A 50,693-nucleotide genomic window follows, 5' to 3' on the forward strand; every position below is an offset into this window, starting at 1 on the left:
AAAACTGGCATCAAAAAACAACCACACCCCACAAACGGGAAAACACGAGGTGCAGTCAAAAAACAACAAACAAAAACCACCAAACACACTATTGAGTTCTCAAACAACACGCCCGACCTGACCGCGCAACAAACCCGCGGCTAAAAGCCGCGGTCCGTAGTGCGGGCAGTGAAGAACTCCCAACTTAATGGGTGTTACTCTCGGATTTGGTCTTTGCTCTCCGGCGCTTGTCCGTGTCGCTCTGACCTGGAATAAGTTACGGCAGGGCTAACAGCGAGTCAAATCGCCAGGTCAGCGCGCCGTTTCCCCTGGTCAGAGGGGGCGTCATCGGTGGCCAGACCCGGCAACCCGCCGAACCCCGGCGATGTGGCGCTTGCCACGCCGCAACACCAGCCAGCGCTCACCGAGAAAGTCTGACGGTTGTGGTACCCACTCGTCGCTTTCCACACGTGCGTTATTCACGTAAACGCCACCTTCGGCGACCGTTCGGCGCGCTTCCCCACGACTCTTGGACAGTCCCGTGGCGACCAACAGGTCGGTGATCCCGTCCGGACCACCCGGCATCAGCTCCGCGACCTGGCCATTACTGGCCTCGGTCAGAGCCGCCGACAGCGTCGATTCGTCGAGATCTGCGAGTTCGGCGCGGCCGAACAGCGCCTGACTGGCCAGTTCGACGGCGTCGGTCGCGGCCTGTCCGTGCACCAATGTGGTCAACTCCCGGGCCAGCCGGCGCTGGGCAGCACGCTCATGGGGACGCTCCGCCGTGGCGATTGCCAGTTCACCGAGTTCGTCGGCGGACAGGAAGGTGAACCAGCGCAGGTATCCGACGACGTCGGCGTCGGCCGCATTCACGAAGTACTGGTACCAGGCATATGGGCTGGTCAGCTCGGGATCGAGCCACAGATTGCCGCCACCGGTCGACTTGCCGAACTTCTTACCGTCGGCCGAGGTGACCAGCGGAACCGTCAGCGCATGTGCGGTCGCACCCAGCTTCTGCCGCACCAGTCGGACGCCGGCGATGATGTTTCCCCACTGATCGGAACCACCGATCTGCAGGCTGCAGCCGTGCTTCTTGTGGAGCTCGACGAAGTCGTTGGCCTGAAGCAGCATGTAGCTGAACTCGGTGTACGAGATCCCGTCGCCTTCGAGGCGCCGCTTGATGGTGTCGCGATCGAGCATGACGTTGACCGAGAAGTGTTTGCCCAGGTCACGCAAGAATTCGATGGCTGACATCGGCCCGGTCCAGGACAGGTTGTTCTCGACGATGGCGCCGTTGCCGGAGTCGTTGAACTCGACGAATCGCTCGAGCTGGCCGCGGATGCGTTCGGCCCAGTCCGCGACGGTGTCGGCGGTGTTCATGGTCCGCTCCCCGTTGTCGCGAGGATCGCCGATCATGCCGGTCGCGCCGCCGGCCAGCACGATGGGACGGTGCCCGGCTTGCTGGAATCGCCGCAGCGTGAGCAGGGGAACCAGGTGTCCGGCGTGCAGGCTGGGTGCGGTCGGGTCGAAGCCGGCATAGAGCGTGAGCGGCCCATCCGTCGTCGCCGCGGCGAGCGCTTCGCGGTCGGTCGATTGCGCGATCAGCCCGCGCCAGTCCAGTTCATCGAGGATGCCGGAATCCATATCGCCGATCTTGCCTCATCCATCGGCATAGGCAGGTTGGCGGCCGTCATCAGTCACTATCCCCCGGCGCGGCCGCCCGGGGACTGCGCCGGTAGTTCGACACCTCGGGGGTGCCCGGCAACCAGAACCGCCAGGCCCTGTCGGCGGCCTGGCTGACGCCCACGCGCGGCCCCGCGCTGCCCTCCTGCGGCGGATTCAGTTCCAGCCGGATCGGCGACCGCCGATCCATCAGGTCAATACCGTTGTCCGCCAACGTGATTCCGAGTGCCTCGCAAAGATTGCCGGGACCCCGAGCAAACGCGGCGGGCGTGATGCCGGCCCGCCGTCGGCGCTCGGCCACACCACATCCGTCGACGACGCGGGCCGCACCGAGCAACACCGCACCCGCCACCCCATCGGTACAGCAGACGACGTTGGCGCACACGTGAATTCCGTGGCTGCGGTAGGTGTACAGGTGCCCGGCCGGGCCGAACATCACCGCACTACGAGGGGTCGGGCCGCGGTAGGAGTGCGCCGCCGCGTCCGGCCAGGGTCCCGACGGCGGACCGCCGTACGCCTCGACCTCCACCACGGTGGCGGCGACGTCGCGGCCATGGAGAGTCGCCCCGAGCAGACGCCGTGCCGCCGTGACCGGGTCGACGGCAAGCTGCTCGGCGCTCATGACCCGTCATTCTGCCTGGCCCAGGCCCGGCCATTGACATGGCCACGCCACCGGCGGATTATTCATCATATGATGAGTTCATCGACGGATGAATTAACCGATCATGCATCTGACGTGGCGATTCGGCTCGATCACCTGACCGTCGTCCGCGGTAAACGACGCGCACTCGACGACGTGAGTCTGCAAGTCCGCCGCGGCAGCATCACCGGACTGCTCGGCCCGTCCGGGTGCGGCAAGACCACCCTGATGCGCGCCGTCGTCGGGACCCAGATCATCACGAGCGGCACTGTCACCGTGCTCGGCAGGCCGGGCGGATCAGCGGATCTGCGGCGCCGCGTCGGCTACGTGACCCAGGAGCCGACGGTCTACAACGATCTGCGCGTCATCGACAACGTGCGCTACTTCGCCGCGCTGACGGGCGTCGGCAAGACCGCGGCCGACGACGCGATCGCAGCCGTCGGACTGGACGATCACCGAACAGCGTTGTGCGGCAACCTCTCTGGTGGACAGCGCACCCGGGCATCATTGGCCTGCGCACTGGTCTCCAAACCCGACCTGCTGGTCCTCGATGAACCGACCGTCGGCCTCGACCCGGTACTGCGCGTCGACTTGTGGGAACAGTTCGACCGCCTGGCCCGCGCCGGCACCACCCTGCTGGTGTCGAGCCACGTCATGGACGAAGCCGACCACTGCGGCGAGCTGCTGCTCATGCGCGAAGGCCGGCTGCTCGCCCACACTACGCCGACCCAACTACGAGAGGACACCGGATGTTCATCGCTGGAGGAAGCGTTTCTGACCATCATCCGGCGCAGCACCGCGGCCAGAGCCGGTTGACGCTGCAGCCCTACCTGGCCACCACCGCACGCATCCTGCGGCAGCTCGCCGCCGACCATCGCAGCATGGCGATGATCCTGGTGGTGCCCAGCGCGGTCATCACGCTGATGTACTTCATGTTCAACGACCTGCCGCACCGCCCGGGCACGCTCTCGCCGTTCAACAATGCCTGCCTGATCCTGCTGGGTGTGTTCCCATTGATCGTGATGTTCCTGATCACCTCGATAACCATGCAGCGCGAACGCGTCTCGGGGACGTTGGAACGGATCCTCACCACTCCCCTGCGCCGGCTGGACCTGTTGGCCGCCTACGGCTCGGCGTTCTCGGTGGCTGCCGCCGCGCAAGCGACGCTTGCCTGCGTGGTGTCGTTCTGGTTCCTGGGCTTCGACACCGCGGGCAGCCCCGCACTGGTCTTCCTGATCGCGATCATCAACGCGGTGCTCGGCGTCGGACTGGGCCTGCTGTGCAGTGCGTTCGCGCGCACCGAGTTCCAGGCCGTGCAGTTCATGCCTGTGGTCATCGTGCCGCAACTGTTGTTGTGCGGCATCATCGTTCCGCGCGAAATGCTGCCCGACTGGCTCCGGTGGATCAGTGACGCGCTGCCCGCGACCTACGCTCTGGAAGCGCTCCAGGGGGTCGCCGACAACACGGAGATCACCGGCACCACGGTGCGCGACATCGTCATCGTGATCGCGTTCGCCGTCGTCACCATGTGCCTGGCCGCCGCGACCCTGCGCCGTCGGACGCCATGACCGCGACACAGCCACGGCCCCGCCGCAAACCACCCGGCCGTCCGACCGGCACCTCGGACACCAAGGAGACGATCTTGTCGTGTGCGCGGGAGCTGTTCGCCCGCAACGGCTTCAAGAACACTTCAGTGCGGTCGATCGCGGCTGCCGCGGGCGTCGACGCGGCGCTCGTGCACCACTATTTCGGGACGAAACAGCAGCTCTTCGCGGCCGCGGTGCACATTCCCATCGATCCGCAGATGGTGTTGGGACCGCTCCGGAGTACCCCGGTCGACGAACTGGGCCACACCCTGCCGTCGCTGCTGCTCCCGATCTGGGATTCCGAGCTCGGCGCGGGATTCATCGCGGCGTTGCGAACGATGCTGGGCGGCGACGAGGTGACCCTCTTGCGGACTTTCCTGGAGGACGTCATCACCGCCGAAGTCGGTGCGCGCGTTGACAATCCGCCTGGTACCGGACGAATCCGGGTGCAGTTCGTCGCATCCCAGCTGATGGGCGTGGTGATGGCCCGCTACATCCTGGAACTCGAGCCGTTCCGATCGCTTCCGGTGCCACAGATCATCGAGACCATCGGCCCGAACCTGCAGCGCTATCTCACCGGCGACCTGCCGGCACTGAGCTAGCTGGTCGCGCCGCTGATCAGGCGCTGATGCTCGGCGTCGTCGGTGACGTCGACCGCCTCATCGATGAGCAACACCGGTACCCCGGCGTCGATCCGGTAGGCCCGGCGCAGCCTCGGGTTGTAGAGGCATTCGTCCCCGACCAGCACCAGCTCGCCCCGGTCCTGCGGGCACACCAGGATGGCGCGCAAAGCTTCGTCGATCATCGTGGTCATCAACCCAACGGAATCTGCGAGCCACCGGTACCCGGCACCAGGCCGGGCGGCAGGCCACCGGGACCACCGATGACGATGGGGCTCTGCGGTTTCTGACCGGAGGCACGTGCCTGATTGCGCTTCTGGAACTTCACGGTGTCCTGCAGCGCGTGGATCAGCGGCACCTGGTTGGGCCGCTGGTCGAGCGCCGCCTCGATATCAGCAAGGTTGCCTTTCGAGGGACCGAAGCCCTGGGAGCGCAGTAACAGCGCCGTATGCAGCAACTTCGACAGGTCACCGCCGCTGTTACCGATGTCGTACTGGGCGTCGAGGTCGTCGAGGATGTCGGCGTGCGCAGCAGCGGGGGTGATCATCACACCGGCAGCCACAGCTCCCGCCAGAATCGCGCCTGCAACACCACGCCGCCTGCGGCTGGTGTGTGACGTCATGCGTTCTCCATTCGATATCTGCGCCCGACGGCGTGTACCCCGACTGACAAACCGCAGCCTAACAGCGCCGACCGGACGCGGCAGGCCGTCACGACAGACTGCTCGTCCCGGTCAGCTCGGCGTGGGCAGCTGACGTGAACGGCACGAACGCGTCGCTGTCGACGTCGAACTGCCACGAGTTGTCCGTCGGCTCGGGCACACCGGCGGCGCGCAGCTCGGCGAGCACCGGCCGGTACGACGCGTTCAGCGTCATCTCCGGCACCACGTGGATGAGGTCCGGCCCAACGCCGACGGGCAGATCGATGAACGCCTCACGGAGGTCTGCGGCGCTCACAGAACCACCCGGACGCAGGCTCAACGCGGTGACCGCCAATTCACGATCGCCGACCGGAACCCGGTACGTGACGGCGATGTCGACGGCGTCGAGGCGTCCCAACGCATTGCCGACCTCCTTGCCGAACACGGCGCCACGCGGGGTGCGGATGACCGAACGGCGGTTGTCGACCATCCAGTAATCGCCGTCGTCGTCCCGGCGGAACAGGAACTCTGTGGACACCCAGGTGTCACCGGGCGCGAACACGCCACGCTTGACCGCCGCCGTCGGGTCGACGGGCCCACGCGGCTTGGCCAACAGCACACCGACCTCGTTGGGCTCGGCGATGGCCACGAAACCGTCGTCGCCTTCGAGGATGAGGTCGTCGTCGACGTCGTAGGCGGCCAACGCGATCTGGCCGCCGCCCGGCAGCGGCCGGCCCTCGCTGCCGATCTTGAGGCCCGACACGTTGGCCAGCACGGCCTGGCCGTCGGTGGTGGTGAAGAACTCCAGGACGTGCGCGGGCTGGAAGGCCTCCTCGACCCGGCGCCACAACCCGGCCGGCATGCCCGAGCCGATGAACAGGCGCACGGGGTGCGTTCCGTTGAGCACGAACGACGGGTCGTCGATGACGTCGCGCAGCATGGCCCAGGTGTAGGACACCACGGTGACGCCGTACTGCCGCAGCTCGTGCACGAAGCGGTCCGGCCGCAGGCCACGCGACAGCGCGATGCGGGCACCGCCGACCACCGCGCCGCCCAGCGACACGAGCAGACCGGACTGGTGATGCAGCGGAGTCAGGCAGTAGACGGTGTCGCCACGGCCCAGGTTGGCCGCCGAGGCGGTGCCGAAAGCCGAGAGCGCCCAGCGGAAGTTGGTGATCTGCCGGGCCACCAGCTCACCGCCGACGTTGGCGAAGGCGACGTAGGCCAGGTCCTGCGCGTAGCCCGGGTTCGGCCGGTACCAGCCGGGCAGCTCGACGACGTCGGGGTTGATCTTCTCCATGTCCACGACATCGTCGTCGTCGTCAAGATGCAGGTCGCGGTTCTCGCCGCCACCGAGTACCAGCACGCGGGTCCGCAGCTTTCGTGCCGCGTCGAGATTGGCCGGGTCCGAGATGATGTCGGTGACGCCGCCGAGGCGGGCCGCCACGGCCAGGTCGGCATCGGGCGGCATCAGCACGGCCACCGCGCCGAGACGCGACAGCGCCGCGATGGCGACCAGCGCACTGGGGCGGGTCTCCATGAGCACGCCGACCCGAACGCCCTGTCGCACACCGACTTCGATCAGACCGCGAACGACGTTGTTGATGCGGCGGTCCACCGCCTCGTACGTGTGCACGCGGCCGTCGAACAGCAGGAATTCACCGTCCGGCGCACCCTCGGCCTGCTCGCAGATGATGCGGCCCAACGAGATTCGCGTGTGGTCGTTGATCTGACCCAGACGGGCCAACCGGGGCAGGGTCCGTACGGTCTCGATGGCCAGTGCCCGCGTGGACTTGCCGGCGGACACGACGGCGTCGGCCGCCGTGCTGGCCAAGGTGAAGGCCATTTCGGTCGCGGCCGCGGCACCATGCGCGACGCGCGTCGCCAACGGCACCGACTCACGCGGCAGTTCGGACTGCAGCGGCATCGGCACCACGTCGGCCGGCATCGGCCCGCCCGCGTCGAGCCACTTGACCCACGACGCGACCGTCGGCCAGCTCTGGCTGGCAGCCTTGGAACCCACGACGAGACCGAAATGCCCGACACGGATGAGGTACTCGTAGACATCGGCGTCCGGGGCGGCCCGCTTGATGCCGCGCACCGCGGCGGGCTGACCGATGTCGTCGACCTCACCGACCACCGCGAGCACGGGGCAGGTGATGTCGGACAGTGTCACCAGGTTGCCGTGGATGGCGAACCCGCCGGTCATCATGCGGTTGTGCGCGATGAATTGCTTGAGCAGTTCGGCGATGGCCGGACCGGACCAGGCGATCCAGCCTTCGCTGGCCAGGAACCGGCGCTGCTGCTCACGCGGCAACAGGGCTTCGCGGTCATGGAGCTGGCGCAGGAAGTCGAGCCGCGACTGCGCGGTCTTGATCGGGTCCAGCATCTGGAAACCGTTGCGCGCCAACCAACCCGGGATGTTGAGGCGGCTGAAGACATGGTCGGCCATGAAGTCGGCGACGCCGGATGCCAGGTTCGCCGGCATGTTCATCGGCAGTGCGGCCAGCGTGTCCACCGGAGAGCCGAAGGCGATGATGCTGGCCAGATCGCGCGACTGCCGGTAGGCGGCGGTCTGGTAGGCGAACATGCCGCCCTGCGAATAGCCGGCCAGGTGCACGTCCTTGCCGGTGGTCGCCTTCACGGTGTCGATGGCTGCGCTGAGCCCCACCACGTGGTCGGCCAGGTTGCGGTCCATGCCGCCCTCGACCTGATCCGGCGAGCCGAAGTCGATAACCCACGGGTCCAGGCCCGCGGCATGCAGGATGCCGACGGCGCCGTCGTCGCGCGTCACGTCCCACATGTCGGCGGACATCATCATCGGATGCACCATCAGCACCGGCGAACCGGCCGGGGCCGCGCCCGGACGGGTGTCCGGCGGGAAGTAGCGCCGCAGGCGGTACATCGGCACGCTCTCGACGATCTGGAACGGCGACGGCACGGCGCCGGTCTCCAGCCCGCCGTAGCGAAGTACTTCCAGGCCGTTCTGGGCGGTTGCTACCAACCGCTCCACCGGCCCGGTGATCACTGAAAAGTCCACCACCGGGTACTCCCTTTTGGTCAAATAAGTACAAATCCCCCTGATTACGACGCCATCATGGCACAACGCGCTGGTTATCTCGGTGTTGCGGCGTGGCGTAGAGCCTTCCGGCCGCCGCCTAGAATCAGCGCCTGATGGCGCATCTATTGGGGGCCGAAGCCCTGCATCTGGAATTTCCGACCCGCGTGGTTTTCGATTCGCTGACGGTCGGGATCGAGGAGGGCGACCGGATCGGCATCGTCGGCCGCAACGGCGACGGCAAATCCAGTTTGCTGGCAATGCTCGGCGGGCGACTGAAACCGGACTCCGGCCGGGTCACCGTGCGCGGCGGCGTCCGCATCGGGATGCTCGACCAGGCCGACACCCTCGACCACACCGACACCGTCGGGCACGCCGTCGTCGGCGACGTCCCCGAGCACGAATGGGCGGGTGACCCCCGCGGCCGCGACGTCATCGCCGGACTGCTGGGCGACCTCGACTGGAACGCGGTGATCGGCACGCTGTCCGGCGGCCAGCGCCGTCGCGTCGCCCTGGCCCGGCTGCTCGCCGGTGACCACGACGTCCTGATCCTCGACGAGCCGACGAACCACCTCGATGTCGAGGCCATCACCTGGCTGGCCGCGCATCTGAAGAAGCGCTGGGCCGCGAACGCCGGTGGCCTGCTCGTGGTGACCCACGACCGGTGGTTCCTCGACGAGGTCTGTACCGCCACCTGGGAGGTGCACGACCACATCGTCGAACCGTTCGAGGGCGGCTACGCGGCGTACATCCTGCAGCGCGTGGAGCGGGACCGCCAGGCGGCCGCCAGTGAGGCGCGACGGCAGAACCTGGCCCGGAAGGAACTCGCGTGGCTGCGTCGCGGTGCGCCGGCGCGGACGTCGAAGCCCAAGTTCCGCATCGACGCCGCCAACGCGCTGATTGCCGACGTGCCCGAGATCCGCGACAAGGTGGCGCTGCAGTCGCTGGCCGTGACTCGGTTGGGCAAGCAGGTCGTCGACATTCTGGACGCGTCGGTGAGCTACGGCGAACGCGAGGTGCTGCAGGACGTCGAGTGGCGCATCGCGCCAGGCGAGCGCACCGGCATCCTCGGCGTCAACGGCGCCGGCAAGTCGACGCTCCTCGGACTGATCGACGGGTCGGTAGAGCCGACCGGCGGCCGGGTCAAGCACGGCAAGACGGTGCAGATCGCCGCCCTCACCCAGGGCGTGGAGAAGCTGGCCGAGCATCTCGACGAGCCCGTGCGCGTGGTGCTGAGCCGGCTGGCCACCACGTACTCGTTCGGATCCGGTTCCAAGGCAACCGAACTCACGCCGAGCCAGCTACTGGAGCGGCTGGGCTTCGCGAGCGCCCAGTTGTCGACGCCAGTGCGGGATCTGTCCGGTGGACAACAGCGCCGACTGCAGCTGCTGCTGATCCTGCTGGAACAGCCCAACGTGCTGATCCTCGACGAGCCGACCAACGATCTGGACACCGACATGCTGGCGGCCATGGAGGATCTGCTGGACTCCTGGCCCGGCACGCTGATCGTGGTCAGCCACGACCGGTACTTCCTCGAGCGCGTCACCGATCAGCAGTTCGGCATCCTCGGCGGACGGCTACGTCATCTCCCGGGCGGGGTCGACGAGTACCTGCGGTTGCGCGCCTCGCACGCGGCTCAAACCGGCACCGCCGCAGCCAAACCGACCGCAGCCGTGTCCGAGGGGTTGTCGGGCGCCGAACTGCGCGCGGCTCAGAAGGAGATCACCGCGATCGAGCGGCGACTGGAGAAGCTCGCCGGCCAGATCGACACCGCGCACCAGCGTCTCGCCGAGCACGACCAGGGCGACTACGAAGGGCTGCAACGCCTCACGGGGTCGCTGCGCGAGCTCGAAGCCGAAGTGACCGAGGCGGAGGAACGCTGGATGGAACTCTCCGAGGAAGTCAGTAGCTGAACGTGGTGGCGGGCTCGTCGCCGATCCACTGCCACAGCGGGATGGTGCCGCCGAGGTCTGCGTTGGTCAGCACCTGGTCGGCGTCAAGCCCCTTCGCGTTGAAGCAGATCGGGCAGATGAGGAACTTGCCGCCGGCGGCTTCGTAGCGGGCCATCAGGTCCGGCAGCGGCGGGCACCCGTCGCAGGCGACACCGAGGGCGAATCCGGGTAGCGCAAGCCGGACGGCTTCCTTGGTCAGGAACATCATCGTGGGGTGACCCTGTTCGGCCGCGCCGACAGCCACCAGCAGGGCAATGGTGACCTTCTCGGCGTCTTCCAGACCTGTGGTGAGGCTGATCGCCACTTTCGAGCTCATGAGCGGTTCTCTTTCTGTTCGGGCTGAAATCCGGAGCACAGCAAGTCGATTGAATGAATGCAGTCGTCGGCAACGGCAAACATGCGCTGTTCGACGAGCCTGACGACGGTCGGATCCCCGGGCGGCGAAGTGCGGACGCGCCAGCTCAGCGCGACGCGGTCTCCGACGCGGCCGACGGAGGCGTCGACCAGTTCGAAGGTGTCGGCGCCGAACCAGTGCCGGAACCGGCCGACGGTGGCGTCGACTCCGGTCAGCTCTATGGGCCCCGGCGGAATCAGAGCCCGGAAGCGGATGTCGGAATCCAGGCAACGACCCAGTGCATCGAAATCCCGCCCGGCGAAGGCCTCCAGGAAAGCGCCTGCCACCGCCCATCCCATGTCGGTGTCGTTGGTCATGTATCGGTTCTACGGCCCGCGGCAGGACCGGCACATCGGGTGAATACCCGATCTATTCGGTCAGCTCACGCGGCACGCCATAGATACAGGGTGAACGGCCCGAGTTCGAGTATTGGCGTTGACCCCGCGCTGACGGCGCAGGTCTCTCGACCTTTTGCGCCACAGATACAGGGTGAACGGCCCGAGCTCAGATACTGGCGTTCACCCTGTGCCGAAGCCTCTATTCGGCGGCGCTGACCAACCCGTGACGCATCGCGAACATCGCGGCAGCGCCACGGGTCGACACCCCGATCTTGGTGTAGATGTGTTCGACGTGCGTGCCCACGGTCCGCGGAGTGATCGAAAGGTGTTGGGCGATCTGCCGATTCGACGAGCCACGGACCAGCAGCTCGAGCACTTCGAGTTCTCGACTCGTCAGCCCGGCGACCATTTTCGGCCGACGAACGGTGCGGCACCCGGCCGCCGTCAGCACTGCACCGACAGCCGCGCCGTCGAGGCGACCGGCGGTGACCTCGGCGTGCATGGCCGCTGTGCGATCGGCCTGCGAGAAGGCGACGCGGTGCGGACGATCCTCGCCGAGGGCCTGATAGACCGCAGCGGCGGCGAGCAGCCTGGCAGTGACGGGAATCGCTGTGCCGGACAAGCCACGTGGGTATCCGCTGCCGTCCATCCGTTCATAGCCGACGGCGGCGACGGCGCCGATCTCGCACAACCGCGGCTGCCGGCACAGCACGCGTTCGGTGAGATAGGGGACGGTGCGGACGCGTTCGCGTTCGGCGATGGTCAAGGGACCCGGCTTGTTCCAGATGCCCGTGGACACCCCGATGGCCCCGATCCGGTGCACCAGCGCCGCGCGCTCGGCGAGGGCGACGTCGTCGTCACTGAGTCCGGCGATTCTGGCCGCGGCTGCGGTGAGTTCCGCGACACGACGCGAATAGCCAAGGAACCAGGGCGATTTCAGGTCGGCGTAGTCGGCGAAGACCTGCAGCACCGCGGTCAACTCACTGTCCGGGACCGTGCAATCCAGCGGTGTGCAGCCGCTGATCACCGAGCCCCAGGCGTCCACGGTGTCCAGTCCCCCGAAGATCTCGTCGGGACGGGCGCAACAGAGGTCGACGAGTTCCGGGTCGAACTCTGTTTCCCGGCGGCTGCGCAGCATGGTCAGCGCGGCCTCGACGCCGCCGGCGCGGTGGTGGACTTCCGCGTCGTCGGCGATGTGCACGACGCGCATCACCGGCTCGATCTGCGTGCCCCCGACTCGTCCCGGAACGCCCTTGCCGTCCCAGCGTTCGAAGGCGTCCAGCAGGGCGGCACGCACCTCGGGCGGCAGGTCCAGCCGGTCGGCGATGTCGCTGGCCGTTTGACAGTGGCTGACAAACAGTTTCGGCATATCGGCGACGCCTTGCGCCAGGAAGCGGCCCACCATGGTGATGCGCTGCAGCGCCGGCTGGCCTTGCGCAAGGTGACCGAGGAGAAACCGCGCCATGCCCGGGCCGACCTTGTCCATCTGGTAACTGTCGGCACGCATCTGGAGGTCATCGCCGAACCAGTGGGCCAGCTCGTGCGAGTCGGCGATGCAGCCCGTCCAGGCCAGCAGTGACACATAGAAGGCGGCGGCCTGATGCTCGGGTGGCATCCCGGCCGCTGCAGCCAGACGTGTCGCGATGACGGTCTGGCGCAGGACATGTTCCTGCGGCTGCCCCAGACCCAGGTCGGTGGCCAACGAGAGGGAGGCAATGAGCTCCGCCAGGCGCACGTCGGGCGTCTGGGTACCGGGCATCGGCTCAGCGTAGGCGTCAGGAGCCGGCATATTGCGCCAGTTCCCTGGCGATGGTGGCCTTCCTGAGCAGAAACCTGCCCTCATCCAACTTCTTTCGGCGCAGCCAACCGGTGACCTCGGCGTTGCACTTGCTCGCGTTGCACGACCGGCACGCGGGCACCACATTGTCGAGGGTGTACCGACCACCGCGCGAGATGGGCTGCACGCAATCCTTCTGCAGATCGGCGTCGTCGGCCCCGCAGTAGGCGCAGCCACCCCAAATCTGTTGCAGGACAGTCCACTGCTGCGTCGTCAGGTCGTGGTCGACCTTCGCCATCCGACGTTTGCGACGTCTGGCGTAGACCGCGGCACGGCTTCGGGCAGGCACCGCCCGAGCCTAAGGCCGCCGACGGCCTCAGCCCTGCAGGCGGGCCCGCAAGCGGTCGGCGGTGTCGCGCAGGGTGACGAGCTGCTCGGCGACCCGAGCCGGCGACGTGCCGCCACGGGCATCACGCGAGTCGACCGAACCGGCGATGGTCAGGACGTCCCGCACCTCGGCGGTGAGTCCCGGATGGATCCCGGCGAGCTCGTCGGCGGCGAGTTCTTCCAGCCCGACTCCCCTGGCCTCGGCGGCCTTGACCGCCGCACCGGCCGCTTCATGCGCGACCCGGAACGGAATGCCCTGGCGCACCATCCATTCCGCGATGTCGGTGGCGAGCGTGTAACCGAGCGGCGCCAGCGCGGCCATCCGATCGGTGTCGAAGGTCAGGGTGCCGACCAGGCCGGCCATCGCGGGCAGCAGCAACTGGAGCTGGGCTACGGAGTCGAAGACCGGCTCCTTGTCCTCCTGCAGATCCCGGTTGTAGGCCAGCGGCTGCGCCTTGAGGGTGGCCAGCAGGCCGGCCAGGTTGCCGATGAGGCGGCCGGACTTGCCGCGCGCCAGCTCGGCGATGTCGGGGTTCTTCTTCTGCGGCATGATCGAGCTGCCAGTCGACCACGAGTCGTGCAGCTTGACGTAGCCGAATTCCGTTGTGCTCCAGAGGATGATGTCCTCGGACAGCCGGGACAGATCCACGGCGATCATCGCGAACACGAACGCCGCCTCGGCGGCGAAGTCGCGTGACGAAGTGGCGTCGATCGAGTTGTCGGCGGCCGCATTGAATCCCAGATCCGCCGCGATGGCATCGGGGTTCAGTCCCAGCGAGCTACCGGCGAGCGCACCGGATCCGTAGGGCGACACCGCCGCCCGCTTGTCCAGGTCGAGCAGCCGGTCGGCGTCACGCAGCAGCGGGTGTGCGTGTGCGAGAAGGTGGTGCGCCAGCAGCACGGGCTGCGCCGACTGCAGGTGCGTCTTGCCGGGCATGATGGCCGTCGGGTGCGCCGCAGCCTGGCCGGCCAGCGCAGCCGCGACGTCGAGCACGCCGTTGCCAACGGTCTTGATGGCGTCGCGCAGCCACATGCGGAACAGCGTGGCCACCTGGTCGTTGCGAGACCGGCCGGCGCGCAGCCGGCCACCGAGGTCCTCACCGACACGGTCGATCAGGCCGCGCTCCAGCGCGCCGTGCACGTCCTCGTCCGTCGGCAGCGGCCCGAAGGACCCGTCGGCGACGTCATTGCCCAGGCTGTCGAGCCCGGCCAACAGCCCGTCGCGCTGCTCGTCGGTGAGCAGCCCGGCGTTGTGCAGCACGCGGGCGTGCGCCTTGGACGCGGTGACGTCATACGGCGCCAGCGCCCAGTCGAAGTGCGTCGACTTGCTCAGTGCGGCAAGCGCTTCGGACGGGCCGGAGGCGAACCGGCCGCCCCACAGCGAACCTTCGTTGGTCCCACCGGTGGTCATTAACGTGCCCCTCGTCGAGTGCGAGCGGCCGCTTTTGTACGGCTGAACACGGTGTGTCGGTGTACAAACACGGCCGCTCGTGGGAGATTACAAGCCCAGGTCGCGCTTGGCGGAGATCTTGGAGCTCAGGCCGTGCAGCTGGACGAAGCCCTTGGCGGAGCTCTGGTCGAAGCTGTCGCCCTCGTCGTAGGTGGCGAGGTTGAAGTCGTACAGCGACTCGTTCGAGCGACGGCCGTTGACCGAGATGTGGCCACCGTGCAGCACCAGGCGGATGTCGCCGGAGACGTGCTGCTGGGTGTGCTCGACGAACGCCTCCAGGGAGGCCTTCAGCGGGCTGTACCAGAGACCGTCATAAGTCAGCTCGCCCCACTTGCGGTCGACGCCACGCTTGTAGCGGCCCAGCTCGCGCTCCAGGCAGACATGCTCGAGCTCGGTGTGCGCGGTGATCAGCACCATGGCGCCCGGTGCCTCGTAGATTTCGCGGGACTTGATGCCGACCAGGCGGTCCTCGACGACGTCGAGGCGGCCGACGCCCTGCGCACCGGCGCGGCTGTTGAGCTCCTGGATGATCTGCAGCACGCTCAGCGGACGGCCGTCGATGGCGACCGGGCGACCCTTGTCGAAGCTGATGATCAGCTCGTCGGGGGTGTTGAAGTGGACCGTCGGGTCCTCGGTGTAGTCGTAGACGTCCTTGGTCGGGGCGTTCCACAGGTCCTCGAGGAAACCGGTCTCGACGGCGCGGCCCCACACGTTCTGGTCGATGGAGAACGGCGACTTCTTGGTGACGTTGATCGGGATCTCGTTCTCCTGCGCGAAGGCGATGGCCTTCTCGCGGGTCCAGGCGTAGTCGCGGACCGGGGCGATGACCTCCAGCTCGGGTGCCAGGGTGTTGAAGCCGACCTCGAAGCGGACCTGGTCGTTGCCCTTGCCGGTGCAGCCGTGCGCGACGACGGTGCCGCCGTGGCTGCGAGCGGCCTCGACCAGGTGCTTGACGATCAGCGGCCGCGAGATGGCCGAGACCAGCGGGTACCGGTCCATGTACAGCGCGTTGGCCTTGATGGTCGGCAGGCAGTACTCGTCGGCGAACTCGTCGCGGGCGTCGACCACGACGGCCTCGACGGCGCCACAGTCGATGGCACGCTGCCGGACGACCTCCATGTCCTCACCGCCCTGGCCCAGGTCGATGGCCACGGCGACAACCTCTTTGCCGGTCTCCTTGCCGATCCAGCTGATCGCGACCGAGGTGTCCAGGCCACCGGAATACGCCAGGATGACGCGCTCGGACATGTGTCAATCTCCTTGTTCTCGTACTGCTACAGGTTCTCGAAGGTGGCGGCGAGCTCGGCGCCGCTCATCGGTTCGCGGGCAACAACCAAGATGGTGTCATCCCCGGCGATCGTGCCCACAACATAAGGCAGAGCCGCCCGATCTATTGCACTGGCCAGGTAATGCGCCGCCCCAGGTGGCGTACGTAACACCGCCAGGTTGGCGCTGGCATCCGTGGACACCAGCAGCTCGCCGAGCAGCCGGGACATCCGTTCGGTGCCGCCGGAGACGCCTTTGACGGGGCTGCCGTCCTCGGGGACGACGTAGACGCCGGTCCCGCCGTCGGCGCCGCGCAGCTTGACCGCCCCCAGTTCCTCCAGGTCCCGCGACAGCGTGGCCTGGGTGACGTCGATGCCCTCCGCGGCGAGCAGGGCCGCGAGTTCGGTCTGGCTGCGCACCGGGTTCGCCGACAGCAGCGCCACGATGCGCGACTGTCGTCCGGCCCGGGTCGGTGCGGTCATCGTGCGTTGTGCTCCAACAGCCAGACCAGCATGGCCTTCTGCGCGTGCAGACGGTTCTCGGCCTCGTCGAACACCGCGCTCTGCGGGCCGTCGATCACCTCGTCGGTGATCTCGTCCCCGCGGTGCGCCGGCAGGCAGTGCAGCACCACGGCGTCATCGTTGGCGCGGCCCAGCAGCGCGGTGTTGACCTGGAACGGGCGGAACGGCCGCACGCGGTCCAGGCCGTCGTTCTCCTGGCCCATCGAGGTCCAGGTGTCGGTGACGAGGACGTCGGCGCCGTCGGCGGCGGCCTGCGGGTCGGTGGTGACGGTGACGGTCGCGCCCGTCTCCGCCGCGCGCTTCTTGGCGGCCTCGACGAACTGCGGGTCGGGTTCGAAGCCCTTCGGCGCGGCGATGGTCACGTTGATGCCGGCCGTGACGCCCCCGACCATCAGCGAGTGCGCCATGTTGTTGGCGCCGTCGCCGAGGTAGCTCATATTGAGCCCGGCGAGCTTGCCCTTGCGCTCGGCGATGGTCTGCAGATCGGCCAGCACCTGGCAGGGGTGGAACTCGTCGGACAGCGCGTTGACGATGGGGACGGTCGCGCCCGACGCCATGGCCGTCAGGCGCTCCTGCGCGAACGTGCGCCAGACGATGCCGTCGACGTAGCGCGACAGCACGGCGCCGGTGTCCTCGAGGGTCTCCTCGCGGCCCAGCTGCGTGCTGCGACCGTCGACGACGACGGCGTGCCCGCCGAGCTGGGCGATGCCCATCTCGAACGAGAAGCGGGTGCGGGTGGAGTTCTTCTCGAAGATGACGGCGATGCCCCGCGGGCCCTCGAGCGGACGACGGCTGAACGGCGCCTTCTTGAGTTCGGCGGCCAGCGCGAGGACCTCGGCCTGCTCTTCAGGCGTCAGATCGTCGTCACGGAGGAAATGGCGGATCACTGGGGCTCCCCTGCTGCGGTGTCGAGAACGGTGGGTAGGGCGGTCAGGAACGCGTCGATCTGCGCGTCGGTGATGACCAGCGGCGGCGCGAGCCGCACGACGTCCGCGGCCGCGGCGTTGACGAGGAAACCCGCGTCGCGCGCGGCGTTTTCGACGGCCTTGGCCTGCGGCGCGGTCAGGACGACGCCGAGCAGCAGCCCGCGGCCACGGACGTGGTCGACCAGCGGGTGGTTCAGCTCCTCGATGCCATGTGCCAGCGTCTTTCCGGCGGCGTCGGCGCGGTGCACGAGGTCGTCATCGGCGAGGGTCTTGACGACCGCCAGGCCCGCGGCGGTGCACACCGGGTTGCCGCCGAAAGTGCTGCCGTGCATGCCCGGCTGCAGCAGTTCGGCAGCATCACCGATGGCGATGCAGGCACCGATGGGCAGCCCGCCGCCGAGGCCCTTGGCCAGCGTGATGACGTCGGGGGTGATGCCGTCGTGCTGATGCGCGTAGAACGCGCCCGTGCGGCCGATGCCGGTCTGCACCTCGTCGAGCACCAGCAGCGCACCGTGTTTCGCGGTGAGCTCTCGTGCCTTGACGAGGTAGCCGGCCGGCGGGGTGACGACGCCGCCCTCGCCCATGATCGGTTCGAGGAACACCGCCGCGGTCTCGTCGGTCACGGCCGCTTCGAGCGCGTCGGCGTCGCCGTAGGGGACGTGGGTGACGTCGCCGGGCAACGGCAGGAACGGCTCCTGCTTGCCGGGCTGGCCCGTCAATGCCAGCGAACCCATGGTGCGGCCGTGGAAGGCCCCCTGCGCCGCAACGATTTTGGTGCGGCCGGTGAGCCGGCTGATCTTGAACGCGGCTTCGTTGGCTTCGGCGCCGGAGTTGCAGAAGAAGACTCTCGCCGGCGCGTCGAGCTGGGCCACCAGAGCCTCGGCCAGCGCGATACCCGGTTCGGTGGCATACAGATTCGAGGTGTGGCCCAGCGTGTTCAGCTGAGTGGTGACGGCCTCGATCACCGCGGGGTGCCGGTGGCCCAGCACGTTGACCGCGATGCCGGCCAGGAAGTCGACGTAGCTCTTGCCGTCGGCGTCGGTGACCACGGCACCGTCGCCGCTGACGAGAGCGACGGGCGGCGTGCCGTAGTTGTTCGTCATCACCGCCTGCCAACGGGCTTGCAGTGCTTCGGTTTCGCTCATGCGGGTGCAACCACCTTGGTTCCGGTGCCCTCGTCGGTGAACAACTCGACCAGGACGCAGTGTTCGACACGGCCGTCGATGACGTGCGCGCTCGGGACGCCGTTCTGCACCGCCCGCAGGCACGCCTCGATCTTGGGCACCATGCCGGATTCGAGCTTCGGCAACAGCTGCGCCAGTGCAGCAGTGTCGATTTCGGTGACCAGCGAGTTGCGGTCCGGCCAGTCGGTATAAAGACCCTCGACATCGGTGAGCATCAGCAGCTTCTCGGCGCCGAGCGCTTCGGCCACTGCGGCCGCGGCGGTGTCGGCGTTGATGTTGTGCACCACGCCGTCCGCGTCGGGAGCGATGGTGGACACCACCGGAATCCGGCCTGCAGCAATGAGATCCAGAATGGCGTCGGCGTTGACGTGCTCGACGTCGCCGACCAGGCCGATGTCGGTGGGCACCCCGTCGACCGTGACGTTGCGCCGCACCGCGGTGAACAGGTGCGCGTCCTCGCCCGTGATGCCGACCGCGTACGGGCCGTGGGCATTGATCAGCCCGACCAGTTCGCGACCGACCTGGCCGAACAGCACCATCCGCGCGATCTCGAGGACCTCGGGCGTCGTGACCCGGAAGCCACCCTTGAAATCGCCTTCGATACCAAGGCGTTTCAGCATCGCGCTGATCTGCGGGCCGCCGCCGTGCACGACCACCGGCTGGATGCCACAGTTCCGCAGGAACGCCATGTCGGCGGCGAAGGCCGCCTTGAGGGTGTCGTCGGTCATGGCGTTGCCACCGTATTTGACCACGACGATCTTGCCGTGCAGTTGCTTGAGCCACGGCAGGGCCTCGGCGAGGACCGCGGCCTTGACTGCCGTGGAGAGTCCGGCGGTGCTCATGAGCTGTATGCCGAGTTCTCTTCGACGTAGGCATGCGACAGGTCGGTGGTCCGGATGGTCGCCTCGTGCTCGCCGATCTTCAGATCGACGATGACCTCGATATCGGAGCCCGACAGGTCGACGTCCCGGGCGCCGGGCGCACCGGCACCGTCGATGCACACCGCGGAACCGTTGAACGACACGCTGATCCGGTCGGCCACGAGTTCGATGGGCGCGATGCCGATGGCGGCCAGGACCCGGCCCCAGTTGGGGTCGGACCCGAACAGCGCGGTCTTCACGAGGCTGTCGCGCGCGAGGGCCCGGGCGCCCACGAGGGCGTCGTCCTCGCTGGCCGCGCCGGTGACGGTGATCGCGATGCGCTTGGTGACGCCCTCGGCGTCGGCCTGCAGTTGCGCACACAGGTCGTCGCAGACGGCGAGGACGGCCTCATCCAATTCGCTTTGGCTGGGCCGGATTTCGCTGGCTCCGGAGCTCAGCAGCAGCACGGTGTCGTTGGTGGAGCAGCTGCCGTCGATGTCGAGCCGGTCGAAGGTCCGTGCGGCGGCGTTCTTGAGGGCGAGGTTCAGCGCGGCGGCGTCTGCGACGGCGTCGGTGGTGATGACCACCAGCATGGTCGCCAGCGACGGGGCCATCATGCCCGCGCCCTTGGCCATGGCGCCGACGGTCCACTTGCCCGGGTGGTGCAACGCAACCTGTTTCGGCACGGTGTCGGTGGTCATGATGGCCCGCGCGGCCTCGTCACCGCCGGACAGGCCACCGGCCATCTCGTGCACGATCTCGGTGACGCCGGCGAGCACCTTGTCCATCGGGAGCCGGTCACCGATCAGCCCGGTCGAGCACACCGCGACCTCGATGGCACCGGTCTCGGTCCCCCAGTCGCTGAGCGCGGCAGCCACGGCTTCGGCGGTCTGGTGCGTGTCCTGGAAGCCACCCGGACCGGTACAGGCGTTGGCGCCACCGGAGTTCAGGATCACGGTCCGCAACCGGCCGGACTTGAGGACCTGCTCGCTCCACTGCACCGGTGCGGCCCGCACCTTGTTGCGGGTGAACACGCCGGCGGCCGACAGATCGGGTCCCTCGTTGAACACCAGGGCCAGGTCCGGTTTCCCGGATGCCTTGATACCGGCGGCGATTCCGGCCGCGCGGAAGCCTTCCGGTGCGGTGACGCCCTGGTTGCGATGCAGGGACGAAGTCTCGGTCACGGTGCTACTCCCACGGTGGATAGTCCTTCGGTTTCCGGCCAGCCGAGCGCGATGTTCATGGACTGTACTGCCGCTCCGCCGGTGCCCTTGGTCAGGTTGTCGATGGCGCACAGCGCCACCAGGGTCTTGGCATCCTCGTCCACCGCGACCGCGATCTGCGCCGCGTTGCTGCCTACCACCGAACCGGTCTTGGGCAGTTGGCCTTCCGGCAACAGGTGGATGAACGGCTCACTGGCATAGGCCTTTTCGTACGCCGCCCGGATATCCTCGACAGATGCCGTGGTGCGTGCCGTGCAGGTCGCGAGGATGCCGCGTGAGGTCGGGATCAGCACCGGGGTGAACGACACCGTCACGTCCTTGTCGGTGACGGCCCGCAGGCCCTGGGCGATCTCCGGCGTGTGCCGGTGCGCGCCACCGACGTTGTAGGCCCGCGCCGAGCCGATGACCTCGGCGGCCGACAGGTCGACCTTGCCCGACTTGCCGGCACCCGACGTGCCGCTGACCGCCACCACGGTGACGTTGGGCTCGACGAGCCCGGCGGCGACGGCGGGCACCAGGGCCAGCAGTGCCGACGTCGGGTAGCAGCCCGGAACCGCGATGCGTTTGGTGCCGACGAGCTTGTCCCGGCCGCCGGGCAGTTCCGGCAGACCGTAGGGCCAGCTGCCGGCGTGCTCGGAGCCGTAGAACTTCTCCCAGGCGGCGGCGTCGGTGAGCCGGAAGTCGGCGCCGCAGTCGACGATCAGGGTGTCCGGGCCGAGCTGCTGTGCGAGCGCGGCCGAATGGCCGTGCGGCAGGCCCAGGAACACGACGTCGTGCCCGGCGAGGACGTCGACCTCGGTGGGCTGCAACACCTGCTGCGCGATGGGCAGCAGGTGCGGGTGGTGGTCACCGACCGTGGTGCCGGCATTACCCGCGGCGGTCAGCGCACCGATGGTGAGGCGACCGTCGGCGTAGGCCGGATGGCCCAGCAGAAGCCGCAGAATCTCGCCGCCGGCATACCCACTGGCGCCGGCCACCGCCACAGAAGTCATGCAAGCGATTCTGCATGGTTATGCATCAACTTGCAAACCAATTAATGAAGCGTGTCGAACCCGCCGAAACCCGCACGGTCAGGCGCCGCGAGCGGCACGAATTTGCACGCCGCAGGCGGCGTGTCTGCGTACAGACACGGCCGCTCGCGGTGGATCCGGCTAGCGGCGGTGTTCGGCGCCGAGGCGCTCGGTGGCCAGGGCCACGGCCGCGTCGCGGGCCGCGCTGGCCTCGTCCTCGGTCAGCGTCCGGTCGGGTGCCCGGAACCGCAGGGCCAGGGTCAGCGACTTGCGTCCTTCCCCGATCTGCGGGCCGGTGTAGACGTCGAACAACCGCGCGTCCTCCAGCAGGCCACCGGCGCCCTCGCGCACGACATCGACGACGGCCTGGGCCGCGACATCGTCGGCGACGATGAGGCTGACGTCCTGGAACACCGCCGGGTACGGCGACACCGACGGCACGATGGCGCGCTCGATGACCGGGATGGCGTCCAGGTTCAGCTCGACGGCGCATGTGCCCTTCGGCAGGTTCGTGCGCTCGATGACGGCCGGATGCAGCTGACCGGCGTAACCGACGACAGTGTCGCCGACCAGTACCTCAGCGCAGCGGCCCGGGTGCCACGGCAGTTCCTGGGCCGCACGCAGCGTCACCTCGACGCCGCAGGCCCGGGCGATGATCTGCACGGTCTCCAGGGCATCCGTCGCCTCGACCGCACGACCCGCACCCCACGGCCCGGCCGGCTCGCGCAGGCCGGTGAGCACCGCGCCGACATGCAGCGGCTGGTACGGCAGGGCCTGGTCGATCTCGGCCAGCTCGGCCTCGGTCGGGCGACGGTCCACCGGAATCGGCGCCAGCGCCTTGGTGTTCGGCGTGGCCCGCACGACCTGCTCGATACCGAACAGCGCGACGTCGGCGGCACCGCGAGACACGTTGCGCGCCAGGGCTTCCAGCAGGCCGGGCAACAGCGTGGTGGCCAGCGCTGGACGCTCGGACTCCAGCGGGTTGAGCACCGAGATGGTGGCGCGCCGCGGGTCGTCGGCCGGCAGGTCCCACGCGTCGAGCACCCCGGCGGGCAGGAACGGCGTCGGCAATACCTCGACGAAACCGTTCAGCGCCAACGACTTACCGATGGCACGACGACGCTGCTGAGCCGCGGTCAGGCCGCGGCCGGCAGGTGCCTGCGGCAGCACCGACGGAATGGCGTCCAGGCCTTCGAGCCGCAGCACTTCCTCGACCAGGTCGGCGGGCTGCTTCATGTCGGGTCGCCAGCTCGGCGGCACGACGGTGGCGGTGGCACCGGACACCGTGACATTGGCGCCGATCTGCATGAGGCGGCGGGCCGTGGTGCCGTCCGGGTAGCTGACGCCGGCGATCCGGTCCGGCAGGTCGACGGCGATGGTCACCGGCGGCTGCGACCAGTCCGGCGCGGTGTGCTCGGCACGCCAGTCCGTGAGCGTGGGTTCGACTGCACCACCGGCGATGTCGGCCAGCAGCGCGGCACAGCGGTCCAGCGCGGCCCGGGAGATCGCAGGGTCGACCGACCGCTCGTAGCGGCGGCTGGCCTCGCTGACCAGGTGCAGGCGGCGCTGAGTGCGCGACACCGCGGCCGGGTCCCACACGGCGGCTTCCAGCAGCACGTCGGTGGTGGTGTCGCGGACCTCGGTGGTGCCGGCGCCCATGACGCCGCCGATGGCCGCGGTGGCCACGTCGTCGACGATCAGCACGTCGCCCGGATCCAGTTTGCGCTCAACATCATCGAGGGTGACGACGGTCTCCCCCGGGTTCGCGAAGCGCACGTCGAATCCGCCCGTGATGAGCTTGCGGTCGTGGGCGTGCATCGGGTGGCCGAGTTCGAGCATCACGTAGTTGGTGACGTCGACGGCCGGTGAGATGGCACGGATGCCGGACAGCAGCAAGCGGCGCTGCAGCCACCACGGCGACACCGCCGTCGGGTCGATGCCGACGACCGGACGCAGCCCGAAGCGCTGGACGCCAGTGCCCGGCTGGACCGTCAGCGGCCAGGCCTCGCCCTCGTCCGGCAGGGCCGGCACGTCGGCGGGGTCGACGAAATCCAGGTCGAAGGCGCAGGCGATCTCGCGCGCCATGCCGCGGATGGACAGGCAGTAGCCGCGGTCCGGAGTGATGGCGAGGTCGAACACCACGTCGTCCAGGCCGAGCACCTCGGCGCCCGAGGCGCCCGGCTCAGCGGTGCCCGGCGGCAGCACGATGATGCCGGAATGGTCGGAGCCGAAGTTCAATTCGGCCGCCGAGCAGATCATGCCGTCGGATACCCGGCCGTAGGTCTTGCGCGTCGCGATCTTGAATTCACCCGGCAGCACACAACCCGGCAGGGCCGCGACGATCAGGTCGCCGACGGCGAAGTTCCGTGCACCGCAAACGATGTCGCGCGGTTCGGCTTCCCCCACGTCGACCTTGCACGCCCGGATGGGCTTCTTGAACTCGGTCAGTTCCTCGATCTCGACGACGCGGCCGACCGTCAGCGGACCGGTAACCGGCCCGGCCTTGATGACGTCCTCGACCTCGTGGCCGATCCGGATGAAGGCCGCTTCCAACTCCTCCGGCGACACATCCCAGCCCGGAGCTCCGGCCTGGACGGCTTCGCGCAGCCAGCTGTAAGGAATACGCATCAGGCACCCACCCCGAACGGCAGGGAGAAGCGCACGTCGCCCTCCACCATGTCGCGCATGTCGGGAATTCCGTTGCGGAACTGCAGGGTTCGCTCCAATCCCATGCCGAAGGCAAATCCGGAGTATTCGTCGGGGTCAATGCCACAGGCCCGCAACACATTCGGGTTGACCATGCCGCAGCCGCCCCATTCCACCCAGCCGGGGCCACCCTTCTTGTCCGGGAACCAGACGTCGACCTCGGCCGACGGCTCGGTGAACGGGAAGAAGTGCGGGCGGAACCGGGTGCGGCCCTCGGGACCGAACTGGGCGCGCGCCAGCGCATCCAGGGTGCCGCGCAGGTTGGCCATGGTCAGGCCCTTGTCGACGGCCAGTCCCTCGACCTGGTGGAACACCGGGGTGTGGGTGGCGTCGAGTTCGTCGGTGCGGAAGGTGCGGCCGATCGACACGATGTACACCGGCAGCTCGCGCTCGAGCAGGGCGCGGATCTGCACCGGCGACGTGTGGGTGCGCAGCACCTGGCGCGAACCGTCGGGTGCGATGTGGAAGGTGTCCTGCTCGCTGCGGGCGGGGTGGTCCGGCGGGAAGTTCAGCGCGTCGAAGTTGAACTGCTCGGTCTCGACCTCGGGCCCCTCGGCCAGCTCCCAGCCCATCGCCACGAAGGTGTCGGCGACGTTCTCGGCCAGGATCGTGATCGGGTGGCGGGCACCGATGGGCTGCCGCGTCGTCGGCAACGTCACGTCGATGCGCTCGGCCACCAGGGCGGCGGCGTCACGCTCGGCGCGCAACACCACGATGCGGTCGTCGTAGGCCTGCTGCGCGGCGGTACGGGCGACGTTGACGCGCTTGCCGGCGTCGGCCCGCTCCTCCTTGGCCAGCGTGCCCAGCGCCTGCCGGGCGAGCGCGATGGGCGCCTTGTCACCGAGGTGCTCGGTCTTGGCGCGGGCCAGGGCGTCGAGGTCAGTGGCCTGGTCGAAGGCGACACGGGCGGCGTCGACCGCCGCGGTCAGTTCTTCTTCCGATAGGCCCGCGGAAGGCCTTCCACTCTGTTCTTCACCCTGCTCAGCCACCCGGCGATCATAGCGACGAGCGCGGCGCCCACCGCACTCGCAGGCACCCCGACCACCGCCAGCTCCGGTGTGTGGACCAGCACGGCGTACCCGAAGGCCACCCCCACCCCGAACACCACGGCCTTCCCGCGTGTCCATCGCACGGGCGTATCCAGTCGCATCGAAATCAGCAGACCCAGCGCCAGCGCGATCACGTGCCCGGTGTCGGTGAAGTCGTCGCTGACGACCAGGACAGCGACCGAACCGGCTGCCCACCAGCCCAGCCACGCCGGTTTCAGCCGCGCGGGCACCACCGCGGTCAGGGCCCCGACCACCGTCAACACCCCGTAACTGACCCCGACATCGGCAACCCGGCTGACCGACCACGGCAGCCGGCCCAGCTCGATGGCGACCAGCAGTCCGGCGGCGATGACCAGCGTCGTGCCGATGTGCCCGACGAGGAACACCACCACCAGGCGGCGGCTGCGCCAGAGCAGTTCCGCGACCGCGAGCAGGCAGATCAGCCCGGGCAGCCAGAGGAAGAACCGCCCGTCGTCGGCGATCAGCGCGCTGGCGATGAGGGTGCCGACCCGGCCTTCCCCGAGATTGTGCAGATTGGTACTGGCGTACCCGATCACCCGGTCGTGCACCGCCGGACCCAGCGTCGCCAAGCCGACGGTGACGACGACCAGCACGGCCGCATAGGCGACCGTGACCGGGACGCGCGGCAGCCGGCGCCACATCGGGCCGGTCCTAGGCCTCAGCGAGCTCCCCGTCATCGGGTTCGGTTGCCGCATCCTTGCGCGGCCTGATCCAGTACATGGCCAGGTCCTCGGGGACGCCCGACGCCTTGGCCGCGAACAGCTGCTTGCGCACCTTCTTGGGCGTCACGCCGAGTGCGTCGAGGTACTGCTCGTCGATCCGGTCGAGCGTGGCCTGCGAGATGATCAGGCCGCCCTTCGTGGCCCGCTCCATGACGCGCGCCGCGATGTTGACGTCGACGCCGAGCAGATCCGAGCCGATGCGCTGCGGGTGCCCGGTGTGAATTCCGGCCCGCATCTTGGGCCGGTATCCGTCGATCTCGACCTCTTGGAGCGCATCGAGCGCGCGCACGACCGACCGCAGTGCAGTGACAGGGTTGCTGAACACCGCCATGGACCCGTCGCCCATGCGCTTGACGATATGTCCGCCGGACTCCAGCAGCGGCGGCTCGAACACCTGGGCCACGCGGCGCAGCAGCTTCAGCGTGGTCTCGTCGCCGACGCTCAGCGACCACTTCGAGAAGCCGACCAGATCGGTGAACACGATGGTGACCTCGGGGTTCGCCGGCCGTCCGGAGACCCGCTCGGTGAGGGCCTGCCACACCTGCAGCCCCGCCAGGCTCACCTCGTGCGACGCCCCACCGCGCGACAGCAGCCGATCGGCGGCTCTTGCCGCCGCGCTGGGTCCGCCGACGCCGGCGACCGACAGCGGGTCACCGAATTCCGGGTCCCCCGGCAGTGCGCGGCGAGCCCGTCGGATGAATCCGATGACAGCCGGACTGTGATTGGTGTTCTGCAACCACCCCAACGGTCCACTTGATCCTGGCTCAGCGTGTGAGGCTTGGCCGATCTCTCCGACACCGTCGGATCGTTCTTCGAACGATTCGACTTCCACGACGCCACCCTAGGTGGCGGCCTACGGCAGCGGCAACGATCCTGGTCGGAGCGTCGAGGTTGACGCGCCTCACACTGCCCGCGCTCGAAGGAAAGTGCCTGGTCACCGTGTTGTGGCAGGTCGATAGCCGGGCCGTAACGGTGCGGGCAACACCAGCCGCAAAACGTGGACAACATGCGTTGTCAGGATTATCGTGACGACACAGAACCCTCGGTATCAGCGTCGAGCGAGGACACCATGACTGCACGAACGACTCCAGCGCCCAAGCCGGCCGAGCCGTTGGGCCCCGATTCCCTGACCTGGAAGTACTTCGGCGACTTGCGCACCGGCATTCTCGGGGTCTGGATCGGCGCGATCCAGAACATGTATCCCGAGCTGGGCGCCGGCGTGGAGGACCATTCGATCCTGCTGCGCGAACCGCTGCAGCGCGTGGCGCGCTCGGTGTACCCGATCATGGGCGTCGTCTACGACGGCGACCGCGCCGCCGACACCGGAGCCCAGATCCGCGGCTACCACGAGACCATCAAGGGCGTCGACCACGACGGCCGGCGCTATCACGCGCTGAACCCCGAGACGTTCTACTGGGCCCACGCGACGTTCTTCATGCTGATCCTCAAGACCGCCGAGTATTTCTGCGGCGGCCTGACCGAGGCCGAGAAGCGCCAGCTGTTCGACGAGCACGTGCAGTGGTACCGGATGTACGGCATGAGCATGCGGCCGGTCCCGCAGACCTGGGAGGACTTCCAAACCTATTGGGAGCACAAGTGTTCCGAGGAATTGGAGATCAACCGGGCCACGCTCGACATCTTCACCATCCGGATTCCCAAGCCGTGGTTCGTACTGATGCCCACCCCGGTGTGGGACCAGATGCTCAAACCCTGGCTGGCCGGACAGCGCTGGGTCGCCGCCGGCGTGTTCGACGCCGCAGTCCGGGAACGGGCCGGCATGCGCTGGACACCCGGCGACGAAGTGGTGTTGCGCCTCCTGGGCAAGGCAGTCGAGCTGGCCTTCCTCGCCGTTCCGGATGAAATCCGTTTGCACCCAAGGGCTTTGGCCGCCTACCGCCGAGCCGCCGGCCAGGTGCCGCCGGACGCGCCGCTCGTGGAGGCACCCGGCTTCATGGCCCCACCGAAAGATCGCCGGGACCTGCCGATGCATTATGTGCCACGTCACAAATCGTTGATGGAACGCGCCGGGTCACTGGTGCACACCACGTTCTCGTTGGCCGGTCTGCGTCCGCGCGCGGGCCGCTCAGTGTCCGGAAAGGCTGCCTGAATACATGCTTGATTGGTCCGACGTCGATATTGCCGTGCGCGACGCCGTTCGCGAGTTCGTGGACAAAGAAATCCGCCCGCACCTCGACGAGCTCGAGGGCGGCGACATGGAGCCGTACCCGATCATCCGGAAGCTGTTCGCCACCTTCGGAATCGACGTGATGGCACGGGAGTCGCTGGAGCGGCGGCTGTCTCGGCTGCGGTCCGGCGAAGACTCGGAGTCGACACACGGCACCGCCGCGGCAGGCAAGCCGCGCGCGTCAGGTGGGATGTTCGGCGGCGGGCCCGACCAGGCCGGGATGGGCATGGTGCTGATCAGCGAATTGTGCCGGGTCAGTTCGGGTCTGGTCACCGGCGTGGGCGTCAGCCTGGGCCTGACGGTGCCCACCATCCAGAGCCGCGGCACCCTGGCCCAGCAGGAGCGCTGGCTGCCCGGCCTGGTGACCTACGAGAAGGTCGGCGCCTGGGCCATCACCGAACCCGACTCGGGCTCAGACGCATTCGGCGGCATGAAGTCCTACGTCGTACGCGACGGTGACGACTACATCCTCAACGGGCAGAAGACCTTCATCACCAACGGTCCCGACGCCGACGTCGTCGTCGTGTACGCCAAGCTGGACGAGGGCGACGGGGCCGACAAACGCGACCGTAAGGTGCTGACCTTCGTGCTGGACCGCGGCATGGAGGGCTTCGTCCAGTCGAAGCCGTTCCGCAAGATGGGTATTCACTCCTCCCGCACCGGCGAGCTGTTCTTCAACAATGTCCGGCTGGGCCGTGACCGGCTGCTCGGCGAGACCGAGGAGAACAAGGCCGGCGACGGCCGCGACAGCGCCCGGTCGAGTTTCTCGGCCGAACGCGTCGGCGTGGTGTCGATGTCGCTGGGCATCATCGAGGAATGTCTGCGGCTGTGTATCGACTACGCCAAGACCCGCACGCTGTGGGGCAAGGAGATCGGGCAGTTCCAGCTGATCCAGCTCAAGCTGTCCAGCATGGAGGTGGCGCGAATGAACGTGCGCAACATGCTGTTCCGCGTGATCGAGTCCGGCCAGGCCGGCCGTCAGATTCCGCTGGCGGAGGCGTCGGCCATGAAGTGGTACTGCTCGCAGGCCGCCACCGACGTCGCGATGGATGCCATCCAGTTGTTCGGCGGCAACGGTTACATGACCGAGTACCGCGTCGAGCAGCTGGCACGTGACGCCAAGTCGCTGATGATCTACGCCGGCAGCAACGAAGTACAGATCACCCACGTCGCCAAGGGACTGCTGGCTTAAGGCACCAGCTCAGGAGTGGGCGCGGGAGCTCTCGTACAGGCAGATGGACGCTGCCGCTGCCACGTTGAGGCTCTCGGCGCTGCCCCGCATCGGGATGTGGACCCGCTGCGACGCCAGCGCCATGACGTCGTCGGGCAGGCCGTGCGCCTCGGGGCCGAACAGCCATGCGGTGCGCGCCGACAGATCGGCGGCGCGGATGTCGACCGATGCGTCGAGGGCCGTGGCCAGCACCTCGATGCCGCCGGCGCGAATCGCCGAAACCACCCCGGCGGCATCGGGATCCACCACGACGGGCAGGGAAAAGATGCTGCCCGCCGAGGACCGCAGGCATTTGCCGTTGTAGGGGTCGACACTGTGGCCGGCGAACACCACGGCGTCGGCGCCCATGGCGTCGGCGATGCGGATCAGGGTGCCGGCATTGCCGGGCTCCGACATGCCCACGGCGACCGCCAGCAGCCGCGGCTCCGACGTCAGCACGTCGTCCAGCGACACCGAGGGCAGCGCGCACACCGCCACGAGCCCGACCGGAGTGACGGTCTCCGACAACGCCTTTGCGGCTTTCTCGGTTATCACCGAGACCGGGGCACCGTCCAGCAGTGCGCCGAAGCGGTCCAGGGCGCCGGCGGTCACAAAGACCTCAGAAACGACACCACGCCGCAGCGCTGCCTCGACGAGGTTGGGACCTTCGACGAGAAAGCGTGCGGCGTGGCGACGTCCGGCGGGACGCTGCAGCTTGAGAGCCGCAGCTACCCGATTGGAGCGTTCCGTCAGGGGTGTCAGGCGGCTTCGCCCGACGGAGCATTGACGTCGGCGGGCAGAGCGGCCTTGGCCACCTCGACCAGCGCGGTGAACGCGGCGGGATCGCTGATGGCGATCTCCGACAGGTTCTTGCGGTCGACCTCCACGCCTGCCAGCTTCAGACCCTGGATCAGGCGGTTGTAGGTGACGCCGTTCTCGCGGGCCGCAGCGTTGATACGCGTGATCCACAGCTTGCGGAAGTCACCCTTGCGGGCGCGACGGTCGCGGTAGGCGTAAGTCAACGAATGGAGCTGCTGCTCCTTGGCCTTGCGGTAGAGCCGCGAGCGCTGTCCGCGGTAACCCTTCGAGGCCTTCAGTACTGTGCGCCGCTTCTTCTGAGCGTTCAGTGCGCGCTTCACGCGTGCCATGAGATGTTCCTATCCTTCGGTGTTCAGGGGAGCGGGCGGTACTAGCCGGCCAGCATCTTGTTGACACGCGCGGTGTCATTGGCAGCAACCACGGCGCGACCGTCGAGACGACGGGTGCGCTTGGTGGCCTTGTGCTCCATCAAGTGGCGACGGTTGGCCTTCTGGCGCACGATCTTGCCGGTTCCGGTCTTGCGGAACCGCTTCGATGCGCCACTGTGGGTCTTGGCCTTGGGCATGTGTCCTCAGTTTCTTTCCAAGCGGTCACCCGCTGCGGCCGATGGCCGCGGCGGGTGATCGCGACTGCTGTTACGCGGTTGCGTCAGATTCAGGTGCCTCGGAAGCCGGCCGGCCGGCCGGTGCGTCGGCATCATGCGCCGCCTTGGCGCGGGTCTTCGCGCCGCGGTGGGGTGCCAGCACCATCGTCATGTTTCGGCCGTCCTGCTTGGCGGACGTCTCGATGAAGCCGTATTCGGCAACGTCGGCGCCCAGCCGCTGCAGGAGTCGGTAGCCCAGTTCGGGCCGCGACTGCTCACGTCCGCGGAACATGATGGTCACCTTGACCTTCGACCCGGCCTCCAGGAAGCGGACCACGTGGCCCTTCTTGGTCTGGTAGTCGTGATCGTCGATCTTGGGTCGCAGCTTCTGTTCCTTGACGACGGTCTGCTGCTGGTTCTTGCGAGACTCGCGCTCCTTGAGAGCCGTCTCGTACTTGAACTTGCCGTAGTCCATGATCTTGCAGACCGGCGGCTTGGCGCCTGGCGCAACTTCGACAAGGTCGAGATCGGCGTCGGCGGCGACGCGGAGGGCATCTTCGATGCGCACGATGCCTACCTGTTCGCCGTTCGGTCCGATCAACCGAACTTCAGGTACTCGAATGCGCTCGTTGACGCGTGTCTCAGTGCTGATGGGGCCTCCCGGGTTGTTCCAGTACGTGTTCGTAGAGGTCACACCCGGCTCAGCCATCTGTTCGCATGAACAGAAAAGCCCTGCATATAGCAGGGCCCAATGCCGACCGATCGCGGCTCACGCCGCCTGCGCACAGCGCAGAACAGGCACAATGTGCCTGTGACCGGACCGTCAAGCCGCGAGGCCGACGGTGGGAGGTGGGACTCCACTTGCTGTCCTGACGTAAGCCAGGACGGTCGCGCATGACACTCTAGCAGTCATGACCGACCCGAACCTAACCAGTGACCCTGACACCACCAGCGACGATGCCCAGGTACGGGAGCTGGCGGAGATTCCCGCCGTCGAGGTGATCACCCGCGCCGCCGTCATGCTGATGAGCGCCGCCGCAGAGAAGCTCGGGCTGGCCGACGCGGATCCCGACGAGAGCCCGCACCGCGACCTCGACGAGGCCCGTCGCCTCATCACCGCGCTGGCCGGTCTGGTTCAGGCCTCGGCCGAATATCTGGGATTGCACGCCGGCCCGGTTCGGGATGGCCTCAAGAGCCTGCAGCTGGCCTTCCGGGAGGCGAGCGTCGCGCCGGACGAGCCCGGCCAGGGTCCGGGCGAGAAGTACACCGGCCCTGTCTGGTAGCCCCGGGGCTGTGCAGACACTTCCCGGTTTCACCGCATATTGTCCGAACTCATGACGTTGACGCCGAGCAGACCGCAGCAGCGCCCGACGACATTGGGATGGGTTCCGGCCGCGGCCGGTTGGGCTGTCGGTGTCGTCGCGACGCTGTCGCTGTTCGCCAGCATGTCGCCGCTGATCCGGTGGATGATCCACATCCCCCGGGAGTTCGTCAACGACTACCTGTTCAACTTCCCGGACACCAGCTTCGCCTGGTCGTTCGTGCTGGTCCTGCTGGCCGCCGCGCTCGCCGCGCGCAAGCGCATCGCCTGGTGGGTCCTGCTGATCTACATGGTCGGCCACATCGGCTGGAACGTATACGGGCTGCTGTCCGGCAACCTGTCGGTGGTCGACCTCACGGTCATCCGGGACCTCGGCGAAGCGATCGGCCTGGTGTTCCACCTCGGCGTCATCGTCGTGCTGCTGCTGTCCCGGAATCAGTTCTGGGCCAGGGTCCGGCGCGGGGCGCTGCTCAAAGCGACCCTGACCCTGGTCGCCGGCATGGCCGTCGGCATCCTGCTGGCCTGGGGACTGCTGGAGATGTTCCCCGGCCGGCCGCCGCTGGACCCTGATTACCGGCTGGCTTATGCGGTGAACCGGGTGAGCGGTTTCGCCGCTGTCGGCAAGGAGGCCTTCGAGGGCGGCCATCCGCACGCGTTCCTCAATGCGCTGTTCGGCCTGTTCGGTGCAGCGGCGTTGATGGTGGCCGCGATCGTGCTGTTCCAGTCCCAGCGCGCCGAGAACGCCCTCACCGGCGAGGACGAGTCCGCCATCCGCGGCCTGCTCGAACTCTGGGGCAAGAACGACTCGCTGGGCTACTTCGCCACCCGCCGCGACAAGGCGGTGGTCTTCGCCCCCAACGGCCGCGCGGCCATCACCTATCGGGTCGAGGTCGGCGTCTGCCTGGCCAGCGGTGATCCCGTCGGCGATCCGCGAGCGTGGCCGGCCGCCATCGACGCCTGGCTGGCGCTGTGCCAGACGTACGGCTGGGCTCCGGGTGTCATGGGCGCCAGCTCGACCGGCGCCGAAGCGTACCGGCAGGGCGGCCTCAACGCATTGCAACTGGGCGACGAGGCGATCCTGCATCCCGACCAGTTCAAGCTGTCCGGTCCCGACATGCGCGCCGTGCGGCAGGCCGTCACCCGCGCCCGCCGGGCCGGCCTGACGGTGCGGATGCGCCGGCACCGCGACATCAGCGCCGACGAGATGGCCGACGTGATCAAGCACGCCGACGCATGGCGCGACACCGAGACCGAACGTGGCTTCTCGATGGCGCTGGGTCGCCTCGGCGACCCCGCCGACGGGGACTGCCTGTTGGTGGAGGCCGTGCAGGGTGAAGGTCAGGTTGTGGCGATGCTGTCCCTGGTCCCGTGGGGCAACAACGGGGTGTCACTGGACCTGATGCGGCGCTCCCCCGCCTCTCCCAACGGCACCATCGAGCTGATGGTCAGCGAGCTGTGCCAGCGCTCGGAAGAGATTGGCGTCACCCGGATTTCGCTGAACTTCGCGATGTTCCGGTCGGCCTTCGAGCAGGGGTCGCAGCTCGGCGCGGGCCCGATCCTGCGGCTGTGGCGCGCGCTCCTGATCTTCTTCTCCCGCTGGTGGCAGCTGGAGACGCTGTACCGCTCCAACATGAAGTACCTGCCCGAGTGGGTGCCGCGCTACGCCTGTTACGAAGATGCGCGGCTGATCCCGCGCGTCGGGGTCGCGTCGGTGATCGCCGAGGGCTTCCTGGTGCTGCCGTTCTCCCGGCGCGACGAACAACCCCATACCGGCCACCACACCGCGGCCCCCAAGAACCTGATCGAGTCGGGCCGCCTGCATGCCGACGGCAGCGCGCCCGATGTGGCCGATCTAGCGGCCGGGGCGTCCGACACCACCGACGCCCGGCGCCTGCCCGACCAGGTGCGGGTCCGGATGGCCAAGCTGCAGGCGTTGCAGGACAACGGCATTGACGCCTACCCCGTCGGACAACCGCCCAGCCACACCGTCGCCGAAGCGGTCGAGTCCGCCGCGGACACTCCGGTATGTGTCGCCGGACGCGTCCTTCGGCTGCGCGACTACGGCGGCGTGCTGTTCGCCCAGCTGCGTGACTGGTCCGGCGAAGTCCAACTGCTGCTGGACAATTCGCTCCTCACCGACAGCACGGTGACCGAATTCACCGCGGCGATCGACCTGGGCGACCTGATCGAGGTCTTTGGCGTCATGGGCGCCAGCCGCAACGGCACGGTCTCGGTGCTCGCCCACAACTGGCGGTTGATCGGCAAGTGCCTGCGGCCGCTGCCCGACAAGTGGAAGGGTCTCACCGACCCCGAGGCCCGGGTCCGCACGCGCTACCTGGATCTCGCGATCAACACGGAGTCGCGGGAGTTGATCACGGCGCGCAGCCGGGTCCTGCACGCCATCCGGGAAACGTTGGTGGGCAAGGGCTTCCTGGAGGTCGAGACCCCGATCCTGCAACAGATCCACGGCGGCGCGAACGCCCGGCCGTTCGAGACCCATATCAACGCCTACGACCTGGACCTGTATCTGCGCATCGCGCCCGAGCTGTACCTGAAGCGGCTGTGCGTGGGCGGTGTCGAGCGCGTCTTCGAGTTGGGCCGCGCCTTCCGCAATGAAGGTGTGGACTTCAGCCACAACCCCGAATTCACCCTGCTGGAGGCGTACCAGGCACACGCCGACTACAACACGTGGATCGACGGCTGCCGGGAGATCATCCAGAACGCCGCGGCGGCGGCCAACGGCGCCCAGGTCGTCATGCGCCCCGGTGCCGATGGCGGGCTTGTGCCCGTTGACATCTCGGGGGTGTGGCCCGTCAAGACGGTGCACGACGCGGTGTCCGAGGCGCTGGGCGAGCACGTCACCCCCGATACCGATGTGGCGACCCTGCGCAAGTTGTGCGACGCCGCGACGATCCCGTACCGGACCCACTGGGACGCCGGGGCCATCGTGCTGGAGTTGTACGAGCACCTGGTCGAAGATCGCACCGAGGCACCGACGTTCTACAAGGACTTCCCCACCTCGGTGTCGCCACTGACCCGGCCGCACCGCAGCATCCCGGGTGTCGCCGAACGGTGGGACCTGGTGGCCTGGGGTGTCGAACTCGGCACCGCCTACAGCGAACTCACCGATCCGGTGGAACAGCGCCGGCGGCTCGAGGAGCAGTCACTGCTGGCCTCCGGCGGCGATCCCGAGGCCATGGAGCTGGACGAGGACTTCCTGCAGGCCATGGAATACGCGATGCCGCCGACGGGCGGTCTGGGCATGGGCGTCGACCGCGTGGTCATGCTGATCACCGGGCGCAGCATCCGCGAGACGCTGCCGTTCCCGCTCGCAAAACCTCGGTGAACAGCGGCCGAATCTTCAGTTCGGGTGTTTGCTGGAACTCCCAGGTGAGGGCCGTTCGCGCCAAGGTCGCACACAGGGGGCTCCCAGGTTCGGGGGTCACCCTGGCGGAGTGACGATCGGGGCAACGACGACCAGCGTCTATGGCGAGCAACATGTTTCGTTGATGCACGGCTGGCTGCCGTTCACCATTCAGGCCCTCGCGGTGGCGGTGCTGATCCTCGCCATCGGCTGGCGCACAAGGCGGTGGCGCACCGTCTGGGTTCCCGTGGCCGTCGTCTCCGGGGTGGCGCTGACCGCCGCCGCCCGGTGGGTCGTCGCATCGCAGGGCTGGTCTGACGACCCCGCCCCGACCCGGCTGTGGGTGTGGACCGGGGTGACCGGTGCCGCCGTGGTCCTGCTGATCGTCGGCTGGCAGGCCACCCGCTGGTGGCGGCGCGGGCTGGCCATGGTGTCGGTACCGCTGTGCGTGGTGTGCACAGCGCTGACGCTGAACACCTGGGTCGGATACTTCCCCAATCTCGACACGGCATGGGAGCAGGCCAACTCCGCGCCGGTGCCCGACCAGACGCGACCCGAGACCGTGGTCGCGATGCAGAAGGCCCGTCAGATACCGAGCAAGGGAAGTGTCGTCGAGGTCCAAACAGGTTCGGCGGCATCCGGATTCAACCACCGCACCGAGTACGTGTACCTGCCGCCCGCGTGGTTCGCCAGCAATCCCCCGCCGCGGCTGCCGCTGGTGATGATGATCGGTGGCGAGTTCAACACGCCGGCCGACTGGCTGCGGGCCGGTAACGCGATCAAGACGGTCGACGACTTTGCCGCCGCCCACCAGGGCAATGCCCCGGTACTGGTGTTCGTCGATCCCGGCGGGTCGTTCAACAACGACACCGAGTGCGTCAACGGACCACGCGGCAACTCCGCCGACCACCTCATCAAGGACGTATTGCCGTTCATGACCGCCAAGTACGGCGTCAGCACCGACCGCCTGAACCGGGGCATCGTCGGCTGGTCGATGGGCGGTACCTGCGCGGTGGACCTGACCGTCATGCACCCCGACCTGTTCAGCGCATTCCAGGACATCGCCGGGGACATCGCACCGAACGCGGGCGACCGGCCGCAGACCCTGCAGCGACTGTTCGGTGGCAGCACCGCCAAATACGCCGACTGGGACCCGATGACCGTGATGTCCCGGACCTCGTACCACGACGTCGCGGCCTGGTACGACATCAACGGGCCCGCGCTCTCGAGAGGGCAACTGCCCGCACAGACCGTCGCCGCCCATTCGCTGTGCGGCCTCGGCAGCACGCGTGGCATCCGATGCGCGGTGGTCGAACGCCCCGGCCAGCACGATTGGCCTTTCGCCGCACAGGCTTTCGCCGCTGGGCTGCCGTGGCTGGCCGGCCAGCTCGGGACACCGGGCACGCCGTGGCTGCCATTGCCCGGTCCGACGTCGCCGACCGGCACGTTCGAGGCCGCCCGCAGGTGACGGCCTAGTAATCGGCTTCGGCGGCCAGGATCTCGGCGAGAAAGGCATCGGCGCCGGGCGCCGCGAGCCGGGCCCGCACGTAGCGCCGGATTCGGTCCCGAACCGCTTCCGTCTCACCGGTCTCGGCTCCCACCGTCACCGTGGTGCCGGTCCAATCATGGCCCCACGCCTGGGTTTCGGTGACCGCCAGCGGCAGGCTGGTGTGTCCGTCGACGTCGAGGGTGCCGCGGCCGGCGACGGCCCCCGAGTCCAGACGCACCGGGATCCCGTCCGCGGGGCCGATGGTGGCGACGCGGATGTCGGCGACGACCGTTCCGTCACGCGCCTGCACGGACCAGTCGATGGTGCGCTCGGCAGCGTCGAACGTCCGCGGAGGCACCGCGGTCCACGAGACCGATGCGACACCGCTCGCGATGACGCCGTCGTCGCCGGCTCCGGGTTGACCGGCGGCCAGCGCGTAGTCATCGCGCCGTGGTTCTGCCTGCGGCGCAAGCATTTCCGACCAGTCCCCCAACCCTGATTCGTCGGCAAGGGCGACGCAGCGGCCGATCAGGTCGAGCACCCGTGGATCACCCGAGGCCGCGGTGCCCGACAACGCCTGCCGGTGCGGCGCCAGTAGGCCGGCGATGTCCGAATCGAGGGTGTCCTGGCTGAAGTAGTCCTCCAGCGCCGCGGTCGACACCGCCACCTCGGCGTCGAGCACCGCGGCATCCAGCGGTGTGATGGCGTCACGGATACTCGCCGGCCACCACCGCCGCAGCCAGTGCCCGACAGCCAGACGACGAAGGGCTGCAAGGGGTTCGGGCAGCGGGGGCACATCGAGGTCGACGCTGTCGCCGGCTTCGGCGGCCGCGACGATCGCCACGTGACCGGCCTCCCCCACCAGTCGCCACAACCAGTCCGCGGCCACCAGATCGGTGAACGTGATCCGGACCGCGTGTGCCGCATCGTGAATCGTCCAAGCCAGGACGGCGCCGCTGACCTCGAGCACCGCCACCTCCGGCGGCGCCTCCACCTCAGAACCCAAGGCCCACAACCCGGAATCGACAGTGAGTCTCATCCCGTCGCCTCCAATTCCAGCATCGCCTTGATGCGCTGCCGGTGATCCAGGCTGACCGAGCGGGCCACCCCGTCCAGCAGGCCGCGAACCTCGCCGGCGTCATCGCAGGATTCCTGCCAGACGTCACGACCATGCAGCCGGGCCCACAACCGGGACACGTACGGGCGGACGAACGCCGCGAGGTCGTCGACCACCTGCTGCTGCCGCGGGTGCACCGGACCACCGTCAGTGAGGTACCGGCGGGCGTGCAGCACGTACGCCTCCTTGCGCAGCCGGGCCTGAATCTGGCCCGAAAGGTGGTAGCGCGTCCGGTGGTTCACCTCCAGCGGTGCCAGGTCGACGCCGATCTCGATGCCGGCGACCAGGGTGGCCTGGTTGTCCTCGGCCAGCAGGCCCCACGGCGACGAGGCACGGTCGGCCTCTTCGGCGCACAAGGTCGGCAGGTCGGGCAGCTCGTCGCGGTCGAGGGCACGACGCAGCGTCGCCCGGACTCGGTCAACGACGCTGCGGTCCAGGGGACGTTCGGTCGCGCGCGAACCGACGACCGTCGGCTTCGATTGCGGTGCGGCAGCGCATAATCCGATCTGGTCGACGGACCAGGGCGCCTCGGCGGCGTCGTCGCGCATCCGGGCGCCGAAGTTGTACGGGGTGCCGTCGCCGATGAGCGCGGTCCAGACCCGCTGCCGGGCGGCATCGGCGTTGTGGCCGCCGGCCGGGCCGAGCACCGTCGTCAGCCCGGCAAGAAAAGGCGCGGATGGCTCGCTTCCTGCCCGGACGTCATCCCAGCCGGCGTCGAGTTGGCGCGACAACGTCTCCAGCACAGCGGGATCGGCGAGGTATTCGTGCAGCCGCTCCACCGCGGTGCGGTCCCGGTCGCCGTGCACGTCGCGCAGCGCCTCCGCGACGACAGGTGAATCGTCCTGTCCCGGTTCGCCCCTGGTGGCAGCCAACTCGAAACACACCGGGAAATAGAGCTCCTGGGCGTTACCGGTGGTGATGCGGTCCCGCCGGCGCTGCGCCTTCAGCAACGCGAACCACTGCGCCGCGGCGCGCAGCTGAACTGCGTGGTCACCGATCACCTGACGCATCTCGTCCGCGATGTCAGCGGAAACCACCGGCGCCGAATATTCGGGATGCACCCGCAACCGGAGCACCAGCGGATCGATGATGCGCTTCACCGCGCGGCTGAGGGGGCCGCCGTCGGGACTACTCAGCAGCTCAAGGCCGGGGCCGATCTCCCGCCACGCGGCGTCGATGACGGCGCGACGTGGCTGCGGCCCGGTGGTCATCGGCCAAGAATAAGCGTGTGACGTCATGATCATCGTTCACCGTCGACGGTGAACGTCATCAAGGCGGCCCAAAAGACGGGGCTCAATGGGGTGTCGTCGGTTCGCCAGCGGCGCAGGCAGTCTCGCTGCCAGTGGTTCACGGCGCGGGCCGGTGTCGTCGCCTCATGTGCGGTGTCGACGGCGATGACCACCTCGGACATCGGATCGGCGAGTTCGCCGGTCCGAGCCGTCCGGTAGCCGGCGGTCGTCGGCAGGGACCACAGCGTCGCGGTAACCACCTGCGCGCCACCGAGAATCATCGCCGCGACCAGGCCGGTGGCCTCGTCGAACCGGTAGTCGGCGCCGGACGCGCAGGCCAGCAGCGCGACGCGGGGCGGCACAGCGAGGCCCAGCACCATGATGTCGGCGGCGGTGAGCGGCTCGGGCTCCGCCAGATGCAGGGCTGCCTGGTCGGCCGATCCGTCGCGGTCGGGCGCGGCGCTGGCATGACCGACGTACACCAGACGCGACGGCTGGTGCGCCAATTGCTCGGCCAGCCAGTGCCGGTCGGCGTCGGCGCGCCGGAAGAGTTCCACCGGTGCGGCGACCGTCGGCAGCGCGGGACGTTCGGCGAAATACCGGGCCAGCACCGTGTCCGACGATGGCCGTCCCAGCACCGAGCCGAGCGCCGAGTCCGGCCGCTGGCCCGGCACTTTCGGGTCCAGCAGGAGAAGGGGCGGCCCGCCGACCGAATTGGGCTGTCGGCGGGGCGCATTCGCGATGTTGGGCGGGACCGCCAACAGCAGGTCCGCCAGTTCGATGAGGCGTTGGTCGTCGGCGGCGGTGGGCTGCGCCAGAAGGCCCCAGGGCACCCGGCCCAAACGGGCGCTCGGCGATACGAAGAGCGACGGCAACTCCGACTGGTCCGCATGCTGCCGCACCAGATCCCAGGCCGCATCGGGTAACAGTGCGCCCAGGAGCCGGGCCAGTTCCCGCTCCCGTTCCACGGCCGCGAAAGGACCGGCGGCCAGTGACCGGGTCAACGCATCGGAAATGTTCTCGCCGGCAAGCGGTTCCGGCAGCGCGTCACCCAGTGCAGAGGTAACGGCGAGCAGAACGTCCTCAGCCACCACCCAGGTGACCAGCCGGTCCGGCGCGCCGACGACCCGGAGGCTGGCATACGTCGCGATCCCGATGTCGGCGAACCGCAGCACCAATGTCGGTGCGGTGAAATCAGTTACGGGCATGTCGACCACGCGTCCTGATTCGCGGTGACGGCGCGACCGTAGCGGGCCTCGGCCAGCTCGCGGTAGCGCGCCAGCACCGGCGCGCCGTCGGGCTCCATCTGCAGCGGCGGCAGCGGCCCGAGCCTGATGAGACCGGCGCCGACAGCGACGGGCCCGGATGCGACGGACGCGAGGTGCTCGACATCGACGACCGGGGCGGCAGTCGTGGTGGCGCGTGCCCATTCGATGGTCGGGGCTTTCGCTGCTGTCTCTGCGGCAACGCTGAACGCACCTCGGGCACTGTGATATTCGATGAGTTCGCCGACCAGGGCCGGGTCCTGCGATTCCCACGCCACCGCGAACGCACCCGCAAGGAGAGGCGCTGCCACCCCGGTGGCCCATCGTGACCGCGCATCGGCGTCGGTGATCGAGTACCGCACCGAGTCGACGGCCAAGGCTGCGGGCAACTTCAGATCGGCCGCGGTGGCCAATTTGGCCATGCCGGAACGGTATTGCTCGGTGCCCGGTTCGGCGGACCACGTCCCGAGCGCGTCACGGTAGCGGGCTTCGGCCTGCGCCCAGCTGTCGGTGGGACTTCCCGCGGCATCGAAGCCGAGGTCCGCCAATGCCTCTGCGCGCCACACCGTCCCGAGTTGGTCGTCGAGACGTGCGTACTGCAGCCAACTGCTGCGCGGCGACGAATCCAGGCACTCCCGGGCCTGGCCGATCAGCGCACGCGCCTCGTCGTAACCGCCGCGGAAGATGGCGATCCAGCTGCGCTGCAACAGGATACGGTGCACGTGCAGTGGCTTGCCGAGCTCGCGCCAGTGCCGTTCGGCATGCCCCCAGCATTCGTCGGCGGCCTGCAGAGCGCCTGCTGCCAGCCGCGTCAGCCCGAAGTACAGCCAGCACCGGGATACCTCGTGGGCCCGCGCCTGCCGGGCGATCTCCGGATACGCGGCGGTGACAAGCGCCTCGGTGGACTGTTGGTCGCCGGAAAGCCAGCTCACCGCCGCCCGTTCCAATTGGGCTCTGGCCGTGGCTAATTCCCAGCCACGAGCCTGCGCCCGGGCCTCCGCGCGACGTAGCCAGGGCAGCGCCTCGTCGATTCTGCCGGTCTCGACGCAGAACCGGGCGTAGCCGAGCGCCCCGGTGAGCCAAAGGTATTCGCGTTCCGGGTCGGCGGCCGGCGGGGCGATCGTGGTCAGCACCTGTTCCCACAACGGCAGCGAGCGGACATGCAGATCGTCGTCGCAGAGCGCAAGCGCGCACAGGATGCGGGCGTGGGTCAGCAGGTAGGTGTGTTCGTCGTCCAGATCGGAGTATTGGGAGCTGGCGTCCAGCGCGGTCAGGGATTGCGCCGCGCCCTCGTGGTCGCCGATGGCGGCGGATAGGCCGGTCCGCAGAAACGTGGCCCGGCGGCGGTAGCGGCTGAGCATGTGGTCCGCGTCCTCCGGGGTCATGGTCATCTGCGCGACGATGGCGGCCGGCGCGCGGCCGGCCAGGATCGATGCGTAAATGTCGAGGCAGTCGTCGATGCGCCGGATGCATTCGCGCACCCCGTCCAGGGCGCTGCGGATCAGGTAGATCTCGCCGAGTTGGGCGAAGACCTCGAGCATCTGGTCATCACGGTCGGCCGCTTCGATGGCTGGCATCAGCGACAGCAGCAGTTCTTTGGCTGTCGGCTCGTCGGCGGCGAACATCAGCGCGCGGGCGCGGGCGAGTTCGCCGGTGATGGACACGGCCGCATCATAAGACGAGCAGCGGGTGCACCCGAGATATCGGATGCACCCGCCGCCCCGACGACGTCAGTTAGCCGCACGTCACCTTGATCTCGAAGTTCTTCGAGATCATCCCGGCCATCGGGTTCTTCAGGTCAGCACCCGCGGCCTGTCCGGTGATCGTGTAGGTGCTGCCGTCGACCTTGACGTCAGCCGAGCCGGTCTTCATGCCACCCATCTCCGACACCGCGAGCGCGTTGCCGTCGACCACGAGGCCCAGCGACTGCACCTTCGGAGGCGATGCGTCGGTCATCACGACGCCGAGGCCCTGGGCGCCACCGCCGATGGGTGCGCTGGCGATGTTGATGTTGCCGCCCTGCTTCACGCATGTCACCGACTTCAGGTCCAGGCCGGCCAGGTCTTGACCCTCGACCTTCACCACGGTGTTGCCGCCGCCCGTCACCGAACCCGGGCCGGACACCTTCGGGCCGGCCTCTTTGTCGCTCGAGCAGCCGATCAGGGTGGCGCCCACGGCCAGCAGACCGACACCGGCGGCCAGAGTGCGATTGATGTTCATGTCAGAGGGTTTCCCTTCCTTGTCCGCCGCCCCAGTGGCGTCGTCGTGCGGTAAGTACACGCGGACGCCGCGGCTACCGATCCCAACTTTCCCGCGCGGTACGGTGAAGCCATGGCCGACGAAACCGCCGCCGAGCAGCCATCCAACGATCCGAACGAGCCCATCGACGCTGAGCTCGTGCCGCTGGATTCGACAGCCACGCCGGTGACTGCCCCGCCGATGCCGACCCCGGCAGTTGATCCGGGCTACACCCCCGACGGCGTCCCGACGTTCGAGTCGGTGCGGGAGAAGATCGAGAACCGGTACGGCACCGCGATCGGCTCGGCTGAACTGGCCGCGGAAACCCCGGAGGGCCGGTCGGTCGAAGAACAGTACGAAGCCCGGCAGAAGGCCGCCGCGGAACGGCTCGAGCAGATCCGTCGCTCGATGCACGACAGCTGACTTGCGTACCTTCACCATCGCCGAGCGGCGCAATCGCCTGGCTCAGCGCCACTTTCTGAGCGATCCGGCGTCGAGTCACGACGAGGTGACCCGGGCGCTCGTCGGCCTGCACGGCACCGATCCAGCCACCCCGTACCTGACGCTGTGGGCCCGACTGCCCGGTTTCACGGTCGCCGACCTGGATGGCGCGCTGTACCGGGACCGGAATCTGGTCAAGCACATGGCCATGCGCCGGACGCTGTGGGTGGTGCACACCGCCGATCTGTCCGCGGTCCAGGCAGCGGCCAGCGATCGCGTGGCGGCCACCGAGCGCAAGCGCCTGATCGGTGACGTCGAGAAGTCGGGTATCGCGGCTGACGGCGAGGCCTGGCTGGAGCTCGCGGCGGCGGCCGTCCGTGGACATCTGTCCGAGGGGTCGTTCGCCAACACCGCCACCCTGCGGGCTTCGCTGCCGGAACTGGCCGGCGATTGGGACCCGGCACCCGGAAAGACCTGGGGCGGAAGCACTCCCGTCGCACCCCGGGTGCTGACGGTGTTGTCCGCCCAGGGGCACCTGCTCCGGGGGCCGAATGACGGCACCTGGACCACGTCGCGGCCGCGGTGGGCCGCCGCGGCGCACTGGTTGCCCGAACCCGCCTCCGCGCTGGCCGCCGACGACGCCCGCGCAGCGCTACTACGGGCCTGGCTGCACACCTTCGGCCCAGCCACGGCTACCGATGTGAAGTGGTGGTTCGGGCAGACCCTGACGTGGGCGCGCGCGGGGCTGCGCTCGATCGAGGCCGTCGAAGTCGCGTTGGAAGGCAGCGCCGACACCGGGTACGTCCTGCCCGACGACGTCGACGACGCTCCCCCGGCCGGGCCCTGGGGCGCACTGCTGCCCGGGCTCGACCCGACTGTCATGGGCTGGCAGAGCCGGGATTGGTACCTGGGGCCACACGCCGGGGAGTTGTTCGACCGGTCCGGCAACGCCGGCCCCACGGTCTGGTGGGACGGCCGTGTCGTCGGCGCCTGGGGTCAGGACACCGACGGCCGGGTGCAACTGGAGTACGTCGAAGACGTCAGCGCCTCAGCCCGGAAGACGCTGCAGCGCAAGGCTTCCGATCTGACGGACTGGCTGGACGGCGTCCGCGTCAAACCACGGTTCCCGTCCCCGCTGTCCACTCAGCTGACGCCGCGCTGAACGGCACAGCGTCCTAGACGGAGACCTTGCGCCGCCGGGTCTTCGGCGGGTCCGGCACTACGGTCGGCAACAGCTCGGCGAGGAACTGCCCGGTGTAGCTGTCCGGGGTGGCCGCGACGTCCTCCGGCGTGCCGGACACCACGACGGTGCCGCCGCCGGCGCCACCCTCGGGACCCATGTCCACGATCCAGTCCGAGGTCTTGATCACGTCGAGGTTGTGCTCGATGACGATGACCGTGTTGCCCTTGTCGACCAGGCCGTTGATCACCTTGAGCAGCTTGCGGATGTCCTCGAAATGCAGGCCGGTGGTCGGCTCGTCGAGGATGTACACGGTGCGCCCGGTCGACCGCTTCTGCAGCTCGGCGGCCAGCTTCACGCGCTGCGCCTCGCCACCGGACAGCGTTGGCGCGGGCTGGCCCAACCGCACGTAGCCCAGGCCCACGTCGACGAGCGTCTTGAGGTACCGGTGAATCGAGCTGATGGGCTCGAAGAACTCCGTGGCCTCCTCGATGGGCATGTCGAGCACCTCGGAGATGGTCTTGCCCTTGTAATGCACCTCGAGGGTCTCCCGGTTGTACCGCGCCCCCTGGCACACCTCGCACGGCACGTACACGTCCGGCAGGAAGTTCATCTCGATCTTGATGGTGCCGTCACCTGAACACGCCTCGCAGCGGCCACCTTTCACGTTGAACGAGAACCGGCCCGGCTGGTAGCCGCGGACCTTGGCCTCGGTGGTTGCCGCGAACAGGGTGCGGATCTTGTCGAACACGCCGGTGTACGTCGCCGGGTTGGACCGCGGGGTGCGGCCGATCGGTGACTGATCGACCCGCACCAGCTTGTCCAGCTGGTCGAGCCCGTTGATCCGGGTGTGCCGGCCCGGCACCTGACGAGCGCCGTTGAGCTTGTTGGCCATGACGGTCGCGAGGATGTCGTTGACCAACGTCGACTTGCCCGAACCCGAGACCCCGGTGACCGATGTCAGCACACCGAGCGGGAACGCCACGTCGACCTCTTTGAGGTTGTGTTCGCGCGCCCCGACCACGGTGATCTGCCGCTTGCGGTCCACGGGCCGCCTGATGGCCGGGACCTCGATCTCTTCCCGGCCCGAAAGGTACGCGCCGGTCAGCGATTTCGTGTTCGCCAGCAGCTCCTTGTAGGTACCGCTGTGCACGATCTGGCCGCCGTGCTCACCAGCCGCGGGACCGATGTCGACGACCCAGTCGGCGTGCGCGATGGTGTCCAGGTCGTGTTCGACGACGATCAGCGTGTTGCCGAGGTCGCGCAGCCGGACCAGGGTGTCGATGAGCCGGCGGTTGTCACGTTGGTGCAAACCGATGGACGGCTCGTCGAGCACATAGAGCACGCCGACCAGACCCGACCCGATCTGCGTGGCCAGCCGGATGCGTTGCGCCTCACCGCCGGACAGGGTGCCCGCGGCGCGGGACAGCGTCAGGTAGTCGAGGCCGACATCGAGCAGGAAGCCCAGCCGCGATTGGACCTCTTTGAGCACCTGCCCCGCGATGGCCTGCTCGCGCGTCCCGAGGGTCAGCGCGTTGAGGAACGTCGAGCAGTCCGAGATGGACAGATCACACACCTGCGCAATGGATTTCGCGTCGTCCGCCGCGGACAGGGTGACGGCCAGGATCTCCGGCTTCAGGCGGGTGCCGGCGCACTCAGGGCACGGGATGTCCCGCATGAAGCCCTCGTAGCGCTCCTTCATCTGCTCGGACTCGGTCTGCTCCATACGGCGCTGCAGGAACGCCAGCACCCCCTCGAAGTCGGCGTAGTAGGACCGGGTGCGGCCGTACCGGTTCTTGTACCGGACGTGCACCTGGTGATCGGAGCCTTCCAGAATCGCCTTGCGCGCCTTGGCCGGCAGCTTCTTCCACGGGGTGTCGATGTCGAAGCCCAGCTCCTCGCCGAGGCCCGCCATCATGCGGGTGAAGTAGTCGGCGTTGTGGCCCATGGACCATGGCGCGACCGCGCCCTCGGCGAGCGTCAGCTCCGGGTCCGGCACGACCAGCTCCGGGTCGACTTCCTTCTTGATGCCCAGACCGGTGCACTCGGGGCAGGCGCCGTACGGGGAGTTGAACGAAAACGACCGTGGCTCAAGGTCATCGACGGCCAGCGGGTGCGCGTTGGGGCAGGCCAGCTTCTCGGAGAAGCGCTGCTCGCGCTGCGGGTGGTTGTCGTCGCGGTCGACGAATTCGAGCACGACGATGCCGTCGGCCAGACCCAGCGCGGTCTCGACCGAATCGGTGAGGCGCTGCTTGGAGCTCGCCTTGACGGTCAGGCGGTCCACGACCACCTCGATGTCGTGCTTCTCCTGCTTCTTGAGCTTCGGCGGATCGGTCAGCGGGTGCACGACGCCGTCGACCCGGACGCGGCTGTAGCCCTGGCCGTTGAGCTTGTCGAAGAGGTCGACGAACTCGCCCTTGCGGGTGCGGACCACGGGCGCGAGCACCTGGAACCGGATGCCCTCCTCCATGGCGAGCACCTGGTCGACGATCTGCTGCGGCGTCTGCCGCGCGATGCGCTCACCACACACCGGGCAGTGTGGCGTACCGGCACGCGCGTAGAGCAGACGCAGGTAGTCGTACACCTCGGTGATGGTGCCGACGGTCGAACGCGGGTTGCGGTTGGTCGACTTCTGGTCGATGGACACCGCCGGTGACAGGCCCTCGATGAAGTCCACGTCGGGCTTGTCCATCTGGCCCAGGAACTGGCGGGCGTAGGCCGACAGCGACTCGACGTAGCGGCGCTGCCCCTCGGCGAAGATGGTGTCGAACGCCAGCGAGCTCTTGCCCGAGCCGGACAGGCCCGTGAACACGATCAGCGAGTCTCTTGGCAGGTCCAGGTCGATTCCCCGCAGGTTGTGCTCGCGCGCACCTTTGACGATCAGACGGTCCGACACACGTATCCCTTCACAAGTCTGGGCAATCCAGACACCACAGCGCCATGCTATGTGTCCCCACCGACAAGTCCCGATACGGTGGCGTCATGACAGTCGTCAATGACACGTACACCGGCCATGTCGATGCGGGCACCGCGGCCCGTCGCACGCTGCCCGCCGCGACGATCGTCAAGGCATCGGTCGGACCCATGGACAACAACGCGTACCTCATCACGTGTTCCGCGACGGGAAAGACGCTGCTCATCGACGCCGCGAACGACGGACCGGCGCTTGTCGAGCTGATCAAGTCACAGACCCCGAACGTCGAACTCATCGTCACCAGCCACCAGCATCTCGACCACTGGCAGGCGCTGGCCGAAGTGGCGGAAGCCACAGGCGCGCCCACCGCGGCCCACTCGCTGGACGCCGAGCCGCTGCCGGTGAAGCCCGACCGGATTCTGGCCGACGGCGACACCATCACCATCGGCGACCTGACCTTCGACGTCATCCACCTGCAGGGGCACACCGAGGGATCGGTGGCGCTGGCGCTGCGCGGCGCCGACGGCGAGGTCACCCACCTGTTCACCGGCGACTGCCTGTTTCCGGGGGGCGTGGGCAAGACCTGGCAGGAGGGCGACTTCGAGCGGCTGCTCGGCGACGTCACCCGCAAGGTCTTCGACGTCTACCCCGACTCGACCTTCATCTACCCCGGGCATGGCGACGACACCACGCTCGGCACCGAGCGGCCGCACCTCGAGGAGTGGCGGACGCGCGGCTGGTGAGGCCGCGTCAGCCCACGCACTGAGCCGTCGGCACAGGTTGGGTGTTCCCGACCAGCGCCAGTTGGGGTGCGACTTCCTTCGCCGTCAGCGCGAAACTCGTGTCGGGGTCGTCCTGGGCCGCCCCGAAGACGACACCGCGAACGCGGCCGTCCAGATCGATCACCGGACCACCTGAATTTCCTTGCTGCACAGCACCTCTGATGGCGTACACCTCGCGCGTCACGGTTCCGGTACGGAAGATGTCCGGTCCCCGCAGTTCGATGACCTGGCGAATGCGCACCGGTTTGGCCTCGTACGCACCCCCGTGCGGGAACCCGAGGGCGGCCGCGTCGGCACCGGTGACGGCGGGCGCCTCGGAGAACATCAGCGGGGCGGTCGGCAGGTCCGGAACCGCCAGAATCGAGATGTCCATGTTGGGGTCGAATGACACCACCCGACCGTCGTACTTGGTGCCGTTGATCTCTACCGAGATGCTGTCCGTCCCCGCGACGCCGTGGGCCGTCGTCATGACCCGCTTGGGCGCCACGACAAAACCGGTGCCTTCCAGCCTCTTTCGGCAACTGTGGGCGATACCGTGGACTCGCACCACGCTAGCCTGCGCCGCGGCCACCGCTGGGTTCTGTGCCACGTTGGGGTCCGGAGGGGCGACTGCCGGGATGGTCGAGGAGGTCTCGGACTGCGCCGCAGACGTCGTCACAGGTGCCAGGGTGCGACCGTTGGCACCACAGCCGGCGACCAGTGTTGCGGCCAGTGACAGCGTCACGCAGGACGCTCGGACGAGACTTCTTCGGGCCATGGCTCGAAACTTTACGGGCACGAAAAACACTGAGGCCCCCGGCAGTACGCCGGGGACCTCAGTGAAATCAGAACCTTACGACGTGTGGACGATCAGCACGTCGACCTTGGCGCGGCGAGCCACGTTGGCCGGCACCGAGCCGAGAAGACGGCCGGCAATGGTGCTCAGACCGACGTTGCCGACGACCAGCAGGTCGGCGTTGGAGCCTTCGGCCAGCTCGACCAGCGCGTCGACGGGAGCGCCGACGATGGCCTGCTCCTCCACCTGGGTGGCACCGGCGGCCTCGGCGCGTTCGCGGGCCTCACGCAGGATCGCGTAGATCGGCGCGTCGCCGTGGACCTGGTAGCCCTCTTCCTTGAGGACGTCGGCCGCACGCTGATCATCAGCGTGCGGGAAGTAGGCGGTTGCCACGACCAACTTCGCATTGGCCCCCGCGGCGATCTGGGCGGCGCGCTCCACAGCGCGCAATGACGAATCCGATCCGTCCGTACCGACGACCACGGTCTGGTAGCCGCTCATCAATGGCCTCCCGTTATGCAGGTTTGTGCGTCCGGCGTACTGTCCGGCGTCACCGCAGACAGTAGCCGCTGAAGCGCGGCCGTTGGTGCGGTTTCACCACACAAGTTCGCCGGGAGCATCGCGAAAAATGTGCTTTACCGGCACTGATGTTAGCGGCAGGCGCTCCAACGGGCTTGCTAATAGTGATGAAACGACCGGGTGTTTCGTCCCGTGAGGTGGAACGCTGCGGGCCCGGAATCGTTAGCCACGACCGAAATACAGCTCCTGTGTGGCCACACACACCAGCTGCCCGGCGCGGTTGTACATCGTCCCGCTGGCCAGGCCCCGGCCACCGATACCGCTCGGTGAGGTCTGGTCGGACAGCACCCAGTCACTCAGATCGACGGGCCGATGGAACCACAATGCGTGGTCGATCAGTGCGGAGAAAGTATGGGCCGGCAAGGCACCGCGCGGAATCATCGCCGCCTCCAGCATGGTGGTGCCGGTCAGGTACGCGAGCAGCCCGGCGTGCAGCGCCAGGTCGTCCGGGATGGTGTCGGTCGGGCGCCACCACATCCGCAGATGCGGGTGTGGCTCCGACGAGTCTTTGGCCAGCCGCGGATGCGGATCGATGTACCGCAGCTCGAACGGCTGGTCGCGCACCCAGAAGCCGCCCATTTCGTCGGCGTAATCCGCGAGCTGTTCGGCCATGGTCGGCACCGAAAGCGGTTCCGGCACATCAGGAATGGCCGCCTGATAGTCGAGCGCGTCGACCGGGGTGCTGAACGACGCCAGCGCCTCCAACAGGATTTCCCCGTCCTGACGGGCGGTGATACGGCGCGTCGCGAGCGTGCCGCCGTCGCGCGCGGGGTCGACCTGGACCTCGACCGTCTTTCGTGCATCACCGGCTCGCAGGTAGTAGACGTGCAGGCTGTGCGCGCTGCGCCCCGGCGCGGTCCGGCTCGCCGCCACCAGCACCTGACCGGCGAGATGCCCACCGGCGATGTGGTGGCTGGGGTTGTCGAGCTGGGTGGCCACGAAGTGGTCGTCATCTTTCTGATCCACCAGCAGCGTGTCCACGAGGTCCGACAGCGTCGGCGAACGGTACGTCACCTCAGGCATCTTGCCTGAGGTATTTGCGCACCCTTCTCATCGGTACTGCCGATCGCCACGGCGGGTCCCGCCGCCGTCCGGGAGTTATCCACAGCCTCGTCGAATTCTGTTGCCGCGCGCCAGATCAGCAAGTAGACTAGAACACATGTGCGGCTCCTCACCTTCTCGTGGGTAGCTTTGGGTGTAGTCCGCCCAG

Annotated in this window: 46 protein-coding genes; 12 read left to right on the top strand and 34 right to left on the bottom strand. The window is 68.2% G+C overall.

Annotation, left to right across the window (positions count from 1 at the left end):
• Window positions 1-324: 324 nt before the first annotated feature.
• Entirely contained in the window at window positions 325-1,623 is a 1,299-nt protein-coding gene (gene tyrS, locus EB75_RS10930; protein ID WP_073695423.1) for a tyrosine--tRNA ligase, read from the bottom strand.
• Between the two features lie 49 nt (window positions 1,624-1,672).
• Entirely contained in the window at window positions 1,673-2,284 is a 612-nt protein-coding gene (locus EB75_RS10935) for a DNA-3-methyladenine glycosylase (protein WP_073695424.1), read from the bottom strand.
• 69 nt (window positions 2,285-2,353) lie between these two features.
• Here EB75_RS10935 and EB75_RS10940 point away from each other — a divergent pair, with 69 nt between their 5' ends.
• From EB75_RS10940 to EB75_RS10950, 3 genes are read left to right on the top strand one after another with little or no spacing between them, the layout of a single operon-like run.
• Complete coding sequence (locus EB75_RS10940; RefSeq protein ID WP_073695457.1) at window positions 2,354-3,118, top strand: ABC transporter ATP-binding protein; 765 nt, start codon at window positions 2,354-2,356, stop codon at window positions 3,116-3,118.
• Window positions 3,052-3,870: an ABC transporter permease gene (locus tag EB75_RS10945; RefSeq protein ID WP_073695425.1), complete on the top strand. Its 819-nt coding sequence runs from the start codon at window positions 3,052-3,054 to the stop codon at window positions 3,868-3,870. The genes EB75_RS10940 and EB75_RS10945 overlap by 67 nt, the downstream gene beginning before the upstream one ends.
• Window positions 3,867-4,490 (top strand): TetR/AcrR family transcriptional regulator, encoded by a 624-nt coding sequence (locus EB75_RS10950; RefSeq protein ID WP_073695458.1) that lies wholly within the window; start codon window positions 3,867-3,869, stop codon window positions 4,488-4,490. The genes EB75_RS10945 and EB75_RS10950 overlap by 4 nt, the downstream gene beginning before the upstream one ends.
• Here EB75_RS10950 and EB75_RS10955 read toward each other — a convergent pair.
• The 3 genes from EB75_RS10955 to EB75_RS10965 all read right to left on the bottom strand — a co-directional run bounded on the left by EB75_RS10955 (window position 4,487) and on the right by EB75_RS10965 (window position 8,191).
• Window positions 4,487-4,693, bottom strand: a complete 207-nt coding sequence (locus EB75_RS10955; protein WP_073695459.1) for a Trm112 family protein — start codon at window positions 4,691-4,693, stop codon at window positions 4,487-4,489. The genes EB75_RS10950 and EB75_RS10955 overlap by 4 nt on opposite strands.
• Window positions 4,694-4,701: 8 nt before the next feature.
• Complete coding sequence (locus EB75_RS10960; RefSeq protein WP_083612157.1) at window positions 4,702-5,130, bottom strand: hypothetical protein; 429 nt, start codon at window positions 5,128-5,130, stop codon at window positions 4,702-4,704.
• A gap of 88 nt (window positions 5,131-5,218) precedes the next feature.
• Window positions 5,219-8,191 (bottom strand): acyl-CoA synthetase, encoded by a 2,973-nt coding sequence (locus EB75_RS10965; protein ID WP_174557654.1) that lies wholly within the window; start codon window positions 8,189-8,191, stop codon window positions 5,219-5,221.
• A 131-nt stretch (window positions 8,192-8,322) separates the two neighbouring features.
• Here EB75_RS10965 and EB75_RS10970 point away from each other — a divergent pair, with 131 nt between their 5' ends.
• Entirely contained in the window at window positions 8,323-10,119 is a 1,797-nt protein-coding gene (locus EB75_RS10970; protein WP_073695427.1) for an ABC-F family ATP-binding cassette domain-containing protein, read from the top strand.
• On the opposite strand, the gene EB75_RS10975 is transcribed toward EB75_RS10970, so the two are convergent.
• The 16 genes from EB75_RS10975 to EB75_RS11050 all read right to left on the bottom strand — a co-directional run bounded on the left by EB75_RS10975 (window position 10,109) and on the right by EB75_RS11050 (window position 26,824).
• On the bottom strand, window positions 10,109-10,474 hold the full coding sequence (locus EB75_RS10975; RefSeq protein WP_073695428.1) for a DsrE family protein: 366 nt from the start codon (window positions 10,472-10,474) through the stop codon (window positions 10,109-10,111). The genes EB75_RS10970 and EB75_RS10975 overlap by 11 nt on opposite strands.
• On the bottom strand, window positions 10,471-10,869 hold the full coding sequence (locus tag EB75_RS10980; RefSeq protein ID WP_073695429.1) for a nuclear transport factor 2 family protein: 399 nt from the start codon (window positions 10,867-10,869) through the stop codon (window positions 10,471-10,473). The genes EB75_RS10975 and EB75_RS10980 overlap by 4 nt, the downstream gene beginning before the upstream one ends.
• A 220-nt stretch (window positions 10,870-11,089) precedes the next feature.
• Window positions 11,090-12,649 (bottom strand): HD domain-containing phosphohydrolase, encoded by a 1,560-nt coding sequence (locus tag EB75_RS10985; RefSeq protein ID WP_073695461.1) that lies wholly within the window; start codon window positions 12,647-12,649, stop codon window positions 11,090-11,092.
• Window positions 12,650-12,665: 16 nt separating this feature from the next.
• Complete coding sequence (locus EB75_RS10990; RefSeq protein WP_073695430.1) at window positions 12,666-12,965, bottom strand: HNH endonuclease; 300 nt, start codon at window positions 12,963-12,965, stop codon at window positions 12,666-12,668.
• 78 nt (window positions 12,966-13,043) lie between these two features.
• Window positions 13,044-14,465: an argininosuccinate lyase gene (argH, locus tag EB75_RS10995; protein WP_073695431.1), complete on the bottom strand. Its 1,422-nt coding sequence runs from the start codon at window positions 14,463-14,465 to the stop codon at window positions 13,044-13,046.
• 87 nt (window positions 14,466-14,552) lie between these two features.
• The gene (locus tag EB75_RS11000; RefSeq protein ID WP_073695432.1) at window positions 14,553-15,752 is read right to left on the bottom strand and encodes an argininosuccinate synthase; all 1,200 of its coding nucleotides are present in this window, start codon (window positions 15,750-15,752) and stop codon (window positions 14,553-14,555) included.
• 26 nt (window positions 15,753-15,778) lie between these two features.
• Window positions 15,779-16,252 carry an arginine repressor gene (locus tag EB75_RS11005; RefSeq protein WP_073695433.1) on the bottom strand — a complete coding sequence of 158 codons (474 nt, stop codon included), beginning with the start codon at window positions 16,250-16,252 and terminating at the stop codon, window positions 15,779-15,781.
• The gene (argF, locus tag EB75_RS11010; protein WP_064857957.1) at window positions 16,249-17,178 is read right to left on the bottom strand and encodes an ornithine carbamoyltransferase; all 930 of its coding nucleotides are present in this window, start codon (window positions 17,176-17,178) and stop codon (window positions 16,249-16,251) included. The genes EB75_RS11005 and argF overlap by 4 nt, the downstream gene beginning before the upstream one ends.
• Window positions 17,175-18,362, bottom strand: coding sequence for an acetylornithine transaminase (locus tag EB75_RS11015; protein WP_073695434.1), 1,188 nt, complete (start codon window positions 18,360-18,362; stop codon window positions 17,175-17,177). Before EB75_RS11015 ends, argF begins: the two co-directional genes overlap by 4 nt.
• Window positions 18,359-19,243 (bottom strand): acetylglutamate kinase, encoded by an 885-nt coding sequence (gene argB / locus EB75_RS11020; protein ID WP_073695435.1) that lies wholly within the window; start codon window positions 19,241-19,243, stop codon window positions 18,359-18,361. Before argB ends, EB75_RS11015 begins: the two co-directional genes overlap by 4 nt.
• Window positions 19,240-20,445 (bottom strand): bifunctional glutamate N-acetyltransferase/amino-acid acetyltransferase ArgJ, encoded by a 1,206-nt coding sequence (gene argJ / locus EB75_RS11025; protein WP_174557655.1) that lies wholly within the window; start codon window positions 20,443-20,445, stop codon window positions 19,240-19,242. The genes argB and argJ overlap by 4 nt, the downstream gene beginning before the upstream one ends.
• Window positions 20,442-21,476 carry an N-acetyl-gamma-glutamyl-phosphate reductase gene (argC, locus tag EB75_RS11030; RefSeq protein ID WP_073695436.1) on the bottom strand — a complete coding sequence of 345 codons (1,035 nt, stop codon included), beginning with the start codon at window positions 21,474-21,476 and terminating at the stop codon, window positions 20,442-20,444. Before argC ends, argJ begins: the two co-directional genes overlap by 4 nt.
• 159 nt (window positions 21,477-21,635) lie before the next feature.
• Complete coding sequence (pheT, locus tag EB75_RS11035) at window positions 21,636-24,122, bottom strand: phenylalanine--tRNA ligase subunit beta (protein WP_073695437.1); 2,487 nt, start codon at window positions 24,120-24,122, stop codon at window positions 21,636-21,638.
• Window positions 24,122-25,129, bottom strand: coding sequence for a phenylalanine--tRNA ligase subunit alpha (pheS, locus tag EB75_RS11040; RefSeq protein WP_502689361.1), 1,008 nt, complete (start codon window positions 25,127-25,129; stop codon window positions 24,122-24,124). The genes pheT and pheS overlap by 1 nt, the downstream gene beginning before the upstream one ends.
• Entirely contained in the window at window positions 25,126-25,911 is a 786-nt protein-coding gene (locus tag EB75_RS11045; protein ID WP_073695439.1) for a rhomboid-like protein, read from the bottom strand. Before EB75_RS11045 ends, pheS begins: the two co-directional genes overlap by 4 nt.
• Window positions 25,912-25,921: 10 nt before the next feature.
• Window positions 25,922-26,824 (bottom strand): adenylate/guanylate cyclase domain-containing protein, encoded by a 903-nt coding sequence (locus EB75_RS11050; RefSeq protein WP_073695440.1) that lies wholly within the window; start codon window positions 26,822-26,824, stop codon window positions 25,922-25,924.
• A gap of 237 nt (window positions 26,825-27,061) precedes the next feature.
• Here EB75_RS11050 and EB75_RS11055 point away from each other — a divergent pair, with 237 nt between their 5' ends.
• Both EB75_RS11055 and EB75_RS11060 read left to right on the top strand, forming a co-directional pair.
• Window positions 27,062-28,099, top strand: a complete 1,038-nt coding sequence (locus tag EB75_RS11055) for an oxygenase MpaB family protein (protein WP_073695441.1) — start codon at window positions 27,062-27,064, stop codon at window positions 28,097-28,099.
• A 4-nt stretch (window positions 28,100-28,103) separates the two neighbouring features.
• Window positions 28,104-29,369 (top strand): acyl-CoA dehydrogenase family protein, encoded by a 1,266-nt coding sequence (locus EB75_RS11060; protein WP_073695442.1) that lies wholly within the window; start codon window positions 28,104-28,106, stop codon window positions 29,367-29,369.
• Between the two features lie 9 nt (window positions 29,370-29,378).
• Here EB75_RS11060 and EB75_RS11065 read toward each other — a convergent pair whose 3' ends face one another.
• From EB75_RS11065 to infC, 4 genes are all read right to left on the bottom strand, one after another.
• Window positions 29,379-30,140, bottom strand: coding sequence for a TrmH family RNA methyltransferase (locus EB75_RS11065; protein ID WP_073695463.1), 762 nt, complete (start codon window positions 30,138-30,140; stop codon window positions 29,379-29,381).
• 5 nt (window positions 30,141-30,145) lie between these two features.
• Complete coding sequence (gene rplT / locus EB75_RS11070) at window positions 30,146-30,535, bottom strand: 50S ribosomal protein L20 (RefSeq protein WP_029121325.1); 390 nt, start codon at window positions 30,533-30,535, stop codon at window positions 30,146-30,148.
• Between the two features lie 41 nt (window positions 30,536-30,576).
• Window positions 30,577-30,771 (bottom strand): 50S ribosomal protein L35, encoded by a 195-nt coding sequence (gene rpmI, locus EB75_RS11075; protein WP_073695443.1) that lies wholly within the window; start codon window positions 30,769-30,771, stop codon window positions 30,577-30,579.
• Between the two features lie 70 nt (window positions 30,772-30,841).
• Window positions 30,842-31,441: a translation initiation factor IF-3 gene (gene infC, locus EB75_RS11080; protein WP_286150153.1), complete on the bottom strand. Its 600-nt coding sequence runs from the start codon at window positions 31,439-31,441 to the stop codon at window positions 30,842-30,844.
• A gap of 259 nt (window positions 31,442-31,700) precedes the next feature.
• Between infC and EB75_RS11085 the strand changes: the two genes are divergently transcribed.
• From EB75_RS11085 to EB75_RS11095, 3 genes are all read left to right on the top strand, one after another.
• Window positions 31,701-32,072: a DUF1844 domain-containing protein gene (locus tag EB75_RS11085; protein ID WP_073695445.1), complete on the top strand. Its 372-nt coding sequence runs from the start codon at window positions 31,701-31,703 to the stop codon at window positions 32,070-32,072.
• Between the two features lie 51 nt (window positions 32,073-32,123).
• Entirely contained in the window at window positions 32,124-35,456 is a 3,333-nt protein-coding gene (lysX, locus tag EB75_RS11090) for a bifunctional lysylphosphatidylglycerol synthetase/lysine--tRNA ligase LysX (protein ID WP_073695446.1), read from the top strand.
• 163 nt (window positions 35,457-35,619) lie between these two features.
• On the top strand, window positions 35,620-36,942 hold the full coding sequence (locus EB75_RS11095) for an alpha/beta hydrolase (RefSeq protein WP_168176027.1): 1,323 nt from the start codon (window positions 35,620-35,622) through the stop codon (window positions 36,940-36,942).
• A gap of 4 nt (window positions 36,943-36,946) precedes the next feature.
• On the opposite strand, the gene EB75_RS11100 is transcribed toward EB75_RS11095, so the two are convergent.
• The 5 genes from EB75_RS11100 to EB75_RS11120 form a co-directional block, all read right to left on the bottom strand.
• Window positions 36,947-38,002 (bottom strand): hypothetical protein, encoded by a 1,056-nt coding sequence (locus EB75_RS11100; protein WP_073695448.1) that lies wholly within the window; start codon window positions 38,000-38,002, stop codon window positions 36,947-36,949.
• Window positions 37,999-39,291: a hypothetical protein gene (locus tag EB75_RS11105; RefSeq protein ID WP_142239541.1), complete on the bottom strand. Its 1,293-nt coding sequence runs from the start codon at window positions 39,289-39,291 to the stop codon at window positions 37,999-38,001. Before EB75_RS11105 ends, EB75_RS11100 begins: the two co-directional genes overlap by 4 nt.
• A gap of 29 nt (window positions 39,292-39,320) precedes the next feature.
• A complete protein-coding gene (locus EB75_RS11110) occupies window positions 39,321-40,517 on the bottom strand; it encodes a CHAT domain-containing protein (protein ID WP_073695464.1) in 1,197 nt (398 codons plus the stop codon).
• Complete coding sequence (locus EB75_RS11115; protein WP_073695450.1) at window positions 40,508-42,238, bottom strand: hypothetical protein; 1,731 nt, start codon at window positions 42,236-42,238, stop codon at window positions 40,508-40,510. The genes EB75_RS11110 and EB75_RS11115 overlap by 10 nt, the downstream gene beginning before the upstream one ends.
• A 70-nt stretch (window positions 42,239-42,308) precedes the next feature.
• Window positions 42,309-42,794, bottom strand: a complete 486-nt coding sequence (locus EB75_RS11120) for a lipoprotein LpqH (RefSeq protein ID WP_142239542.1) — start codon at window positions 42,792-42,794, stop codon at window positions 42,309-42,311.
• Between the two features lie 111 nt (window positions 42,795-42,905).
• Between EB75_RS11120 and EB75_RS11125 the strand changes: the two genes are divergently transcribed.
• Both EB75_RS11125 and EB75_RS11130 read left to right on the top strand, forming a co-directional pair.
• Window positions 42,906-43,235 (top strand): PspA/IM30 family protein, encoded by a 330-nt coding sequence (locus EB75_RS11125; protein WP_286150151.1) that lies wholly within the window; start codon window positions 42,906-42,908, stop codon window positions 43,233-43,235.
• Window position 43,236: 1 nt separating this feature from the next.
• Complete coding sequence (locus EB75_RS11130) at window positions 43,237-44,415, top strand: winged helix DNA-binding domain-containing protein (protein ID WP_073695451.1); 1,179 nt, start codon at window positions 43,237-43,239, stop codon at window positions 44,413-44,415.
• Between the two features lie 13 nt (window positions 44,416-44,428).
• Here EB75_RS11130 and uvrA read toward each other — a convergent pair whose 3' ends face one another.
• On the bottom strand, window positions 44,429-47,329 hold the full coding sequence (gene uvrA / locus EB75_RS11135; protein WP_073695452.1) for an excinuclease ABC subunit UvrA: 2,901 nt from the start codon (window positions 47,327-47,329) through the stop codon (window positions 44,429-44,431).
• 86 nt (window positions 47,330-47,415) lie between these two features.
• Between uvrA and EB75_RS11140 the strand changes: the two genes are divergently transcribed.
• A complete protein-coding gene (locus EB75_RS11140) occupies window positions 47,416-48,090 on the top strand; it encodes an MBL fold metallo-hydrolase (RefSeq protein ID WP_073695453.1) in 675 nt (224 codons plus the stop codon).
• Between the two features lie 7 nt (window positions 48,091-48,097).
• Here the strand turns inward: EB75_RS11140 and EB75_RS11145 are convergent, their stop codons facing one another.
• The 3 genes from EB75_RS11145 to EB75_RS11155 all read right to left on the bottom strand — a co-directional run bounded on the left by EB75_RS11145 (window position 48,098) and on the right by EB75_RS11155 (window position 50,506).
• Complete coding sequence (locus EB75_RS11145) at window positions 48,098-48,886, bottom strand: MarP family serine protease (RefSeq protein ID WP_286150152.1); 789 nt, start codon at window positions 48,884-48,886, stop codon at window positions 48,098-48,100.
• 75 nt (window positions 48,887-48,961) lie between these two features.
• Window positions 48,962-49,405 carry a universal stress protein gene (locus tag EB75_RS11150; protein WP_073695455.1) on the bottom strand — a complete coding sequence of 148 codons (444 nt, stop codon included), beginning with the start codon at window positions 49,403-49,405 and terminating at the stop codon, window positions 48,962-48,964.
• A gap of 240 nt (window positions 49,406-49,645) precedes the next feature.
• Window positions 49,646-50,506 (bottom strand): acyl-CoA thioesterase, encoded by an 861-nt coding sequence (locus EB75_RS11155; RefSeq protein WP_073695456.1) that lies wholly within the window; start codon window positions 50,504-50,506, stop codon window positions 49,646-49,648.
• Window positions 50,507-50,693 lie beyond the last annotated feature (187 nt).

This window comes from Mycobacterium sp. ST-F2 (genome assembly GCF_001905655.1).
Lineage (GTDB): Bacteria > Actinomycetota > Actinomycetes > Mycobacteriales > Mycobacteriaceae > Mycobacterium.

What these genes read in the sequence shown, in the direction of transcription:
- tyrS (WP_073695423.1), bottom strand. Translation starts at nt 1,623, where the DNA reads ATGGATTCCGGCATCCTCGATGAACTGGACTGGCGCGGGCTGATCGCG.
- EB75_RS10935 (WP_073695424.1), bottom strand. Translation starts at nt 2,284, where the DNA reads ATGAGCGCCGAGCAGCTTGCCGTCGACCCGGTCACGGCGGCACGGCGT.
- EB75_RS10940 (WP_073695457.1), top strand. Translation starts at nt 2,354, where the DNA reads ATGATGAGTTCATCGACGGATGAATTAACCGATCATGCATCTGACGTG.
- EB75_RS10945 (WP_073695425.1), top strand. Translation starts at nt 3,052, where the DNA reads ATGTTCATCGCTGGAGGAAGCGTTTCTGACCATCATCCGGCGCAGCAC.
- EB75_RS10950 (WP_073695458.1), top strand. Translation starts at nt 3,867, where the DNA reads ATGACCGCGACACAGCCACGGCCCCGCCGCAAACCACCCGGCCGTCCG.
- EB75_RS10955 (WP_073695459.1), bottom strand. Translation starts at nt 4,693, where the DNA reads ATGATCGACGAAGCTTTGCGCGCCATCCTGGTGTGCCCGCAGGACCGG.
- EB75_RS10960 (WP_083612157.1), bottom strand. Translation starts at nt 5,130, where the DNA reads ATGACGTCACACACCAGCCGCAGGCGGCGTGGTGTTGCAGGCGCGATT.
- EB75_RS10970 (WP_073695427.1), top strand. Translation starts at nt 8,323, where the DNA reads ATGGCGCATCTATTGGGGGCCGAAGCCCTGCATCTGGAATTTCCGACC.
- EB75_RS10975 (WP_073695428.1), bottom strand. Translation starts at nt 10,474, where the DNA reads ATGAGCTCGAAAGTGGCGATCAGCCTCACCACAGGTCTGGAAGACGCC.
- EB75_RS10980 (WP_073695429.1), bottom strand. Translation starts at nt 10,869, where the DNA reads ATGACCAACGACACCGACATGGGATGGGCGGTGGCAGGCGCTTTCCTG.
- EB75_RS10985 (WP_073695461.1), bottom strand. Translation starts at nt 12,649, where the DNA reads ATGCCCGGTACCCAGACGCCCGACGTGCGCCTGGCGGAGCTCATTGCC.
- EB75_RS10990 (WP_073695430.1), bottom strand. Translation starts at nt 12,965, where the DNA reads ATGGCGAAGGTCGACCACGACCTGACGACGCAGCAGTGGACTGTCCTG.
- argH (WP_073695431.1), bottom strand. Translation starts at nt 14,465, where the DNA reads ATGACCACCGGTGGGACCAACGAAGGTTCGCTGTGGGGCGGCCGGTTC.
- EB75_RS11000 (WP_073695432.1), bottom strand. Translation starts at nt 15,752, where the DNA reads ATGTCCGAGCGCGTCATCCTGGCGTATTCCGGTGGCCTGGACACCTCG.
- EB75_RS11005 (WP_073695433.1), bottom strand. Translation starts at nt 16,252, where the DNA reads ATGACCGCACCGACCCGGGCCGGACGACAGTCGCGCATCGTGGCGCTG.
- EB75_RS11015 (WP_073695434.1), bottom strand. Translation starts at nt 18,362, where the DNA reads ATGAGCGAAACCGAAGCACTGCAAGCCCGTTGGCAGGCGGTGATGACG.
- argB (WP_073695435.1), bottom strand. Translation starts at nt 19,243, where the DNA reads ATGAGCACCGCCGGACTCTCCACGGCAGTCAAGGCCGCGGTCCTCGCC.
- argC (WP_073695436.1), bottom strand. Translation starts at nt 21,476, where the DNA reads ATGACTTCTGTGGCGGTGGCCGGCGCCAGTGGGTATGCCGGCGGCGAG.
- pheT (WP_073695437.1), bottom strand. Translation starts at nt 24,122, where the DNA reads ATGCGTATTCCTTACAGCTGGCTGCGCGAAGCCGTCCAGGCCGGAGCT.
- EB75_RS11045 (WP_073695439.1), bottom strand. Translation starts at nt 25,911, where the DNA reads ATGTGGCGCCGGCTGCCGCGCGTCCCGGTCACGGTCGCCTATGCGGCC.
- EB75_RS11055 (WP_073695441.1), top strand. Translation starts at nt 27,062, where the DNA reads ATGACTGCACGAACGACTCCAGCGCCCAAGCCGGCCGAGCCGTTGGGC.
- EB75_RS11060 (WP_073695442.1), top strand. Translation starts at nt 28,104, where the DNA reads ATGCTTGATTGGTCCGACGTCGATATTGCCGTGCGCGACGCCGTTCGC.
- rplT (WP_029121325.1), bottom strand. Translation starts at nt 30,535, where the DNA reads ATGGCACGCGTGAAGCGCGCACTGAACGCTCAGAAGAAGCGGCGCACA.
- rpmI (WP_073695443.1), bottom strand. Translation starts at nt 30,771, where the DNA reads ATGCCCAAGGCCAAGACCCACAGTGGCGCATCGAAGCGGTTCCGCAAG.
- EB75_RS11085 (WP_073695445.1), top strand. Translation starts at nt 31,701, where the DNA reads ATGACCGACCCGAACCTAACCAGTGACCCTGACACCACCAGCGACGAT.
- lysX (WP_073695446.1), top strand. Translation starts at nt 32,124, where the DNA reads ATGACGTTGACGCCGAGCAGACCGCAGCAGCGCCCGACGACATTGGGA.
- EB75_RS11095 (WP_168176027.1), top strand. Translation starts at nt 35,620, where the DNA reads ATGCACGGCTGGCTGCCGTTCACCATTCAGGCCCTCGCGGTGGCGGTG.
- EB75_RS11100 (WP_073695448.1), bottom strand. Translation starts at nt 38,002, where the DNA reads ATGAGACTCACTGTCGATTCCGGGTTGTGGGCCTTGGGTTCTGAGGTG.
- EB75_RS11105 (WP_142239541.1), bottom strand. Translation starts at nt 39,291, where the DNA reads ATGACCACCGGGCCGCAGCCACGTCGCGCCGTCATCGACGCCGCGTGG.
- EB75_RS11110 (WP_073695464.1), bottom strand. Translation starts at nt 40,517, where the DNA reads ATGCCCGTAACTGATTTCACCGCACCGACATTGGTGCTGCGGTTCGCC.
- EB75_RS11120 (WP_142239542.1), bottom strand. Translation starts at nt 42,794, where the DNA reads ATGAACATCAATCGCACTCTGGCCGCCGGTGTCGGTCTGCTGGCCGTG.
- EB75_RS11125 (WP_286150151.1), top strand. Translation starts at nt 42,906, where the DNA reads ATGGCCGACGAAACCGCCGCCGAGCAGCCATCCAACGATCCGAACGAG.
- EB75_RS11140 (WP_073695453.1), top strand. Translation starts at nt 47,416, where the DNA reads ATGACAGTCGTCAATGACACGTACACCGGCCATGTCGATGCGGGCACC.
- EB75_RS11145 (WP_286150152.1), bottom strand. Translation starts at nt 48,886, where the DNA reads ATGGCCCGAAGAAGTCTCGTCCGAGCGTCCTGCGTGACGCTGTCACTG.
- EB75_RS11150 (WP_073695455.1), bottom strand. Translation starts at nt 49,405, where the DNA reads ATGAGCGGCTACCAGACCGTGGTCGTCGGTACGGACGGATCGGATTCG.
- EB75_RS11155 (WP_073695456.1), bottom strand. Translation starts at nt 50,506, where the DNA reads ATGCCTGAGGTGACGTACCGTTCGCCGACGCTGTCGGACCTCGTGGAC.